General features: G+C 66.0%; 43 protein-coding genes, 1 tRNA gene and 1 pseudogene. 18 read left to right on the top strand and 27 right to left on the bottom strand.

The window, feature by feature from the left end:
* A partial coding sequence (gene rpoN, locus DM995_RS09600; RefSeq protein ID WP_116969282.1) for an RNA polymerase factor sigma-54 occupies positions 1-1,201 on the top strand: 1,201 nt, incomplete at its 5' end.
* Positions 1,202-1,308: 107 nt separating this feature from the next.
* Positions 1,309-1,938: a class I SAM-dependent methyltransferase gene (locus DM995_RS09595; protein ID WP_232824261.1), complete on the top strand. Its 630-nt coding sequence runs from the start codon at positions 1,309-1,311 to the stop codon at positions 1,936-1,938.
* A gap of 18 nt (positions 1,939-1,956) precedes the next feature.
* Here the strand turns inward: DM995_RS09595 and DM995_RS09590 are convergent, their stop codons facing one another.
* Both DM995_RS09590 and DM995_RS09585 read right to left on the bottom strand, forming a co-directional pair.
* Positions 1,957-2,583 (bottom strand): LON peptidase substrate-binding domain-containing protein, encoded by a 627-nt coding sequence (locus DM995_RS09590; protein WP_023838460.1) that lies wholly within the window; start codon positions 2,581-2,583, stop codon positions 1,957-1,959.
* A 5-nt stretch (positions 2,584-2,588) separates the two neighbouring features.
* Positions 2,589-3,494 carry a tetratricopeptide repeat protein gene (locus DM995_RS09585; protein ID WP_116969281.1) on the bottom strand — a complete coding sequence of 302 codons (906 nt, stop codon included), beginning with the start codon at positions 3,492-3,494 and terminating at the stop codon, positions 2,589-2,591.
* Positions 3,495-3,736: 242 nt separating this feature from the next.
* Here DM995_RS09585 and DM995_RS09580 point away from each other — a divergent pair.
* Positions 3,737-3,811 (top strand) — tRNA-Gly (locus tag DM995_RS09580).
* A 410-nt stretch (positions 3,812-4,221) separates the two neighbouring features.
* On the top strand, positions 4,222-4,518 hold the full coding sequence (locus DM995_RS21240) for a hypothetical protein (RefSeq protein ID WP_157973151.1): 297 nt from the start codon (positions 4,222-4,224) through the stop codon (positions 4,516-4,518).
* A 306-nt stretch (positions 4,519-4,824) separates the two neighbouring features.
* Here DM995_RS21240 and DM995_RS09575 read toward each other — a convergent pair whose 3' ends face one another.
* The gene (locus DM995_RS09575) at positions 4,825-5,415 is read right to left on the bottom strand and encodes a TetR/AcrR family transcriptional regulator (protein ID WP_116969280.1); all 591 of its coding nucleotides are present in this window, start codon (positions 5,413-5,415) and stop codon (positions 4,825-4,827) included.
* Between the two features lie 54 nt (positions 5,416-5,469).
* Between DM995_RS09575 and DM995_RS09570 the strand changes: the two genes are divergently transcribed.
* The 4 genes from DM995_RS09570 to DM995_RS09555 are packed head-to-tail and all read left to right on the top strand — an operon-like array spanning position 5,470 to position 7,575.
* Positions 5,470-5,874 carry a VOC family protein gene (locus DM995_RS09570; protein ID WP_116969279.1) on the top strand — a complete coding sequence of 135 codons (405 nt, stop codon included), beginning with the start codon at positions 5,470-5,472 and terminating at the stop codon, positions 5,872-5,874.
* A 35-nt stretch (positions 5,875-5,909) separates the two neighbouring features.
* Positions 5,910-6,635, top strand: a complete 726-nt coding sequence (locus tag DM995_RS09565; RefSeq protein ID WP_198669314.1) for an SDR family oxidoreductase — start codon at positions 5,910-5,912, stop codon at positions 6,633-6,635.
* A gap of 5 nt (positions 6,636-6,640) precedes the next feature.
* Positions 6,641-6,889: a DUF2798 domain-containing protein gene (locus DM995_RS09560; protein WP_116969277.1), complete on the top strand. Its 249-nt coding sequence runs from the start codon at positions 6,641-6,643 to the stop codon at positions 6,887-6,889.
* On the top strand, positions 6,886-7,575 hold the full coding sequence (locus DM995_RS09555; protein WP_116969276.1) for a DUF2461 domain-containing protein: 690 nt from the start codon (positions 6,886-6,888) through the stop codon (positions 7,573-7,575). The genes DM995_RS09560 and DM995_RS09555 overlap by 4 nt, the downstream gene beginning before the upstream one ends.
* A gap of 111 nt (positions 7,576-7,686) precedes the next feature.
* Here DM995_RS09555 and DM995_RS09550 read toward each other — a convergent pair whose 3' ends face one another.
* The 17 genes and pseudogenes from DM995_RS09550 to DM995_RS09465 form a co-directional block, all read right to left on the bottom strand.
* Complete coding sequence (locus tag DM995_RS09550; protein ID WP_198669313.1) at positions 7,687-8,256, bottom strand: 2-thiouracil desulfurase family protein; 570 nt, start codon at positions 8,254-8,256, stop codon at positions 7,687-7,689.
* Between the two features lie 70 nt (positions 8,257-8,326).
* On the bottom strand, positions 8,327-8,785 hold the full coding sequence (locus DM995_RS09545) for an alpha/beta hydrolase family protein (RefSeq protein WP_116969275.1): 459 nt from the start codon (positions 8,783-8,785) through the stop codon (positions 8,327-8,329).
* A 248-nt stretch (positions 8,786-9,033) separates the two neighbouring features.
* A pseudogene (locus DM995_RS09540) lies at positions 9,034-9,903 on the bottom strand (CoA-binding protein); the annotation flags it as partial.
* A 48-nt stretch (positions 9,904-9,951) separates the two neighbouring features.
* The gene (locus DM995_RS09535) at positions 9,952-10,788 is read right to left on the bottom strand and encodes a p-hydroxycinnamoyl CoA hydratase/lyase (RefSeq protein WP_116969274.1); all 837 of its coding nucleotides are present in this window, start codon (positions 10,786-10,788) and stop codon (positions 9,952-9,954) included.
* Between the two features lie 46 nt (positions 10,789-10,834).
* A complete protein-coding gene (locus DM995_RS09530) occupies positions 10,835-12,040 on the bottom strand; it encodes an aldehyde dehydrogenase (RefSeq protein ID WP_232824259.1) in 1,206 nt (401 codons plus the stop codon).
* An 89-nt stretch (positions 12,041-12,129) separates the two neighbouring features.
* The gene (locus DM995_RS09525) at positions 12,130-13,215 is read right to left on the bottom strand and encodes a phytanoyl-CoA dioxygenase family protein (RefSeq protein WP_116969273.1); all 1,086 of its coding nucleotides are present in this window, start codon (positions 13,213-13,215) and stop codon (positions 12,130-12,132) included.
* A gap of 431 nt (positions 13,216-13,646) precedes the next feature.
* Positions 13,647-14,363, bottom strand: a complete 717-nt coding sequence (locus tag DM995_RS09515; protein WP_116969272.1) for an alpha/beta fold hydrolase — start codon at positions 14,361-14,363, stop codon at positions 13,647-13,649.
* Between the two features lie 4 nt (positions 14,364-14,367).
* Entirely contained in the window at positions 14,368-14,859 is a 492-nt protein-coding gene (locus tag DM995_RS09510; protein WP_116969271.1) for a cupin domain-containing protein, read from the bottom strand.
* Positions 14,856-15,815 (bottom strand): fumarylacetoacetate hydrolase family protein, encoded by a 960-nt coding sequence (locus DM995_RS09505; RefSeq protein WP_116969270.1) that lies wholly within the window; start codon positions 15,813-15,815, stop codon positions 14,856-14,858. The genes DM995_RS09510 and DM995_RS09505 overlap by 4 nt, the downstream gene beginning before the upstream one ends.
* Before the next feature lie 19 nt (positions 15,816-15,834).
* Positions 15,835-16,758, bottom strand: coding sequence for an NAD-dependent epimerase/dehydratase family protein (locus tag DM995_RS09500; RefSeq protein ID WP_116969269.1), 924 nt, complete (start codon positions 16,756-16,758; stop codon positions 15,835-15,837).
* Positions 16,748-17,515: an SDR family NAD(P)-dependent oxidoreductase gene (locus DM995_RS09495; protein ID WP_116969268.1), complete on the bottom strand. Its 768-nt coding sequence runs from the start codon at positions 17,513-17,515 to the stop codon at positions 16,748-16,750. Before DM995_RS09495 ends, DM995_RS09500 begins: the two co-directional genes overlap by 11 nt.
* A 2-nt stretch (positions 17,516-17,517) precedes the next feature.
* Positions 17,518-18,297 (bottom strand): cyclase family protein, encoded by a 780-nt coding sequence (locus tag DM995_RS09490; protein WP_116969267.1) that lies wholly within the window; start codon positions 18,295-18,297, stop codon positions 17,518-17,520.
* A gap of 57 nt (positions 18,298-18,354) precedes the next feature.
* Positions 18,355-18,675, bottom strand: coding sequence for a DUF2218 domain-containing protein (locus DM995_RS09485; RefSeq protein ID WP_116969266.1), 321 nt, complete (start codon positions 18,673-18,675; stop codon positions 18,355-18,357).
* On the bottom strand, positions 18,672-19,844 hold the full coding sequence (locus DM995_RS09480) for an alpha/beta hydrolase family protein (RefSeq protein ID WP_116969265.1): 1,173 nt from the start codon (positions 19,842-19,844) through the stop codon (positions 18,672-18,674). The genes DM995_RS09485 and DM995_RS09480 overlap by 4 nt, the downstream gene beginning before the upstream one ends.
* Positions 19,845-19,849: 5 nt before the next feature.
* Entirely contained in the window at positions 19,850-20,752 is a 903-nt protein-coding gene (locus tag DM995_RS09475) for a VOC family protein (protein WP_116969264.1), read from the bottom strand.
* Between the two features lie 38 nt (positions 20,753-20,790).
* Entirely contained in the window at positions 20,791-21,909 is a 1,119-nt protein-coding gene (locus DM995_RS09470) for an FAD-dependent oxidoreductase (RefSeq protein WP_116969263.1), read from the bottom strand.
* Positions 21,910-22,040: 131 nt separating this feature from the next.
* Positions 22,041-22,946 carry a LysR family transcriptional regulator gene (locus DM995_RS09465; protein WP_023839636.1) on the bottom strand — a complete coding sequence of 302 codons (906 nt, stop codon included), beginning with the start codon at positions 22,944-22,946 and terminating at the stop codon, positions 22,041-22,043.
* 133 nt (positions 22,947-23,079) lie between these two features.
* Here DM995_RS09465 and DM995_RS09460 point away from each other — a divergent pair, with 133 nt between their 5' ends.
* Positions 23,080-25,392 (top strand): TonB-dependent receptor, encoded by a 2,313-nt coding sequence (locus tag DM995_RS09460; RefSeq protein ID WP_023839637.1) that lies wholly within the window; start codon positions 23,080-23,082, stop codon positions 25,390-25,392.
* Positions 25,392-26,360 (top strand): MBL fold metallo-hydrolase, encoded by a 969-nt coding sequence (locus tag DM995_RS09455; RefSeq protein WP_116969262.1) that lies wholly within the window; start codon positions 25,392-25,394, stop codon positions 26,358-26,360. The genes DM995_RS09460 and DM995_RS09455 overlap by 1 nt, the downstream gene beginning before the upstream one ends.
* A gap of 7 nt (positions 26,361-26,367) precedes the next feature.
* Here DM995_RS09455 and DM995_RS09450 read toward each other — a convergent pair whose 3' ends face one another.
* From DM995_RS09450 to ligK, 3 genes are all read right to left on the bottom strand, one after another.
* The gene (locus DM995_RS09450) at positions 26,368-27,255 is read right to left on the bottom strand and encodes an amidohydrolase family protein (RefSeq protein ID WP_116969261.1); all 888 of its coding nucleotides are present in this window, start codon (positions 27,253-27,255) and stop codon (positions 26,368-26,370) included.
* Positions 27,252-28,301, bottom strand: coding sequence for a 4-oxalomesaconate tautomerase (locus DM995_RS09445; RefSeq protein WP_286164942.1), 1,050 nt, complete (start codon positions 28,299-28,301; stop codon positions 27,252-27,254). Before DM995_RS09445 ends, DM995_RS09450 begins: the two co-directional genes overlap by 4 nt.
* A 147-nt stretch (positions 28,302-28,448) precedes the next feature.
* Complete coding sequence (ligK, locus tag DM995_RS09440) at positions 28,449-29,120, bottom strand: 4-carboxy-4-hydroxy-2-oxoadipate aldolase/oxaloacetate decarboxylase (protein WP_116969260.1); 672 nt, start codon at positions 29,118-29,120, stop codon at positions 28,449-28,451.
* A gap of 97 nt (positions 29,121-29,217) precedes the next feature.
* Between ligK and DM995_RS09435 the strand changes: the two genes are divergently transcribed.
* The 8 genes from DM995_RS09435 to DM995_RS09400 all read left to right on the top strand — a co-directional run bounded on the left by DM995_RS09435 (position 29,218) and on the right by DM995_RS09400 (position 38,256).
* The gene (locus tag DM995_RS09435; protein WP_116970401.1) at positions 29,218-30,423 is read left to right on the top strand and encodes a LysR family transcriptional regulator; all 1,206 of its coding nucleotides are present in this window, start codon (positions 29,218-29,220) and stop codon (positions 30,421-30,423) included.
* Between the two features lie 54 nt (positions 30,424-30,477).
* Positions 30,478-31,341, top strand: coding sequence for an NAD(P)-dependent oxidoreductase (locus DM995_RS09430; protein ID WP_116969259.1), 864 nt, complete (start codon positions 30,478-30,480; stop codon positions 31,339-31,341).
* A complete protein-coding gene (locus DM995_RS09425) occupies positions 31,338-32,363 on the top strand; it encodes an amidohydrolase family protein (RefSeq protein WP_116969258.1) in 1,026 nt (341 codons plus the stop codon). The genes DM995_RS09430 and DM995_RS09425 overlap by 4 nt, the downstream gene beginning before the upstream one ends.
* The gene (gene ligA / locus DM995_RS09420) at positions 32,360-32,767 is read left to right on the top strand and encodes a protocatechuate 4,5-dioxygenase subunit alpha (RefSeq protein WP_116969257.1); all 408 of its coding nucleotides are present in this window, start codon (positions 32,360-32,362) and stop codon (positions 32,765-32,767) included. Before DM995_RS09425 ends, ligA begins: the two co-directional genes overlap by 4 nt.
* On the top strand, positions 32,767-33,609 hold the full coding sequence (locus tag DM995_RS09415; RefSeq protein WP_116969256.1) for a class III extradiol dioxygenase subunit beta: 843 nt from the start codon (positions 32,767-32,769) through the stop codon (positions 33,607-33,609). Before ligA ends, DM995_RS09415 begins: the two co-directional genes overlap by 1 nt.
* Complete coding sequence (locus tag DM995_RS09410) at positions 33,606-34,547, top strand: Gfo/Idh/MocA family oxidoreductase (RefSeq protein ID WP_116969255.1); 942 nt, start codon at positions 33,606-33,608, stop codon at positions 34,545-34,547. The genes DM995_RS09415 and DM995_RS09410 overlap by 4 nt, the downstream gene beginning before the upstream one ends.
* Complete coding sequence (gene pobA / locus DM995_RS09405) at positions 34,544-35,722, top strand: 4-hydroxybenzoate 3-monooxygenase (RefSeq protein WP_116969254.1); 1,179 nt, start codon at positions 34,544-34,546, stop codon at positions 35,720-35,722. Before DM995_RS09410 ends, pobA begins: the two co-directional genes overlap by 4 nt.
* A gap of 224 nt (positions 35,723-35,946) precedes the next feature.
* The gene (locus DM995_RS09400; RefSeq protein WP_232824258.1) at positions 35,947-38,256 is read left to right on the top strand and encodes a TonB-dependent receptor; all 2,310 of its coding nucleotides are present in this window, start codon (positions 35,947-35,949) and stop codon (positions 38,254-38,256) included.
* Positions 38,257-38,333: 77 nt separating this feature from the next.
* Here DM995_RS09400 and DM995_RS09395 read toward each other — a convergent pair whose 3' ends face one another.
* The 4 genes from DM995_RS09395 to DM995_RS09380 all read right to left on the bottom strand — a co-directional run.
* The gene (locus tag DM995_RS09395; protein WP_157973150.1) at positions 38,334-38,861 is read right to left on the bottom strand and encodes a nuclear transport factor 2 family protein; all 528 of its coding nucleotides are present in this window, start codon (positions 38,859-38,861) and stop codon (positions 38,334-38,336) included.
* A 1-nt stretch (position 38,862) separates the two neighbouring features.
* Positions 38,863-39,615 (bottom strand): SDR family oxidoreductase, encoded by a 753-nt coding sequence (locus DM995_RS09390; RefSeq protein ID WP_116969251.1) that lies wholly within the window; start codon positions 39,613-39,615, stop codon positions 38,863-38,865.
* Complete coding sequence (locus tag DM995_RS09385; protein WP_116969250.1) at positions 39,612-40,166, bottom strand: nuclear transport factor 2 family protein; 555 nt, start codon at positions 40,164-40,166, stop codon at positions 39,612-39,614. The genes DM995_RS09390 and DM995_RS09385 overlap by 4 nt, the downstream gene beginning before the upstream one ends.
* The coding region (locus tag DM995_RS09380; RefSeq protein WP_157973283.1) for an SDR family NAD(P)-dependent oxidoreductase at positions 40,157-40,850 on the bottom strand (694 nt) is incomplete at its 5' end. The genes DM995_RS09380 and DM995_RS09385, both read right to left, overlap by 10 nt.

Below are 40,850 nucleotides of genomic sequence, written 5' to 3'. Positions count from 1 at the left end.
CCCCGAGCGCGTGGCGGGCGAGGGGGCGGGCGGGCTCGACGGCGCGCTGTCGATGAACGATATCGCCACCAGCGGCGGCGCAGACAGCGATGGCTGGGAAGATTCGCTCGAATATGATCTGTCGCTGCGCGAACATCTCCATGCCCAGGCGGGGATCGTGCTGTCAGGCGTGCAGCTGTTCATCGGGCGGCACCTGATCGAGCTGATCGACGAGAACGGCTATCTGCGCGGCGACCTGCTCCAGGTCTCGCACCAGCTCGGCGTGCCGCTCGCCGAGGTCGAGGCCGCGCTGGCCGCGGTGCAGACGCTCGAGCCGACCGGCGTCGGCGCGCGCGATCTCGCCGAATGCCTCGCGCTGCAGGCGAAGGAGGCGGACCGCTACGATCCGTGCATGGCGCGGCTGATCGACAATCTGGAGCTGCTGGCGCGCGGCGCGCTGCCCCAGCTCAAGCGCCTCTGCCGGGTCGATGACGAGGACCTGGCGGACATGATCGCCGAGCTTCGCCAATACGATCCCAAGCCCGGCAGCCGCTTCGGCGGCTCGTCGATCGAGGCGGTGGTGCCCGACCTGTTCGTGGTCGAGCGCGAGGGCAAATGGATGATCGAGATCAACAGCGCGACCCTGCCGCGGCTGTTGGTCAACCGCTCCTATGCCGTCTCGCTCACCAGCGGGCGGCACGATGCCAAGTCGAAAGCATGGCTCAGCGAATGCCTCGGCGAGGCGAACTGGCTGGTCAAGGCGCTCGATCAGCGCCAGCGCACGATCATCAAGGTGGCGAGCGAGATCGTGAAGCAGCAGGAAGGGTTCTTCCGCAACGGCGTCACGCACCTGCGGCCGCTCACGTTGCGCAGCGTCGCCGATGCGATCGAGATGCACGAATCGACCGTCAGCCGCGTGACCAGCCACAAATATCTGAGCTGCGCGCGCGGGCTGTTCGAGCTCAAATATTTCTTCACCAGCGCGATCCAGTCGACCGATGGCGGCGATGCGGTCTCCGCCTCTGCGGTCAAGAGCCATATCAAGGCGCTGATCGATGAGGAGGATGCCAAGAACATCCTGTCCGACGACCAGCTGGTCGACATGCTGAAGGAGCGCGGCTTCGACATCGCGCGGCGCACCGTCGCCAAATATCGCGAGGCGCTGGGGCTCGGCTCCTCGGTCCAGCGCCGCCGCCAGAAGAAGCTTCAGGGCGCTCGATAGGCGGTCCTGTCGCCGCCGGCATCTTCCATCTGCCATATCCGCGCCAAGGAAACCTTGGCCAGGGCGATGCGTACTATCGCCGGGATCGTCGGCTGAGGGAGGTTCGAATGAATAGCAATGCCAGCGCTGCGCTGCGACCCGCGGGATGGAGCGATGGCCTCGCCCCGAACCCGCTACTGACCATGCGCGAATTCTTCCGCCGTCCGCAGGATGTCGGCTCGGCTTTTCCGGCATCGCGTCGTCTGGTCGAGGCGGTGCTGGACGCCGTCGATCTTTCCGCAGCGCGTCTCGTGGTCGAATATGGTCCCGGCAGCGGACGCTTTACCCGCGCGCTGCTCGATCGCATGCCCGACGACGGTCATCTCGTCGCGATCGATACCAGCCCGCGCTTCACCCGGCACCTGCAGCAGACGATCCGCGATCGCCGGCTGCACGCGGTCTCCGATTCGGCGCAGCAGGCGGCTGCCATCCTGCAGGGGCTGCGGCTGAAGGGCGTCGATCTCGTGGTGACCGGTATTCCCTTTTCGACCATCGATCCGACGGTCGGGGCCGAAATCGTCAGCGCGAGCGCCGGACTGATGAACCCGCAGGGCCAACTGATCGCCTATCAGATGCGCGATGCGGTCGAACCGATGCTGCAGCAGAGCTTTGCGCAGGTCGAGCGCACCCGCTGCTGGCGCAACCTGCCGCCCTGCCATATCTTTCGCGCGACCGGGCCGCGACCAGGAGCGAGCTGATCGCGCCCAGTCTGGCGCCTATTGCAGGGTCACCCGGGGATCGTCGCTGTCACGCCGCCCGAAGAACTGCATCAGCTGCACCAGCAGGTCGGCGCGCGCCTGGAGCCCCTCGGCCTCGAGCAGCGCCTGCTTGGCCGCGGCATCGAACGGGGCGATCTGGGCGATGCCGTTGACCAGCGAGCGGTCGTCGAGCCGCGCCACCGAATCCCAGTCGACGCTGTAACCCTGCGCGTTGGCGAAGCGCTGCGATTCACGCTCCAGGCTCGCGCGCTCGATGCTGGAGAGCGCCTGGTCGGTCTCGTTCTCCTCGATCAACTCGGCCTCGATCTGGCGGAAGGGCGTCGTCACCTCGAGTTCGCGCAGCACGCGGAACCGGGCAAAGCCCTCCAGCACCAGATTGTAGCGGCCGTCCTCGAGCGCCTCGACATCGATGATGCGCCCGACACAGCCCATGTCGAACAGCGGCGGCGGATCGCCCGCCGCGCGCGGCTGGATCATCCCGATCTGCCGGTCGCGCGCCATCGCATCGCTGACCAGCGCGCGGTAGCGCGGTTCGAAGATATGCAGCGGCACCTGCAGCCCGGGGAACAGGATCACCCCGGTCAGCGGGAAGAGCGAGATGCGCTGTGCGACCATGGCTGCCATCGCCCTCAGCCGAACAATGCGGCGGAAAGCTTGCGCCGCGTGGCGGAAACCCAGGGATCTTCCAGGCCGACCGCCTCGAAGATCTGCAACAGCCGCGCGCGCGCCGCGCCCTCGTTCCAGTCCTTGTCAGCGCGCACGATGGAGAGCAGATGCTCCGCCGCCTCGTCGCGCGATCCGGCGGCGAACAGCGCCACGGCGAGGTCGAAGCGCGCGGCATGATCGTCGGCATCGGCCTCGACCGCAGCGCGCAGCCCGGCGATCTCGCTGTCATCGGCCTTGTCCGCGACCAGCGCCAGCGCCGATTTCGCGCGTTCCAGCAGCGGATCGGACGCGATTTCGGGCGGCAGGTCGTCGAGCAGCGCCTGCGCCTCGGCCACCTTGTCGGCCGCGGCGAGCGCGCGCACCAGCCCCGCGATCGCCGCGACGCTATCGGGCGCCATGTCGAGAATCTGCGCGAAGATGCCCGCGGCACGCTCGCCATCGCCCTCGGCCAGCACTTCCTCGCCCATCGCGATCAGCGGTGCAATATCGGGGCCCTGCGGCTCGGCATCGCCCGCCTGGATCGGCAGCTTGTCGAGCAGCTGGTCGATGATCCCCGCAAGCTGCGATTCGGTGCGCGCGTTGGTGAGGTTGGCGACCGGCTGGCCTTGGAACATCGCATAGACAGTGGGGATCGACTGGATCTGGAACTGCGAGGCGATGAAGCGCTCTTCATCCACATTGACCTTGACCAGCACCACGCCGCGATCGGCATATTGCGCGGCGATCTTTTCCAGCACCGGGGTCAGCGCCTTGCACGGGCCGCACCATTCGGCCCAGAAATCGAGGATGACGAGCTTGGTCATCGAAGGCTCGACGACATTCTTGCGGAATGCCTCAACCGCCTTGTGCTCTTCGGTGGTCAAACCCATGCTTGCCAAATCAACTGCTCCTGCTGTCCGGCGCCTCCGCCGCGGGGCGGAAGGGCATCTGGGAGGTGCGCCTCCCTATCTGTCCGGCCCTTATCCGAAACCCCAAGATGGTGCGCAAGCCGCATATGCCAAGCCCCGCAAAAGGAATCGTCGCGAATCGCAAATAGGGGCTTGCCGGACCCATGGACCGCTGCTAATTGCGCGCCTCACCCGCTGGACCGACACACCGGACCAGCCGCCGAGCGGGCGTAGCTCAGGGGTAGAGCACAACCTTGCCAAGGTTGGGGTCGAGGGTTCGAATCCCTTCGCCCGCTCCAAAACTCCTCAACGAAATTAATACCTTACGGCGAGGGAGGCGTAGCCGAAACTGGATACGAGCGTTCCGCCCTCAACGCACGTATCCAATTCGTATCCATCTTAAATCGAGTTTGCGGCGAGGTTCGGCGGCATTTTTCATGCCTTGATCGCTGTGCGTCGGCAGTGAGCGATCGGTCTACTCACGATTTGCACATCTCTAAGCGCCGCATCGGATCGGATGTCACGCCGAGAGAGTGGGAGGGCAGCAGCGGCGGCGTGACGGTTCGAGTGTCGGAAGAGAGGCTCCCGGCCGGACCGTCGCATAGACATGTCATGACCCAAGTTCACGTTTTCGACGCGACCCCGACCAAGAGGTCGCTACAAAGACGATGTTCGTCACGCCAAGCGGGTCGGCCGGGTATCGTCGGAATTGTCCAGCCGGCTGGCAAATGACCGGTACCTGTCGCTCGATGCACTTATGGTATCGGTGAAAGGCCGAGCCGAACGCAGCCGCATACAAACGGGGAAAAACGCGGCGGTGCGGGTCGAGGCGGGCCGCGACCATACGGAACGGCTCGACGTGATTCTACGTAGTGCCGGCAGCCGTGCCGCCGAAAAAATATTGCGGCGGCTGAGCAAGTTCGAGAAATCTCCGCTGTCTGTCACTGCCATCTCCCGTTCTCTGGCACTTTCTAGAGATGTGATCTGGAACTTACTTGAGATGTGAAATGCACGTGACGGCACTCTATTTCGCTTCGGACCAACTTTCTAACTGGCGGCGGGCTCTTCCTGTCTCCGAGAAGCAGTCTGAGCTCAAGGCGTGGTCCGGGCGAACCCATAAGGTATTGAGGCCGTCCCGTGTCTTACGAAGGCGTGCGCGTCGTACCTCGCCGACGCGCTCGTGGGGCGGTAAATGCGCTCCTCGATTTCAAGATGATAGGCTGAGCCAATTGCTCACAGGGTGGTTGGCATGCCGATCGTTTCGCGCCATTCAAAGGAGAGACTTTGTGGCGATTGCCCGTTCTTCGTCGGTTCAAGCCCCCGATAAAAATACACCCGCGCAGGCAATGTCGAGATAGGCTCGAACAGCCGCGTCGCAGGGCACTTCGCCTCCGAACAGCAGCGGGGTGTAAAGTGGACCGTAGAGAACCGCGAGGGCCGCCTGAGGGTCGACGCCCGGCCTCAGTTCGCCCGCAGCGGCGGCTCGTTTCATTCGCTCATAGCCCCACCGCCGCCGCGGGCCGAGCCAACGCTCGCCGAGGGCTCGGCCGAGCACAGCATCGGTGCGCGCCCCACCTAGCATGGCCGCGAGCGCCTGGCCGCGCGGGCCGCGCAGCAGCTCGCCCAGATCCGAGATCTGCGCGCGGAAGTCGTCGCAGGCGGAGTCGGTTTCGGGCAGTCGGAGCTCGTCGGTCGTGGCGTGCAGGAATGCGTCGACGGCCAGCTCCGCCTTCGATTTCCACCAACGGTACACCGTGGTCTTGCCCGTGCCGGCTTCCTTGGCGACCGCTTCGATCGCGAGTTGGTCATAGCCACGCTCGACCAGCAGCTTGAAGGCCGCATCGAGAATGGCATCGCGCGAAGTTTCGCTACGCGGGCGTCCCGGAACTCTTGACTGGCTCATCTGATACGATAACGTATCGGAACTCGCGACCTGCGACAAGTAAGGAGACCGATCATGGCCGTCGTTCCACATACCATCGACATCGTCGTCGCCGACATGGGCGCGGCGCTCCGCTTTTACCGAACGCTAGGCCTGCACGTTCCGGACGACCAGGACGGGGAGGATCAAGTTCAGATCGCGACCGAGGGCGGCGCGACGCTGGGTTTCGTCACGGAGAAGATGATGAAGGCGGTGAACCCCTATTGGGAGCAGCCAGTGGGTCAGCGCGTCACCTTTGCGTGCCGCTGCGACAGTCCGGCCGAAGTCGACGAGACCTACGCGCGCGTGACAGCCGCCGGTTACGAGGCACGGCAGGAGCCGTGGGACGCTTTCTGGGGCCAGCGCTACGCCATGTTGTCCGACGCCGACGGCAACCGGGTCGATCTGTTCGCCGCCATCGCACCGGAGGGTCGCGAATGAGCGGGTCCACGCGATTCGCTCCGGTCGCCGCGCTGGTGACCGGCGGCGGTTCGGGCATTGGTGCGGCACTCGCTGGCGCGCTTCACGCGCGCGGAACCAAGGTGATCGTGGCGGGCCGCACCGCAGAGAAGCTCGAGGCTGTCGCCGCACAGCACCCTAGGATGGAGGCGGAGATCGTCGACGTCGCCGACCCCCAGCAGGTCTACGCGCTCGCCGAGCGGGTTGCCGCGCGTCACCCCGGGCTCGACGCCGTTATCAACAATGCGGGCGTCCAGACGCTGTTCGACTTCACCGCGGCAAACCCGGCCGATGCCGCGCTGATCGACCGTGAGATCGCCGTGAACCTCTCCGGGCTAATTCACGTCAGTAACGCCTTTCTGCCGCTGCTCAAGCGTCAGGCGTCCGCAAGCCTCGTCCATGTCGGCTCGGGGCTCGGCTATGTGCCGCTCGCCTCCGCGCCGGTCTATTCGGCGACCAAGGCGGCGGTGCATAGCTTCACGATCAGCCTGCGCCGGCAGCTCGCGGGCTCAGCCGTGCGCGTGGTCGAGATCATCCCGCCCGTCGTCGAGACCGAGCTTCACCGCGGCCAGACGCGCAAACCTCCGCGCGCGATGCGGCTGGACGCGTTCACGTCCGCGGCGTTCGCCGGGCTCGATGCCGGGCGCGAGGAGATCCCGGTCGGCCTGGCGAAGGTGCTCCGGACCGCGAGCCGCGTCGCGCCCGGACTGTTCCTGAACATCGTCAACAAGCCGCGAGGGTGACCGCCATGCCGCGCCTTCCCTCCGCCGCGCACGGGGCCGTCTTCGGCGTGACGATGGCGTTCCTGTATTCCGGGCTCATGTCGGGGGTGTTCATGGCCCGGGCGTACGGGCTGACCCCGGAGGCGTTCGCCCCTTGGCTGCGCACCTGGGCGCTCGCCTTCGTCATCGCGGCCCCCGCCGGCGTCGTGCTTCGCCCGGTGGCGAACGCAGTCGCCGATATCGTCGCCCCGCCTCGATCGGGGGAACGGCCATGACCGGTTTCGCGGGGCTCGGCCCCGACTTCCTCGCCTTCTTCCGCGACCTCGCGGCCGCGCAGAACCGCGATTGGTTCCAGGCGAACAAGCGGCGCTACGAAGCGGCGGTGAAGGAGCCGCTGCGCGATCTGGTCGTCGGCAGCAACGAAGCGCTTGCAGCGCGCGGCGTGCCGCTCTCCGGCGACCCCAGGCGTTCGGTGTCGCGAATCAACCGCGACGTCCGGTTCTCGGCGGACAAGCGCCCCTACAAGGATTACGCCGCGCTGACCTTCACGCGCGCGGCGGGTGAGATGTCCCCGGGGCTGCTCTACGTGCAGTTCTCGCCCGACGAGTGCTTCGCGGGAATCGGATTCTACGCGGTCGACCCCGCGCATCTCGCGGCCATGCGCGCCGGCATCGCCGCCGACCAACCGGGTTGGGTGGCGGTGGAGAACGCGCTCGCGAAGGCCGGTGCGCCGCTCGAACAGGGCGAGGCGCTCAAGCGCATGCCGCGCGGGTTCGAAGCGCTGGCGGGCTCACCGGTCGAGAACGCGCTGCGGCTCAAGGCGCACGTCGCCAAGCTCCGCCTCGAACCAGAACGGCTCGGCCCTGACCTTCCGGACCGCATCGGTCAACTTGCCCTTGGAGCAATGCCACTCCTCCAATTTGGCTGGCGAGTTCTAAATGATCCTGCTCGCCAAATATAAGTTTCGCCGGGATTGCACCATCGACGGTGCCTGTCTTCCTGGCAGCGCAGTTGGCGGGGCAGCAATCGCTGAAGTCGTGTGCGGTTGGCTGTTTCTCACCCCGCGCGCCAATCACGTGGATCGGCCAGGCTCATCGGCGCCTTGGGCAGCATCCGCGACCGCGAGCGCAACTTCTAGGAGCGAGAGTTGGCTGGGCGTGAACACCTGTATTTCGTGCTGACGTAGCAGGGCCGCGACGACACCTTCACCGGGTATCCGGGCGCTGGTGAAACTGCCATCGTAAATAAAGCTGCCGCCGCAGGATGGGCTGCCATCGGTCAGCAATGCAAAACGGCATCCATCTGCCACTGCAAGCGCTAGCGTGGCGCGCGCGCCATCGACATAGGTAGAGGTCACGTCAGCACCATCCGCTTCGACAATTACCGCCGCACCGTCCAGCGCCTCCCGCCCGGTGCCGCCCTTGATTTCGGCAGGTAGACGTGGCGTTGGCAGACCCGCGAGAAGCTCTGGACAAACCGGCACGACACGACCGTCCTCGATCCACTGCGCCAGCCGATCCTCGTCGAGCGTTTTCGCGCGTCCATCATAGCGGACGGGCTTCCCTAGCAGGCATGCGCTCACCAGTAGTTTGGCTGGGGGCAAAGCTTCGCCTTTCAACCTCGACCGGATGCCGAACCCCACGCTGGGTCACAACAGAGCGGCAATAGACTGTAGGAGCCATAACAAACATTAACGAAACGTCGAATTCCGATTATGCCCGTTGCAGCCTTCCTGCCAGCGCCCTTTTGGCCGCGTCCATCACCAAACGGGCTTCCGGAGATGCCCGCTTAAACAACCAGGACGGGTGCACCAGGCCACGGTAGGCGAGCGTCGACTGGCCCGCCTCGTTGGCCCGTTCGGCCAGCATTTCGCCCTGCTGGCGATCAGGGTCCGCCTTGTAGGTGAACATGAGGAGCGGCGTCACTCCCGACAGGTCAGGCACAGCCATCAGAACCGTTACCGGTTCCGCCCCACGATAGGCGGTCCAGTCGACGACGAAATCGCGCAGCGATCTGTCATGCGCAGCCCGGCTTTGCATCGGGTTGGCCAGCACCACGATCATCGACCGCTCTAAAGCGGCCAGTTCCAGCGCGCACATGGCGGCGAAGACACCGCTGGCACGATCTCGCAGCGAAGCGAATGGCACAGTGTCGAAAGCAGGGTTCGCCATCAGCGAGCACTATTACCAGACCTTAGCTGCTAAATCCACATAAGGCATTGGTAGATATATGGAAAATTGCCGATGTGTGGCTGTCGCTTTTACAAAAGTAATCACCGGGTAATCACCGCTTCTCGTACAAATGGCGGCATGTGTCGTCGCCGTGAGCATAGGAGAGCGCACGAAGTGTGTCACTCTGTGGCGCAGGATGCGTTGAATTCCTCTTGAGAGGAAGAGGGCGGCGGCTGTCGCCGTGACGGTTCGAGTGTCGGGAGAGAGATGACCACGCCCGCGCGCTCGACCATCGCGCGCATCAGCGCATGATCGCCCGCCATCGCGCCGGTATGCGTCGCCGCGCTCTCGCGCGCCGCGCTCGACTTGCCCGGATGCAGCAGCACGACCGGCTTGCCCGCCGCGCGCGCCGCCCGCGCCGCTGCCAGAAAGCGCTGCGGCTGGCGAAACTGCTCGACGATCATCGCGATCACCCGCGTCGCGGGATCGGCGATCAGATGCTCGACATAGTCCTCGACCCCCGAACCTGCCTCGTTGCCGGTCGAGACCGACAAGGTCACGTTCATCGCGCGCGACAGGAAGGTCGTCGCCAGCACCGCCGCCATCGCGCCCGATTGCGACACGATGCCGATGCCGCCCCCCGGGCCAGGGGACGGCACCAGCGTCTCGACAAAGGTCAGCGGAATGCGCTCGGCATAGTTGACCAGGCCCAGGCAATTGGGGCCTTCGATCACCATGCCCGCTTCGTCCGCGATCCGCGCGAGCTCGCGCTGGTCGGCCAGCCCCTGCTCGCCCCCCTCGGCAAACCCGGCGGAGAAGATGATCGCCGCACCGCACCGCCGCGCTGCCAGCGCGCGCAAGGCATCGAGCACCCCCGCACGCGGGATCGCGAGCACCGCGACATCGACGTCGAACGGCAGCTCGTCGATCGAGGCCAGGCATTTCCGGCCTGCAATCTCGGTGCGTTTGGGATTGATCAGGTGGACCGGTCCCGCAAAGCCGTTGCGGTCGAGATTGGACACGACCGACGCACCGAGCGCGCCGGGCTTGTCCGATGCGCCCACCACAACCACCGATCGCGGCGAGAGCAGGCGGCGAAGGTCACGCTGCGGCGACATTGCCACGGGCGAGGATTCCAGATCGATCATCGGCTCGGCGCTCCGGGTTCAGGCGGGCTGCTTGCTGACATCATAGGCGCCCAGACCCGGCTTGTAGGTCTTGTCGTCGATGAACTGCTTGATGCCTTCCTTGCGGCCATCGTTGTCGAAGCTGTTCGCGGCTTCCTGCGCGCGGATGAGGAAATCCTCGGCATTGTCATAGGTCATCTCGCGCACGCGGCGGATGGCGTCCTTGGTCGCCTTGAGCGCTACCGGGTTCTTCTCCAGCAGCACCTTCGCCACCTGCTCGACCCGCGCCTGGAGCTGAGCCAGCGGCAGCGATTCGTTGACCAGCCCCCATTCGGCCGCGGTCTTGCCGTCGATATTCTCGCCCATCATCGCATGATACATCGCCTTACGGAACGGCATCAGCTCGGTCGCGACCTTCGATGCTCCGCCGCCGGGCAGGATGCCCCAGTTGATCTCGGACAGGCCGAAGGTCGCTTCGTCGGCGGCAAACGCAAGGTCGCAGCCGAACAGCGGGCCATAGCCGCCGCCGAAGCACCAGCCGTTGACCATCGCGATCGTCGGCTTCTGGTACCAGCGCAGCCGCCGCCACCAGCCATAGGCCTCGCGCTGCGCCTGGCGGGTGGCGCCCAGTCCCTGCGCCTCGGTCTCGCGAAAATATTCCTTGAGATCCATGCCCGCCGACCAGCTGGTGCCTTCGCCGGTCAGCACGACGACGCCGACATCCTCGCGAAATTCCAGCTCGTCGAGCACCCGGCCCATCTGGCGGTTGAGCCTGGGGCTCATGCAATTGCGCTTTTCGGGCCGGTTGAACTTCACCCAGGCGATGCGGTCGGTCACCGTATAGGCGACGGTGTCTTCTTCGGTACGTTCGGTCATGGGTTCGCAGCCTTTCTTGAGGAGATCATGGTGCAATGGGATCCGTTCAGATGGGATAATGGCCCGGTTCGGTCGCGATCGTGATCCAGCGCAATTCGGTGAACGCGTCGATGCCCGCCTTGCCGCCGAAGCGACCATAGCCCGAGGCCTTGACCCCGCCGAAGGGCATCTGCGCCTCGTCATGCACCGTGGGGCCGTTGACATGGCAGATGCCCGACTTGATCGCCCTGGCGACCTTGAGCCCCCGCGCGATGTCGCGGGTGAACACCGAGGCAGACAGGCCGTACTCGGTATCGTTGGCAAGCGCGATCGCATCGGCCTCGTCGGCTGCGCGGATCACCGCGACCACCGGGCCGAAACTCTCCTCGCGGAACAGGCGCATTTCGGGAGTGACGCGATCGACGACATGCGCGGGCATCAGCACGCCGTCCGCATCTCCGCCACATGCGAGCCTTGCCCCATCGGCGAGCGCGTCGCGTACCAGCCCATCGACATGCTCGACGGTCTTGCGATCGATCACCGCGCCCAGCGCTGCCTTGCCCTCGCGCGGGTCGCCGACGCCGAGCGTCGCGACTTTCGCCGCGAATTTCTGTACAAAGGCGTCGGCCACCGCATCGACCACGATGATCCGCTCGGTCGACATGCAGATTTGCCCCTGGTTCATGAACGCACCGAACGCCGCTGCCTTCACCGCCTCGTCGAGATCGGCATCGTCGAGCACGAGCAACGGTGCCTTGCCCCCCAGTTCGAGCAGACAGGGCTTGAGATGCTCGGCAGCCCGCTTGGCGATGATGCGGCCGACCGCGGTCGAACCGGTAAAGTTGACGCGCCGCACCGCCGGATGGTCGATCAGCGCACCGACCACCTCGCCCGCATCCTGCGGCGCGTTGGTGACGAGGTTGACGACGCCATCGCCCAGCCCGGCCTCGACAAAGCAGCGCGCGATCAGCGCGTGCGTCTCCGGGCATTGCTCCGAAGCCTTGAACACGACCGTATTGCCGCAGGCGAGCGGCATCGCGATGGCGCGCACGCCCAGGATGATCGGCGCATTCCACGGCGCGATGCCCAGCACCACGCCGGCCGGCTCGCGCACGGCCATCGCGATGCAGCCCGGCTTGTCGGACGGGATCACCTCGCCACCGATCTGCGTCGTCATCGCTGCCGCCTCGCGCACCATATTGACCGCGAGCATGTGGTTGAACCCGGCCCAGGCGGCCGTCGCGCCGGTTTCCGCCTGCATCGCGGCGATCATTCCATGACATTCAAACCAGTGTTGCACTTCAAACGTGAATCCACACCCCCGCATTCGCGGGGGTGACGATGAGGGTGTCTCGCGCCAGATCAACTCGCGATGCGCAAGTCGCCCTCGCACTGCTGCTCCGCGCCGAGGCGCCTGTCCAGCAGGTCGCCGAAGCTGAGCGACTGCGCGATCAGGCTGGGGTGCGGTGAATAGCCGTCGTGCCAACGCTTGGCCGAGATCGCCTCGCGCGCGATGCTCATGCTGAATAGCCGCCTGGGCTCAGCCGAACGGTTGTCTGGCCCTGCGTGCAGCATGTCGCTCTGGTAGAGGATCACCGTGCCCTTGCGCGGCGCGGTGGAGACGAGCCGGAAGCGCCGCTGCAGCTCCGCGCGATGGCGCGCGAGGTTCCACAAGCGGAGAGGCCCGAGCGTGCGCAGGCTGAATTGCGAATTCTTGCCGAGCACGAAGCGCAACAGATTGGGCTGGTGCTCGTCCCAGATGCGCGAGAACACCCGGTCGCGAAACTCGCCGGGGGCGAGCGGAGTCTCGCTGCTACCGCGCATGGCCCAGAGCTTGGCGAGATTGTGCCAAAGGATGCGTCCGTTGAACCCGATGCGGAACAGCTCCATCCGCTCCAGCGCACGATCGTCATGCTTCGGCGCGGCGCCATCGAACAGTTGCGTCCCGGGCACGAAGACCGTGCCGCCCTGCAACTCGGACACGTCCTCCACCGCAGCGAACGGGCTGATCACGCCGCTGGGGTCGCGATGGATATACTGGTGCGATGAGCCGCGATAGCTGGTCAGCGTGGTGACCTCGAGCAGCGGATGCGCGCGGTCGCAATAATGCGCGAGCACCGCTTCGAGCCGCTGCGCGAGCGTCGCGACGAAATCGGTCACCGGCGGCGTGGCCGGCAGCGAGCAGAAATCGCGGCGCACGTAGCGATTGTCGGTCTCGCTGGCAAAGGCGCAGCGCTGGCGGTCCGGATCGTCGATGGTCTGGCGGATCAGCGCGAGCCCGGTATCGGCCTCCGCGTCCGACAGCAGGCCGGTGAGGATGACGAGCCCATGCGCCTCCATCCGCGCCAGCGCCTCGGCGGTGCAGGTGGCGGTAAGCCGGCCCTCAGCGTCGAGCTCGGTTGGCAGCTCGAACGCCGATGTGTCGCTGGAGGTGTCGAGGTCCTTCATGCCCTTGCGCCCTGGATATGTTGACTTCCTTCGCCCGGCCAGTTGCTGACCAAGATGGGCGAGAGTTTCGCTTCATGGCAGAGAATTTTCTAGAACGGGTTAATCGGGAACACGAGGCCTAGCCAGTGCAGGCCGAGCCCTTCGCGTCTTCGCGCCTTCGCGTGAAATCGCGGTCGGCTTGATTCACGCGGAACCGCGTAAACCCGACGGCAACAGATCAACTTTTCAAGGAGCGCAAGTCCTGAGCGCTAGGTCATAACCACGTCCGCTCAGCCTGAGCAGCGGGCGCAAGCCCGCGACCGTCGAAGGCCCCGCGCATACGCAGGCCATGTAGCGGGGCCTTCGACAAGCTCAGGCTGAGCGGAGGGGGTTAGGCGCTAACCTGTCTCGAACTTGTCCCGGGCTGGCTGCTCGAACCGCCAAACCCGCCATCACCCCGCAACCGGCCGCGCCATCCATTCCAGCAGCGCCGCGTTGACCGCCTCGGGCGCTTCCATCGGGGCCATATGGCCCGCGCGTTCGAACACAACCATCGTCGCACCCGCGATCGCCTCGGCGATGGGGACGTGCTGGTCGGGCGGGCTCCACAGGTCGAGTTCGCCGACGCCGACCAGCGCCGGGCAGGCGATCTGCGACAGCAGCGGCGCGGCGTCGGGGCGGTTGATCAGTGCGGTGATCTGCTGGCGGTGGATCGCGGGCGTCATCCGCTCGATCATCGCATAGAGCGTCGCGCGCAGCGCCGGGTCGGCAGCGAGCAGGCCGGGGCGCACCATCGGCGGCAGCCAGGCATCTGCAAGCGCGGTCATGCCTTGCCCTGCGCTGATGTCGAGCATCGCCTGGCGCTTGGGCAGTTCCTCGGGCGGGGCAGGATGCACGCCGGTGTCGAGCAGGCCGATCCGCGCGACACGCTGGGGCGCGAGGCGGAAGACCTCGAGCGTCACGCGTCCGCCCATCGAATGGCCGATGATCGAGAAGCGCTCGGGCGCGCCATCGAGGATGTGAGCGGCCATGCCGGGCAGCGAATCGTGCCGGGTGAGGTCGGGCACGATCACGTCGTACAGCGGCGACAATGCGGCGAGCTGGTGCGTCCAGACATCCGCATCGCACAGCAGGCCGGGGACGAGAATGACGGTTTCGCGCGTGCTCATGGGCTCAGCCCATTATATCGGGCAGGGGCTTGCCGTCCACGATCCTGGGCGCCGCCTCGATCAGCACGAAAGCGATGCGGCAATTCTCGCTCGCTGACGGGTTGCGCCACAGATGGATGGTGCCGCGCTGGACGATGATGTCGCCCGCGTGAGCGGTGGTCACCGCGCCATCGTCGAGCTCCAGCTCGACCGCGCCCGACAGGACGATGCCATAGTCGATGCTGCTCGACCGGTGGAACGGCGAGACCCCGCCGGGCAGCATGTCGACGATGCGGATCACCGATCCCTGGTGCAGCGTCAGCCCGGCATCTCGGCTGCGTCCGTCGCTATCGTCGTTATTGTCCGCAGGGACGCTGGCCGTCGTCCATATCAGGCTGAACGCGGCATCGCCCGAAGGGATCGGGGTGACCGGCAGCAGGTCGTCGGCGGTGAACACCGCGCGCCCGGCCTCGTCATGGCCGGTGACGATGCGGCGGACGGGGGGTGAGCCGGTCATCCCCTGACCACCTTCTGGTCGATGGCGCCGAACAGCAGGCCGCCGTCGCGCAGCCGCGCCTCCATGCGCACGGTGTCGCCGAAATGCATGAAGCTGGTGCGCGGCTTGCCCTCGTCGAGCATCTCGATACCGCGCCGCTCGGCGATGCAGGCCGACCCGATCTCGCGGAAATTGCTGTTCGAGACCGTGCCCGACCCGATGATCGTGCCCGCGCAGAGCGAGCGCGTGCTCGCGGCATGCGCGACGAGTTCGTGGAAGCCGAATTCCATCGCGCCGCCTTCTGCATTGCCGAAACGTTCCCCGTTCCAGTCGACGGTCAGCGGCAGGTGAACGCGGCCATCGCGCCAGGCGTCGCTCAGCGCATCGGGCGTGACGGCAAAGGGCGCGACCGAACAGGCGGGCTTGGCCTGGACCCAGCCGAACCCGGTCTTCATCTCGACAGGCGCGATCGCGCGCAGCGACCAGTCGTTGATCTGCACCAGCAGCTTGATATGGCCGAGCGCCTGGTCGGGGGTGACGCCCATCGGCACGAAATCGGTGATGACCCCGAATTCGCCCTCGAAGTCGATGCCGTCTTCCTCGCGCGGCAGCGGCACGTCGGCGGTGGCGGAGAGGAACTGGTGCGACAGGCCCTGGTACATCAGCGGCCGGCCCGGCGGCGGCGGTTCGGTGCCGAAAAGCGTCTCCATCAGCTCGCCATGGCTGCGATAGGCGGAGCCATCGAGCCACTGCCACGCTCGGGGAAGGGGGGCAGCGAAGGCGAGCCCATCGGTGCTGTCGCCTTCGCCCGCATCAAGCTTTGCAGCGAGCGCGCGCAGCGCCGGTTCGGACGTTTCCCAGCTCTCGATCGCGGCCTGGAGCGTGGGAATCGCGGCTGGCAGAGTGCGGCTGCCATCCTTGCTGACGACGACGAGCGCGCCATCGGGCGTGCCGTTCTCGATGGTGGCGAGTTTCATGTTGGCGTCCTTTCGTGGATTACAGATCGGCGAGCGCGTGGGCGACCAGAGCGGCGAGGGAGCCATCGTGCGTCAGGCCCAGCGCGTCGGCGGCGGGGGTGGAGAGCGGCGGCTGCGCGCCGAACGCGGCTTCGATCGCCGGATCGGGCACATAGGTCGCGAGCGCGGCATCGGCCCCGGTCTGGCGCGCGACCTCGGCGACCAGATCGCCCATGCGGATGCGGAGCGCGGGCAGGTTGAGCCGCGCGCTGGCCAGGTCGTGCGGCAGATCGAGCGCGGTGACGATCTGAGCCACCAGCGCGCGGCGCGAGAGCAGCCAGCAGGTGGCGTCGCCCGAGACGGGCAGGGTGACCGGATCGCCAGCCTTGAGCGCATGGAACAGGTTGCTCAGGAACGCCGATTTCATCCCCGAAGGTGCGGGCGGGCGCGCGATGATGCCGGGCAGGCGCAAGGAAAGGCCGCGCACCGCGCCGCGGCGTGTGAGCGTGGCGATCCATTCCTCGACCATCGCCTTGTGCGCGCCGTAGCGGAGCATCGGGCTGACCGGGGTGCCATCATCGACATTCGGCGGCAGTGGATCGCCGAACACCGCGATGCTGCTGGCGAAGAGCAGGCGCGGGGTGTTGCCGTGCGCGGCGCCGGCATCGATCAGCGCCATCGGGGCTGCGACATTGATGCGCGCGGCCAGCGCCGGATCGGCTTCTGCCGCACCGCCCGGAATGGTGGCGAGGTGGATGATTCCAGCGAGCGGCTCGGCGGTGAGCGCGGCGACCAGCGCAGGGTCGTCGATCTCGCCCGGCAGCGCGGTGACGCCGGGCAGGTCCGCACAATCCAGCCCCGCACGGTCGGTCGCGACGATTGGCCGCGTGCCCGCCAGCGCGCGCACCAGCGCCTGGCCGACAAAGCCGCCCGCGCCGGTGATCAGGATGCGCTCAGCTGCCATCGGTGATCGAGGTGCCGCCATCGACGGCGATCTGCTGGCCGGTGATGAAGCGCCCGGCATCCGAGGCGAGGAAGAGCGCGGCCGCGGCAATATCCTCGACCTCGCCGACCCGGCGCAGCGGCGTCATCTGCAGCCGCCGCGCCATGAATTCGGCATTGGCGATCAGCGGTTCAGACAATGGCGTGCGGATCAGCCCGGGCGCGATTGCATTGACGCGCACGCCCTTCGGCCCCCATTGCACCGCCAGGTTGCGCGCGAGCTGCGCGACGCCCGCCTTGGCGAGCGCATAGGCGTTGATGCTGCCATTGCCGCGCAGCGCGGACAGGCTCGACATCAGGATGACGCTGCCGGTGCCGTGCCCGGCCATGTGCGGCAAGGCGAGGCCGGTCAGCGCGACCATCGAGCGCAGGTTGATCGCCATCACCCGGTCGAAATCGGCGAGCGACCAGCTGCCCGCCTCGCCGGTGATCCCGGCATTGCACACCAGGATGTCGATGGCGCCGAAGGCCGAGCGCGTGCCTTCGACCAGTCCGGCCAGCGCATCGCTGTCGGTCACGTCGCAGGCCAGGCCGCGCACGCGATAGCCCTGGCCTGCGAGCACGGTCTCCGTCTCGGCGACGTCGGTCGCATCCTCGCTCGAGACGACGACGTTCGCGCCGGACTCGGCGAAGAGCTGCGCGATGCCGAGCCCGATGCCGCGCGTCGATCCGGTGACGATGGCCGTGCGGCCCGCAAGATCGAACGCGCTGCCCTGCATGTTCAGTCTTCGATGATCGCCACCGCGCGCGTCCATCCGGCCGAGGCACCGCGGATCTTGTGCGGGAAGCAGCTCACCGTGAAGCCGTGCGAGGGCAGGGCTTCCAGATTGTGCAGCTTTTCCAGGTGGCAATAGCCGATGTCGCGTCCGGCCTTGTGGCCTTCCCAGATCAGCGATGTGTCGCCGGTCTCCGCGACCTTCTTCGCGGTATGGCTGAACGGCGCGTCCCAGCTCCAGGCGTCGGTGCCGGTCACGCGGATGCCGCGCTCGAGCAGGTACATGGTCGCCTCATAGCCCATGCCGCAGCCGATATTGACGAACTCCGGATTGCCGACCGCGCCGCCGGCGGCGGTGTTGACCAGAACGATCTCGAACGGCTGTAGCTCGTGGCCGATGCGCTTCAGTTCGGCCTCGACATCGGCGGCGGTGACGACATAGCCGTCGGGAAAATGCCGGAAGTCGAGCTTCACGCCGGGGTTGAAGCACCATTCGAGCGGAACCTCATCGATGGTGATCGCGCGCTTGCCGCCATCCATCGTGGGGTGGAAATGCCAGGGCGCGTCGAGATGCGTCCCGTTATGCGTGGTCAGCGTCACCCATTCGGCAGCGGCGAAGCCCGCGCCGTCGGGGGTCTGTTCCTGCGTCACGCCGGGGAAGAAATGGCCGAGTTCGGCCACGGTATCGGCGTGCTGCTGATAGGTGATCTTGGGCCGCATGAACGGCGGATCGGTGATGACGTCGTTTTCCAGATAGATCGACAGATCGACGAAGGTGCGGGCCATGGGCTATCCTCTTGTCTTGTATTGGCCGGATGAGCCTAGCCGATCCGGCGGGCCAGGTCAGCCATCGACCCAGTTATAGGCCAGCGGAGCCTCGCGGAACGCGAAGCGGTCGATGTGCCGCTCGAGCGCGCCCTTCAGGCCGTCGCGCTGGCCTTCGGCGCTGGCGTTGATCGTGCAGACCAGCGTGCCTTCCTCGGCATCGAGCGTGACCAGCGCGTCGGCGGGCCAGTCCGCCCCGCGCGCATCCCTGGCGAAGGTGATCTCCCCGTGCGTCTTGTCATAGGTCACGGGTAGATTGTGCTCCCAATGCTTGCAGACCTGTTGCAGATACTTGGCAGCACTGGCCGTCGGGATGCGTGCGGTGGCGACGAAGCTCATGATGCGACCTTGCCGGTGATGTCTCCGCCCAGGGTGTCGGCGAACCAGTCGGCGATATAGTCGCAGCCATAGGACATGTTGTCGGCGCCCACATGTTCGACCCCACCTTCGCGCGGCGTGAAGATCTTGAGTTCGCGCCGGGGGCTGTTCGTCAGCTGCTCATAGCTCTGGTGCGCATAATCGACGCTGATCTGCCGGTCCTGCGCGCCATGTGTGACCAGGAACGGCACCTTGATCCGCTCCATCACGCCGTCGAGCGTCATGTCCTTCGACTTTTCGTGGAAATCGTCCATGTCCTTGGCGCCGAACACCCAGAGCACATGCGCCCAGTAATGCGGCACCGGGTTCTCGCCCTCGCGGCGCAGGCGCTTCTGCTGCACCTCGGCCCAGTTGTGGTTCGCACCCCAGACCGCGCCGCTGGCAAAGCGCGGCTCGAACGCGACCGCGCGCGGCGCGAAATGGCCGCCGAGCGAAATGCCGGTCATGCCGATGCGCTTGGGGTCGACATCGGGCTGCTTCTCGAGCCAGTCGACCGCGGGCGAGGCCCATTTTTCCGAATGGGGGGTTGCAGGCAGGTTGCTGATGCGCAGCGCCTCGCCGGTGCCCGGCTGGTCGACGCACAGGGTCGAGATGCCGCGCGCGGCCAGCGCCTGGGGCAGGTTCGACCAGTAGAGCAGCTCCTTCGAGCTATCGAGGCCGTTGCAGTACACCACCACCGGCTTGGGGCCTTCGCCCGGCGCGCGGACATAGAGCGCAGGATATTCGCTGCCCTCATAGGGGATCATCACGCGCTCGACCGGGTGGTTGCCCAGCTTCATCGCCTTGGCGAAGGTATCCTGTGCCAGCGCGAAGGTCGCGACGCGTGCGGGGTTGCCATGGCCCTGCATGCGTTCCCCGACCAGCAGGTAGAGCGCGGCACGCTCCAGCTTCTTGGACGCCGACAGGGTGCGGCCGCGCGCCTCGTCCTCGGCGGCAAGCTCGATCAGCTTGTTGCCCATCGCCACCCATTGCTGCAGGAACTCGCCGGTGCCGGCATCCTCGCCATTGGCCGCCGCATCGCGGATCGGCTTGCACATGTCGATGATCTCGCCGATCTTGCCGCCGCTTTCCAGCGCGATCGAGACCGACAGGTTCCAGACATAATTGGGGAAATATTCGAACAGGGCCATGGGGCTCAGACTCCGGCAGGCTGGAAAAGGCCTGCGTCGGGCGCAGGGTGCGGCATGGTCTGCGGTCCGCCGACGCCGATGCCCCACTGGTCCATGACCATCGGGGCCGGGGTGTGCACCTTGGCCTCCCAGGTGGCGTCGTCGACTTCCTCGAGATCGGCGGTGTACTCGACCGCGAAGCCGGCGGGCGTGGTGAAATAGCTGAACGTGTTGTTGCCCGCGGTGTGGCGGCCGGGGCCCCAGCGGATATCGGTGCCCTGCTGCTTCAGCCGGTGGATGCCGCGCATCATGTCGTCGACGCCCAGCATGTCATAGGCGACATGGTTGAGGCAGGGCGGCCCGGGCAGAAGCGCGATGCGGTGATGCCACTGGTTGCAGCGCAGGAAGCACATGAAATCGCCCAGCCAGTCGCTGACCTTGAAGCCCAGCACGTCGGTGAAGAAGCGGACCATTTCCTTGTGGTCGGGCGAGTGCAGCACGATATGGCTGATCTTCTGCGGAATGCCTTCCCAGCGGGTCAGTTCGCGCGAGGTGCCGCGGGCGACATCGGCCGAAATCTCGAACGGCAGGCCGTCCTTGCTGAAGAAGCGGAAACCATAGCCGCCGCCCAGCGTGTCGAGCGCCTTCGGCGCGAACACGATCTGGCAGCCATAGTCGGCGACCTTGGCGTGCAGCGCATCGACATCTTCGCGGCTGTCTGCGGCCAGCGTGATGATGTCGATCCGCTGCGTGTCCGACGCGCGCAGGCGCACGACATAGAGCTCGTCATTGCCCTCGGCTGCGAAGTGCAGCATTCCGTCCTTCTCGCCTGCGTCCTTCAGGCCCCAGACGTCGCGATAGAAGGCGGCCTCGGCGGCCAGATCGGTCACGGCATAGCCGACATGGCGAATTTCGCTGACACGTGCCATAATGGTAACTCCTTGATTTAAATGTGAAGAAGCGAGCGTCAGATCGGCTCCGCCACCTTCATGAACATGTCCCGGGTCGCTTCTGCATTGTCGACCAGCGGCCCCTTGCCGATCTGGCCGAAGCAGATCGCGCGCGAGGATTCGACGATATAGCGGCAGCGCTCGAAGCGGCGGTCGCGATAGGCGGTGAGCGCGGCGTCGAGCGTGTCGGCCTTGACCAGTTCGTCGGCCAGCACCAGCGCATCCTCGATCGCCATGCCGGCACCCTGGCCGAGATGCGGGGTCGTGGCATGCACCGCATCGCCGAGCAGCACGACCCGGCCCTTGTGCCATGCGCCTTCGAGGAACATCCATTCGAGCGGCTTGTAGACCACCTCGTCATCCTCGGTGATCTGGCCGACCAGCGCCTGGATCGCGGGCGAGGGGACATGCGCGATCTTCGACCGCATCGTGCTCGCCAGATCCTCCTTGGCGTACCAGGGATTGCCCGGCTCGGGCGTGGTGACATACATATACATCAGCTCGTCCGAGAGCGGGACGAGGCCGATGCCGGTCTGGCCCTCATAGGCTTGCAGGCCGATGACATCGGGGGTGCGCTTGAAATTGTAGCGCCACACCGATTGTCCGGTGAATTCGGGCTTGGGGGCATCGGGGAAGATCATCCCGCGCGTCTGCGAATAGAGGCCGTCGGCGCCGATCACCAGCTCGAAAATGCCGCTCGATCCGTCGCTGAAGGTCACGGCGACGCCCTCGCCATCATCGACCAGCGTGCTGATGGTGATGCCCAGCCGGATGTCCGCACCGGCTTCCTTGGCGCGATCGCCCAGCACCTTGTGCAGCGCGCGGCGGCCGATGCCGACATTGCCCGGATAGCCCTCGACCAGACGCGGGGTCGGAATGTCCGCGACGCACTGACCGGTGGGGATATAGACCTGCACCCGGTCGAAGCCGAAGCCCGCGCTGATATAGTCGTCGATCAGGCCCAGCTCGGTCATCGCGCGGATGACATTGCCCTGCTGAATGATGCCGACGCCATAGACCGACCAGTCGGGATCGCGCTCGATCACCTCGACGTCATAACCCTTGCGGCACAGCGCAATGGCGGAGGTCAGTCCGCCGATACCGCCGCCCACGATCAAGATTCGCATGTCCTTCATGCCGATATGCCTCTCCCCACCCGGAATCGCGTGACCGGGCCTGTTCATCCCGGTCTAGATAGGGCGAGATCGGTAAATCTGTAAATCTTATTGTATTGATCCATAGGTATCATTCCTATGGATGAACGGTGTCAATCCAGCGCGCTGGCGCGGCGGAGCTCGCTGCGCAGCCAGGTCAGTCCCTCATCGGCACTGCGGGCATGGTTGAACTGCATCATCTCGCGCATCGCCGGAAAGTCGAAGGGAATGGGGGCAATGGCCAGCGGAAACATTCGCGCCATGACCCGCGCCAGCCGCTCGTGCATCAGCGCCAGGCGGCTGGTCTCGATGATCAGCCAGGGGACGACGGTGAACGAGGAGGCGGTCATCTCCATGCGCCTAAAATGGCCGAGCTTCTCCATGATGCTGTCGGCAAAGGCGCTGGTGCGCTGGTTGCCCATCTGGATGCCGACATGGCCTGCGCGCAGCACGTCCTCCAGCGTCACCTCGCCGGCAAAGACCGGATTGCCCTTCCACCCCACGATGACATGGCGTTCCACGAACAGCAGCTCGGCGGGCTGGCCGGGATTGATGAACTCTTCGGGCGTGATCAGCAGATCGAACGCCCCCTGCGCGATCAGGTCGGCACTGCCGTCGGAGGGCAGTACCGTCTCCAGCCTTATGCCCGGCGCGACATGCGCAAGGCGGCGCGACAGCGGCGCGATGACCGCTGCGGTGATATAGTCGGAGGCGATCAGCCGGAACACGCGCTGCGAGGTGGCGGGGTCGAAACTGGTCGAGGTGGTGATCAGCGCGTCGATCCGGCGCAGCGTGTCCTGCACCATCGGCACCAGCGATTCGGCATAGGGGGTGGGGAACATGCGCTTGCCCTGCAGCACCAGCAGATCGTCGCCGAAATAGTCGCGCAGCCGCCCCAGCGCGGCGCTCATCGCCGGTTGGCTGAGATTGAGCTGTTCTGCGGCGCGCGAGACGCTGCGCGTGTCCATCAGCACGCTGAAGGCGACGAGCAGGTTGAGATCGAGTCCCTTGAAGCGCATGCGATTAACCTATCAGTGTGATTGCTGGATTATCATTAAAACAAAAGATTTCACCAATGGCTAGCATTTCTCGTACACAGGCTGCCGATACAGCCGGTGCCCGTGCAGGCATCGCGCACATATGGGGAGATACATGATGAAGGCATTTCTGCTTGCTACGTCCGTGCTCGCGGCTCTGAGCGTTCCCGCCACCGCCTTTGCACAGGATGCCAACCCTTCCGATCAGACCGAAGCGACCGAAGACCAGGGTCTGGGCGAAATCGTCGTGACCGCGCAGCGCCGCGAGGAAAGCCTGCAGCGCGCTGCCGTCGCCGTGACCGCGGTGGGCGGCGAGGATCTGGTCAATGCCGGGATCACCGAAACCGCCAATCTCGGCCGTCTGGTCCCCTCGCTGGTCGTCCAGCCGACCGGCGGCACCACCAGCTTCTTCCTGCGCGGCGTCGGCACCAATTCGCAGAACTCGTTCGCCGAGAACGCGGTCGCGTTCAACTTCAACGGCATCTATGTCGGCCGCCCGACCGCGCCTGCCGGCGTGTTCTACGATCTGGAACGCGTCGAGGTGGTCAAGGGGCCGCAGGGCACGCTCTATGGGCGCAATGCCACCGGCGGCGCGATCAACGTGATCCCGAAAAAGCCGGTGCTGGGCACGTTCAGCGGCGAGGGCTTTTTCGAGATCGGCAATTACGACAGCCGCAAGTCCGTCGTGGCGCTGAACATTCCGATCGGCGAGACCGTGGCGCTGCGCCTCGCGGGCCAGGTCGTCGATCGCGATGGCTATATCTCGGACGGCTATGACGACGACCGGGGCGAGGCCTTCCGTGCGTCGCTGCTGATCGAGCCTTCGGATCGCTGGTCGATGACGCTGGTCGCGGATTATTACAACCAGCACGGCAAGGGCGCGGGCGCGGTGCTGCTGCCCGAGGCGCGCTATGCCGTGCCGCCGCTGGAAGACCGGGTCAGCATCTCCGATCCCGTCGCCCGCGCTGCGATCCGTCGCCTGGCATCGGGCATCTTCGCGCCGCCGTTCTGCGGTGGGCAGGGCAATTTCGTCAACAGCGGCTGCGTCGCGCTGCCGGGTACCGACGGGTTCCTCGATAACGAGTTCATCGGCGTCAGCGCCACGATCGTCGGCGACATGGGCTTCGGCACGCTGACCTTCATCCCGGCCTATCGCCGCTCGGACGTCAACCTGCTCACCTATCTGCCGGGCTTTGCCGGCACGATCCGCGATCTCGCCGAGCAGAGCTCGCTCGAAGTCCGTCTCGCCTCGAACGAGGATCAGCGGCTCCGCTACGTGCTGGGCCTGTTCTATTTCGGCGAGAACCAGGAGACGGAGAATTTCTTCCGCCAGGGCAATATCTCGACCACGCGCTTCACCCCGCGGCTGAGCACCGAGAGCGTCGCCGCCTTCGGTCAGCTGACCTTCGACATCACCGATACGCTGCGCCTCGTCGCCGGTGGCCGATACACCAAGGAAGACAAAAAGCAGCTGACTTCGGTCGCCTCGGGCGGTCTGCCCGGCCCGATCAACCCGCCGCTCAGCGCGCCGTTCACCGGCGACCTCTCGTTCGAGAAATTCACGTGGAAGGCGGGTCTCGAATGGGACGCCGGTCCGCAGTCGCTCATCTATGCCAATGCGGCGACCGGCTTCAAGTCGGGCGGGTTCTTCGTCGCGCAGCCGCCGAACAACACCTTCGCGCCGGAAAACCTCACCGCGTTCACCGTCGGCGCCAAGAACCGCTTCTTCGACAACAAGCTGCAGCTGAACATCGAGGCCTTCTACTGGGACTACAAGGACCAGCAGATCACCTTCGTGGGCGGCGTGCGCACCGCAGGCGGCATTTTCGCGCAGGGCTCGACCACGGTCAACGCGGGCAAGTCGCGCATCTATGGTGCCGAGCTGGAGGCGCGGTTCGCGCCGAGCCGCAACGACCTGTTCAGCCTCAACGTCCAGTATCTCAACGGCAAGTACAACCGGCTCACCACTGCCAACTTCTCGCCCACCGGCGCGCCGGTGACGACGGGATGCACCACTTTGGGCAGCCGTCTCGCCAATCCGGGCGTCAACACCGCGCGCTTCTTCGATATCGACTGTTCGGGCCGCCCGACGGTCAACTCGCCGAAATGGGCGCTGAACCTGGGCTATGAGCGCACGTTCGAACTGACCGGCGATCTCAACCTGATCTTCGGCGCGCGCGGCAATATCGAAAGCAGCCGCTTCCTGAATTCGAACTATCGTCCGGAAGAACGCCAGGGCAGCTTTGCGATGGCCGACGCCTATGTGACGCTGGAAGATCGCGGTGGATGGAACATCACCGCGTTCATCAACAACATCACCGACGAGGAAGTGCTGGCGCGCGCGGGCACCCGTCCGATCCTCGACTTCCCGGTCGGCACGCTGCGCCCGCCGCGGACCTATGGTGTGCGCCTCGGGTTCAATTTCTGATGCGCGGCTGGGCAGTCGCGCCGGTACTGGCGGTTCTTCTGGCCGCGGTACCGGTCGCGGCCCAGCCCGCTCCAGCGGCCGATGGTTTCATCACGCTGGGCACGATGGGCGGGCCGGTTCCCTCGCCGGACCGGTCGCAGCCCGCCAATGCGCTGGTGCATCAGGGCAAGGTCTATCTGGTCGATTGCGGCGACGGCACCGTCCAGCAGCTCGCGCGTACCGGTATCCTGTTGCCAAGGGTGCGCGCGGTGTTTCTGAGCCATCTGCACGCCGACCATACCGGCGGTCTCTCTGCGGTGCTGGCGCTGCGCAACCAGACCAACCAGCGCGATCCGATCACCGTCTATGGGCCGCCCGGCACGCGCGAACTGGTTGCCGGCATGGTCGCCTCGATGCAGCCCGCCGCGCGCGTCGGCTACGGGATTCCCGGCCAGCCCTGGGCTCCGCCTGCCGATACGGTGCGCGTGATCGAGCTGGCCGATGGCGAGCGGCTGACGGTCGATGGCTTTACCGTCACCGCCGCGCAGAATTCGCATTATGATTTCGCGCCGGGCAGTATCGACGATCGCAACTACAAGTCATTGAGCTTCCGTTTCGATCTGGGCGCGCGCTCGATCGTCTATACCGGCGATACCGGACCCAGCGCGGCGGTGGAGAAGCTCGCCAAAGGCGCCGACCTGCTGGTCAGCGAGATGATCGACATGGGTGGGACGATGGCCAATGTCGCGCGCAATTCGCCCGACATGCCGCCCCAGGCGAAGCAGCAGCTCGAACAGCACCTCTCCACGCACCATCTGACGCCCGATGCCGTGGGGCAGCTGGCGTCAAGCGCGGGGGTGAAGGCACTGGTGATCACGCACTTTGCCGCAGGCACGCCCGACCCGGAGCGTACCAAGGGTTATATCGCCGAGATCAAGGCGCGCTTTACCGGACCTGTGACGCTCGCGAACGATCTCGACCGGTTCTGACCCGGCCTCAATCCGCCCAGTAAAGCCGCATCGGATTGGCGACGAGCAGCTTGTGCTGCAACTCGGCCGTGGGCGCGATTTCGGGGATCGTGTCGACCAGATGCCCGTCATCGGGCAGCACCTTTTCCATGTTCGGGTGCGGCCAGTCGGTGCCCCAGAGCACGCGGTCGGGATAGGCTTCGACCAGCGGACGCACCGCGCGGACGAAATCGGCATAAGGCGGGCCGGCGGCATCGAGCCTGTCGGCGCAGGTGACCTTGGTCCAGATGTCGTCGCGGCTGTCGAGCAGGCGGCGGAACGCGGTCATGTCCGCGCCGTCGGGCCCCTGGGTGACATCGGGGCGGCCCATATGGTCGATGACAATCGGCACCGGGATAGCGGCGAGGAACGGCTGAAGCTCTTCCAGAATGTCCGCCTCGAAATAGACCACGACATGCCAGCCGAGCCGCTCGATCCGCCGCGCGACATCGAGGAACTTGTCCTTGGGCGCGTCATCGACCAGCCGCTTGAGGAAGTTGAACCGCACCCCGCGAATCCCGCCCGCGTGCAGCGCATCGAGTTCTGCATCCGAGATTGCGGGATCGACCACCGCGACGCCGCGCGCGAGCCCGTTCGACCGGGCGATGCCGTTCAATGTCGCGCTGTTGTCGGTGCCGTGGCAGCTCGCCTGGACGATGACGTTGCGCGCAAAGCCCAGATGGTCGCGCAGCGCGAACAGCGCATCGGGTCCGGCGTCCTGCGGCAGGTACTTGGCCTTGGGGCTGAACGGGAACTCCGCCTGCGGGCCGAAGACATGGCAATGCGCATCGACCGCGCCGGGCGGCGGGGTGAAGCGCGGCTTGCTCGGCGCAAGGTTCCAGCTGCGGATCCGGCCATCGGCGTCGGTGGTGCTCATGCGAAAACCTCTCCATCCATCAGCTTGCGCGCGGTGCGCAGCATGCTCGCCTCGACCGGCTGACCGTTCTCGTCCACGGTGACGACGCATTCGGTGACGCCGGTCGGGTGCTCGACGCCCAGCGTCTTGGTGCGGCCATCGGGGACCGCCGCGACCTTGGCCGCGGGCGAGCCCTCGATCAGGCAGGCGGTGGCGACGCTGACCGCGCCGAGCACGCCGATCGAGGCATGGACGCGGTGCGGGATCAGCGAGCGCACCGCGATCGCGCCGCCCTCGCGCGGAGCGGCGACCAGCATCATCTTGGGCACCGACTTGGCCGATACATCGCCCAGGTTCATCAGCGGCCCGGCTTTCAGTCGGATCGCCTCGACCTTGGCCTTCATCGTAGCATCGGCATCGAGCGTGTCGCGGTCCTCATAGCCGCTGATGCCCATGTCCTCGGCCGCGATGACGACGCAGGGCATGCCGTTGTCGATCATCGTCACCGCGACGCCATCGATCTCGTCGACGCCATGGCCGGTGGGCAGCAGCGCACCGCAGGAGGAGCCTGCGGTATCGCGAAAGGCGAGCGGGATGGGCGCGGCTGTGCCGGGCACGCCGCTGATCGCGGCATCGCCTGCATAAGTGACCGTGCCGCCGGGCGTGGCGACGCTCGCCACCGCCACCTGGCCGGTATTCTCCATGAAGATGGCGACGCGGGTGACATCGCCGGTCGGATCGACCAGCCCGCGCTCGATCGCGAACGGGCCGATGCCTGCGAGGATATTCCCGCAATTCTGCGCGTCGGTGACAATCGCCTGATCAACGAACACCTGCAGGAACAGGTAATCGACATCGACGCCTGGCCGATCGGATTTGCCCACCAAAGCGACCTTGCTGGTCAGCGGGTCCGCGCCGCCCATGCCGTCGATCTGGCGCGGGTCGGGCGATCCCATCACGCGCAGCAGAAACGCATCACGCTCCGCCGTGTCGGCGGGCAGATCGTCCTTGAGGAAATAGCCCCCCTTGGACGTGCCCCCGCGCATCCACATGCAGCGGGCCTTCACATTCCCTCTCCCATCGGGAGAGGGAGGGAGGCGCAAAGCGCCGGAAGGGTGAGGGTGATGCAGCGCATGTCGCCCTCACCCTTCCCACGCGGCTGCACCGCGCGAGCCCCTTCCCTCTCCCGGAGGGAGAGGGATCGACAAGCGGCGTCACACATATTTCAGGCCCATCTCTTCGAGACGCGGCCGCATGTTGTAGATGTCGAGCCCCAGTTCGCCCGCCGCCAGCCGCTGGCGCTTGGCCTCTTCGGCAGCCTCGCGCGCCTGCGCCTTTTCCAGCACGGCTGCGGCATCGGCGCGCTTGACCACGCACACGCCATCGTCATCGGCGACGATCACATCGCCCGGATCGATCGCCGCGCCCGCGCAGACGATCGGCACGTTGACGCTGCCCAAGGTGTTCTTGACCGTGCCTTGCGCGAACACCGCCTTGGACCAGACCGGAAAGCCCATCTGCGTCAGGTCGCGCACGTCGCGCACGCCGGCATCGATCACCAGCCCCCGGCAGCCGCGCGCCATCGCGCTGGTCGCGAGCAGGTCACCGAAATAGCCGTCGACGCACGGGCTGGTCGGCGCGAGCACCAGGATGTCGCCGGGCTGCAGCTGCTCGATCGCGACATGGATCATCCAGTTGTCGCCGGGAGGGGCCGAGATGGTGACGGCATTGCCCGCGATCCGCGCGCCGGAATAGATCGGACGCATATGGTGCGCCAGCAGGCCGATCCGGCCCTGCGCCTCGTGCACGGTCGCGACGCCTGCGCTCGCAAGCCCATCCACCACCGCAAGATCGGTGCGTTCGATATTCTGGACGACAATTCCCATGGCAATGCTCCTTGTATCCGTGCCGTGGCCCCGTGCGCCTGCCTCATGCCAATCCAGATTGTGGACGGGTAATAAGTTTTTGCTATCTATGGCGCGCATGATTCGCCCCTTCGATCTCAACCTGCGGCATCTGCGCGCGCTGGTCAGCGTGGTTGCGCTGCGCAGCCTCAACCGCGCGGCCGAGGCGGCGGGGCTGTCGCAACCGGCGCTGACTCAGGGCATGGCCAAGCTCGAGCGCCAGCTGGGCGTGCTGCTGTTCGACCGGCATTCGGGCGGGGTCGAGCCGACGCTGGCGGGCGAGGCGCTCGCCGAGCGCGTCGAGCGGGCGTTCGGGCATCTGGCTGCTGCGGTACGACGGCAGGGTCGCGCCGGAACGCGCGGCTTTTCGCGCCCCGAGCAACTGATGACCGCGACCCAGCTCCAGGCGTTCCTGCATTTTGCGGATGCCCAGGGCTTTGCCGGGGCGGCGCTGGCGAGCGGCCTGTCGCAACCGGGCATCCACCGGGCGGTGCGCGAGCTCGAGCAGATCAGCGGGCAGGTGCTCGCCGAGCGGCGCGGACGCGGCATGGCGCTGACCCCGGCAGGCCGGGCGATGGCGCGCGGCGTGCGCCTCGCCTCGGGCGAGCTTGCCGCGGGAATCGCCGAGGCTTTGGGCGAGGCGCATCCGGCGACTCGCATCGCCATCGGCGCAATGCCGCTCAGCCGCGCCTTGGTGGTGCCGCGCGCGATCGCGCATTTTCTCGATGATTGCCCCGGCACGGTGGTCGATGTGATCGAGGGCTCGTGGCGCGAGCTGATCGATCCGCTGCTCGACGGGGTGATCGATGTGATGGTCGGCGCGCTCCGCGACACGCCCCCGTCCGATGTCGAGCAGGTGCCCTTGTTCACCGACCGGCTGTCCGTGTTCGCGCGCAAGGGCCATCCGCTCGCCGGGCGGCGCGTCGAGCTCGCCGAACTGCAGGCGCAGTCCTGGGTGGTCGGGCCGCAAGGCACCCCCTTGCGCGCGCACTGGCAAGCGCTGTTTGCAGGGGATCCGCCGCCGGTGCCGGTCGAATGCGGGTCGGTGATGGTGATCCGCGGCCTGATCATGCAGAGCGATCTGCTCACGCTGCTGTCGCCCGACCAGATCTCGGTCGAGCTCGATGCGGAGATGCTGGTGCGGATCGATGTCGACCTGCCCGGCAGCGTGCGCACCATCGGCCTCACCACGCGGCGCGGCTGGCGGCCGACCCAGGCGCAGCAGCGGCTGATCGACCTGATCCATCTGGCATCGCACGAAACAAGACTTCACGAAAACCAATAAGGGGCGGTGCAATTGGATTGGTGGCGGGCATGCGCCATCGCCTAGGCCGCTGGCATGACGTTCAACGCGACCTTTATCGGCTTTGGCGAAGCGGGCAGGGCCTTTGCCTGGCCCGGCGCGCGCGCCTTCGATCGCAAGACCGACATGCTCGCAGAGCGCGGCGCGATGCTCGCCGCCTATGCCGATACGGGGGTGCATGGCGAGGAAGACGCCGCCACCGCGCTGTCCGAGGCCGAGGTCGTGCTGTGCCTGGTCACCGCGGATCAGGCAGTGGTCGCGGCGGGCGCCTATGCGCCGATGCTGCGACCCGGCACGCTCTGGCTCGACATGAACAGCGTCGCGCCTGCGAGCAAGGCCGAGGCCGCGACGGTGATCGAGGCGGCAGGCGGCCGCTATGCCGATGTCGCGGTGATGGCCCCGGTGCTGCCGCAGCGTCGCAACGTGCCGCTGCTGGTCTCCGGCCCGCATGCCGCCGACGCTGCCGAGGCGCTACAGGCACTGGGTTTTGCGCATGTCTCCATCGCCGGAGACGCGATCGGCCAAGCAAGCGCGATCAAGATGATCCGCTCGGTGATGGTCAAGGGTCTGGAAGCGCTGTCGGCCGAATGCGCGCTCGCGGCGGCCCAGGCCGGCGTGCTCGATGCCGTCACCGCCTCGCTCGATGCCAGCTGGAAGCCGCAAGGCTGGGCGGAGCGGTTTGATTACAATCTCGACCGGATGATGGCGCACGGCTTGCGTCGTGCTGCCGAGATGGAAGAGGTTGCCGCGACGCTGGCGGACCTTGGCGTCGATCCCGTCATGACGCGCGGCACGATCCAGCGCCAGCGCGATATCGGCGCGCTGCGTATTTCGCCACCCGATGGCCTGACCGCCAAGCTCGCCGCCCTCGAAATTCCTCAATTCAAGAGAACCGCATGACCCTGATCATCGACTGCCACGGCCATTACACGGTCCTGCCCAAGGCGCATGACGCCTGGCGCGAGGAGCAGAAGGCCGCGTTCAAGGCGGGGACGGTCTGTCCGCCCTATCCCGAGATTTCCGACGACGAGATCCGCGAGACGATCGAGGCGAACCAGCTGCGCCTGATCAAGGAGCGCGGTGCGGACCTGACGATCTTCTCGCCGCGCGCCTCGGCCATGGCCCCGCATGTCGGCGACGAGGCGGTGGCGCGCGAATGGGCGCGGCGCTGCAACGACCTGATCGCGCGCGTAGTCGGCCTGTTCCCCGAAACCTTTGTCGGCGTGTGCATGCTGCCGCAGAGCCCCAAGGCGGACATGGCCGGCTCGATCGAGGAGCTCGAACGCTGCGTCACCGAACTCGGTTTCATCGGCTGCAACCTCAACCCCGATCCGGGCGGCGGCCATTTCCAGCATCCGCCGTTGACCGACCGCTACTGGTACCCGTTCTACGAGAAGATGGTCGAACTCGACGTCCCGGCGATGATCCACGTCTCGGGCAGCTGCAACCCGGCGATGCACGCCACCGGCGGCTATTATATCGCGGCGGACACCATCGCCTTCATGCAGCTGCTCGAAGGCGACCTGTTCGCCGATTTCCCGACCCTGCGCTTCATCATCCCGCATGGCGGCGGCGCGGTGCCCTATCACTGGGGGCGCTATCGGGGGCTGGCCGACATGCTGAAAAAGCCCGCGCTCGACACGCATCTGATGAACAACATCTTCTTCGACACCTGCGTCTATCATCAGCCGGGCATCGATCTGCTGGCTGACGTGATCGACAACAAGAACATCCTGTTCGGCAGCGAGATGGTCGGCGCGGTGCGCGGCATCGACCCCACCACCGGGCATTATTTCGACGACACCAAGCGCTATGTCGACGCGCTCGATATCAGTGAGGCCGAGCGGCACATGATCTTCGAGGGCAATGCCCGCCGCGTCTTCCCCAGGCTCGATGCCAGACTGAAGGAGCGCGGACTGTGAGCCATACCGACATCCACGCCTATCTCGCCGAGTTCGAGGACATTCCCGGCACGCGCGTGTTCACGGCCAAGCGCGCGCGGCAGGGCTATCACCTCAACCAGTTCGCGATGAGCCTGATGAAGGCCGAGAATCGCGAGCGCTTCAAGGCCGACGAGCGCGCCTATCTCGACGACTGGGCGATCAGCGAGGAGGCCAAGCTGGCGGTCCTGGCGCGCGATTACAACGCGCTGCTCGACATGGGCGGGAACATCTATTTCCTGTCCAAGCTGTTCTCGACCGACGGCATCGCCTTTGCCGAGGCGGTCAGCACGATGACCGACATGAGCTGGCCCGAATATCGCCAGATGATGCTCGAAGGCGGCCGCTCGCCCGAAGGCGTGCGTTCGATCAGGGAGGGGCGCTGATGGCCCGGATTACCGCAGGTGTGGGCAGCAGCCATGTGCCGCTGCTGGGCGTGGCGCATGACCAGGGCAAGGAGCGCGACGATTATTTCGGCCCGATCTTCGCAGGCTATGACTGGACCCGCGAATGGGAAAAGCGGGAAAAGCCCGATGTCGTGATCCTGGTCTATAACGACCACGCGTCCGCCTTCGACATGAAGATCATTCCGACCTTCGCGATCGGCTGCGGCGAGCGCTATGCGCCGGCGGACGAGGGCTGGGGTCCGCGCAAGGTGCCCGATGTCATCGGCCATCCCGATCTGGCCTGGCATATCGCGCAGAGCCTGGTCCTCGACGAATTCGACATGACCATCATCAACGAGATGGATGTCGACCACGGCCTCACCGTGCCGCTGAGCATGATGTTCGGTGCGTGCGAGCAATGGCCGACCACGGTCATTCCGCTCGCGGTCAATGTCGTCACCTATCCGCCGCCATCGGGCAATCGCTGCTGGGCGCTGGGCGAGGCGATCGCGCGCGCGGTCGAAAGCTTCCCCGAAGACCTCAACGTGCAGATCTGGGGCACCGGCGGGATGAGCCACCAGCTTCAGGGCGCGCGCGCCGGCCTGATCAACCCCGAATGGGACAACCGCTTCCTCGACCTGCTCGAGGCGGACAATGATGCCGTGCGCCACATCCCGCATATCGAATATCTGCGCGAAACCGGATCGGAGGGCATCGAGATGGTGATGTGGCTGATCATGCGCGGCGCCCTCGGCCCGCGGGTGAAGACCCTGCACCGCCATTATCACGTGCCCTGCAGCAACACGGCCATTGGCCATATCGTATTGGAGCCCAACGCATGAGAATAGCCCTGGCAGGCGCCGGCGCCTTTGGTGAGAAGCATCTCGACGGCCTCAAGCTGATCGACGGGGTGGAGATCGTCTCGATCGTCAGCCGCCGCCTTGAACAGGCCGAAGCCGTCGCGCAGAAATATGGCGCCAAGCATGCGACGACCGAGCTCGACGAGGCGCTGGCGCGCGACGATGTCGATGCAGTGATCCTCTGCACGCCGACCCAGATGCACGCCGAGCAGGCGATCGCCTGCATGAACGCGGGCAAACACGTTCAGGTCGAGATTCCGCTGGCGGACAGCTGGGCGGACAGCCAGGCGGTTCTGGCGAAGAGCCAAGAAACCGGCCTTGTCTGCATGGTCGGCCATACCCGGCGGTTTAACCCCAGCCACCAGTACGTCCACAACCGCATCAGGGCGGGCGAGTTCAACGTCCAGCAGATGGACGTGCAGACCTATTTCTTCCGCCGCAAGAACATGAACGCGAAAGGAGAGCCGCGCAGCTGGACCGACCATCTGCTCTGGCACCATGCTGCGCACACGGTGGACCTTTTCGCCTATCAGGCAGGCCGCATCGTCAAGGCGAACGTGCTCGAAGGTCCGCACCATCCCGAGCTCGGCATCGCGATGGACATGTCGATCCAGCTCAAGAGCGAGACCGGCGCGATCTGCACCTTGTCGCTGAGCTTCAACAATGACGGCCCGCTCGGCACCTTCTTCCGCTATATCGGCGACACCGCGACCTATATCGCGCGCTATGACGACCTCGTGAACGGCAAGGAAGAGCCGATCGACGTCAGCAAGGTCGATGTCTCGATGAACGGCATCGAACTGCAGGATCGCGAATTCATCGCCGCCATCCGCGAAGGCCGCGAGCCCAACAGCTCGGTCGCACAGGTGCTCGATTGCTATCGCGTGCTCGGCGAACTCGAACAGCAGTTGCTGGCATGACCGCGCGCCGCACCCAGGTCGCGATCATCGGTTCGGGCCCCGCCGGGCTGCTGCTCGGCCATCTGCTCAAGGCCGAGGGCATCGACTGCGTGCTGCTCGAACGCGCCACCCGCGAGCATGTCGAGAGCCGGATCAGGGCAGGCGTTCTCGAGACGGTGACCACCGATCTGATGCACCGGCTGGGGCTGGACGAACGGATGAACCGCGAGGCGATGGTCGAGGACGGTTTCAACCTCGCCGATGGCGACCAGATGGTCCGGATCGACATCAAGGCGCTGACCGGCAAGACCGTCGTGGTCTATGGCCAGACCGAACTGACCCGCGACCTGATCGTCGCCGCGCCGCAGCGCGAGCTCGAGATCGTGTTCGAGGCGGCCGATCTTGCGCTGCACGGGGTCGACAGCGCGCATCCCAGGGTGACCTACACCAAGGATGGCGTGCCGGTGACGCTGGAATGCGATTTCATCGCCGGTTGCGACGGCTTTCACGGCCCCTCGCGCCGCGCGATCCCGGCGCATCTGGCGCGCGAATACATGCACGAATATCCGTTCGGCTGGCTGGGCATCCTTGCCGATGTGCCGCCGTGCCATGACGAGCTGATCTATGCCAACGGCCCGCGCGGCTTCGCGCTCGCCTCGATGCGATCGCCGACGCGCAGCCGTTATTACATCCAGGTGCCGCTCACCGAACGCTTTGAGGACTGGCCCGAGGACCGGCTGTGGGACGAACTGGAGCTGCGCTTCAACGGCATCTCGCAGCATGGCGTGACGCGCGGCCCCGCGCTCGAAATGTCGATCGCACCGCTGCGCTCCTATGTGTTCGAGACGATGCATTACGGGCGCCTGTTCCTGGCGGGCGATGCCGCGCATATCGTGCCGCCGACCGGTGCCAAGGGGCTCAACCTGGCCGCATCAGACGTGCTGTACCTCTCGGATGCGATCATCGCGCATTACCGGCGCAAGGACGAATCCGCGCTTCTCGGCTATCGCGACCGCGCGCTGGCGCGCATCTGGAAGTCGGAACGGTTCAGCTGGTCGCTGACCAAGCTGATGCACAGCTTCCCTGATCAGAATGCGTTCGAGCGGCAGATGCAGGTGGCGGAGATGGACTATCTGTCGCGGTCGCCGGCGATGCAGACCGCGATCGCGGAGAATTATGTCGGGCTGCCGGTGTAGCGCTATTTTCCTCCCCATCGAGGCCATGGAATTGCCCGGTCAGCGTCGCGCTGGCCGGGCTTTTTCGTGCTGCCGCCCGATCGGCGCTAGTAACTTGCATTGACGAACCTTTATCATAGGTTTAGTATTGCAAGTGACCAGCGAAAAGCGCTGGCGATGAGGGGAGGAACTGATTGATGCCAAAGCACAACCGTGTTGCGCGTTGCCGATTCGACCGTATCTCGATGACCGCCCTGGGCCTGGCGCTGATGGCGACGGTCGCCACGCCCGCGGCAGCGCAGGACGCAGGCGAGCAGGTCGGGGCGGAGCAGGACAGCCAGGGTCCGCAGATTGCCGATATCGTCGTGACCGCGCAGCGGCGCGATTCGACCGTGCAGGACACTTCGGCGGCAATCTCGGCATTCAGCGCGGAATCGATCGAGACCGCGCGCATCCTGAGCTTTGAGGATCTGGCCGGGCAGGCGACGTCGCTCAGCTTCACCGCGCTGTCCCCGATCGACCAGGAATTCAACATTCGCGGCATCACCAACACCCGGCTCGACAGCCCTTCCGCGGACCAGTCGATCGGCATCTTCGTCGATGACGTCTATGTCGGCCGCTCGGGCCTGTTCAATTTTGACATGTACGATATCGAGCGGGTCGAGGTCGTGCGCGGGCCGCAGGGCGTGCTGCTGGGGCGCAACGTCGTCGGCGGCGCGATCAGCATCTATAGCGCGCGGCCCGAGGCCGATACCGGCGGGTCGCTCGCCGTCTCCTATGGCAATTACAACGAGAAGCTGGCGCGAGGGCACATCACCGGCACGATCAGCGGTCCGCTGACGGGGCGCCTCAGCTTCCAGTATCGCAACCGCGACGGCTTCAACAAGGATCTGCTGCACGACGTCGACCTCGACGATATCGACAGCATCCAGTTTCGCGGCCAGCTGATGGTCGAGCCCGAAGACAGCGATTTCACCGCGCGGCTGGTGTTCGATTACACCAAGGACGATTCGAACGGCTTCCATTCGGTCGCGATCGATGGCCCCGCGGCCGGATCCGGCCCATGGAGCGCGGCGCGCGCCGCCATCGGCACGATCCGGGGCCGTCCCCTCAAGCTGCGCGAGGGCCTGCCCGAATGGCCGCGCTACAAGGGCGATACCGCCGACACGCCGCAACAACTCAACCGCGAGGCATGGGGGCTGTCGTTGCGCATGGATCAGGGGCTGGGCGGCTTCGGCACATTGTCGTCGATCACCGGCTATCGCAAGGGCGAGGCGTTCAACGTCTATGACCAGACCGGCATCGGCCCGGATAACGGCTTTGGCGTGATCTCGCCGACGCTGTTCACCTTCCCGGTCAACGAGGACGAGGACATTCGCCAGTTCAGCCAGGAACTGCGCGTGGTGTCCGAGGAACAGTCCGATCGCGGCTTCGACTGGATTTTCGGGGCCTATTACCAGCACGACAAGGTGACCAAGATCGACCGCTTCTGGGCCGAGGTGCCGCTGACCGTGCTGACCACGCTTTCGGGCGAAAGCCGCTGGAACAATCGCGCGACCAACGAGAGCTATGCGTTCTTCGGCCAGCTCGGCTATCGCTTCTCGCCGCAGCTGCGCATCGTCGCGGGCGTGCGCTATTCGAAGGACCGCAAGGGCGGCACCGTCACGGGTATCGCGACCGAAGGCGGGGACAAGTTCAACCCGAACGATCAGGTCGCGCTGACCCCGCTCGCCGGCACGTTCCGCGAGGGCCAGAGCTTTACCGCGCGCTATTCGGACAGCTGGAGCGAGATCACGCCGCAGGCGACGATCGAGTTCAAGCCCAATGACGACATGCTGTTCTACGGCACCTTCTCGACCGGCTACAAGGGCGGCGGCTTCGAGGACGATCCGGCCAATGCTGCCGCAGCCGTGTCGAGCTATGACCCCGAAACGGTGACCAGCTTCGAGATCGGCGGCAAGGTCGACCTGTTCGATCGGCGCCTGCGGCTCAACGTCGCGCTGTTCGACATGAAGTACAAGAACTTGCAGGTCACCCAGACCTCTGCGGCGTGCCTGTGCAACATCACCGACAATGCCGCCGACGCGAAGATTCAGGGGATCGAGGCCGAAGCGACCGTGGCGGTGGCGACGGGATTGACCCTCTCGGGTGGTCTCACGCTGCTCGACACCAAGTACATCGCGTTCATCGACTCGCTCGGCAACGACAATTCGGGCAATTTCCTCCAGCGCACGCCCAAGGCGCAGTGGAATGTCGCGGCGGATTTCGTCACCGATATCGGCGATTGGTCGGATGCGCTGCGCTTCAACGTCAATTACAGCCACCAGGCGCGGCTGTTCTGGGCGCCCGACAATCTGCAGCGCGAAGACGGCTATGGCCAGCTTGGCGGACGCGTCTCGTTCACCCCGGGCAATGGCGACATCACCTTCTCGCTCTGGGGCCGCAACCTCACCAACACGCTCTATCGCACCAACATCATCGCGTTTTTCGGCGATGAAGTCAGCCGTCTGGGCGCCCCCCGTCAATACGGCGCAGAGGTCTCGGTCAAGTTCTGAACGGCCTGACCGGACCAAGGAAAGGGGCAGCCGGTGCGACCCGGCTGCCCCTTTTGCTTTGACCTTGGTCGGCGGCGTCAGAAGCGGCTGTAGCTCAAGTCGCCCTTGCCCTTCTCGCCGATATGCATGCGCGGGTCCTCGGGCTTGAACAGGCCCAGGCACCAGGTCTCGGCCATCGGCATGTCGCGGTTCCAGTCGAGCGTGATCTTGCGGTGCGCGATGCGCCATTCGCCATCGCGCTTCTCGAACCGGTCGACGATGCGCCCGCCGGTCAGCGTGTCCCATTTCTCGCCGGCCTTGGCAAAGCGCGCGAAGGTGAGGACATAGCATTCGGCATAGGCGAGGCTGTCGCTCTCGAACTCGACATGCAGGTTGCACAAGTAATGCCCCATCACGTCGCCGCCCTTCATGCGTTCGATCGCGCCGTCGATATAGGCGCGAGCCGGGCCCGAATAGGTGCTGCCATGTTCCTCGATGCTGTCGTCGAAATAGCAGCTGTGCAGCAGTTCGCCATCGGCCCGGTCCACCCCGCGCGCATAGCGGGCGAGGCAATCGGCAATGTCCTGCTTCGCCAGCATCGTCTCCAGCGTGTTGGCATATGTCATGTCAGCGCCTCCCGTCGTGCAGCGCCTTGGCCATCGCGCGCTTGAGCGTGTACGGATCGCGCGCCAGGAAGGCGCGGACGGATTCGGCATGCGGATCGGTATCGAGCTCGTCGACCTTGCGCGCGGCGGCCATGAGCCCTGCCTTGCCGATATCGCGCGGGCTCGACTTGGCCTGCCAGGTGACATGCTCGGCCATGCGCGTGTCGACCGATCCGACGATCAGCGCGGCGACATGCGTGCCCTGCGGTTCGAGCTCGGCGCGCAGGCAGTCGCTCGCGGCGCGCGCGGCGAACTTGCTGGGGCTGTAGCCGCCCATGTTCGGCACCGCGCAGATGCCGCCCGCCGACAGCACGTTGACGATCGCGCCGCCGCCATTGGCCTTGAGCACCGGGGCAAAGGCGCGGACCATCGCCAGCATGCCGAAATAGTTGGTGTCCATCTCGTTCCGCGCGAAGCTCATGTCCTCAGCCTCGAGCAGCGTCTGGCGGTGAAAGGCCCCGGCATTGTTGACGACCAGGTCGACATCGGTGCAGCGCGCAGCAGCGGCGGCAACCTTGTCATGCTTGGTGACGTCGAGCTGGATCGGCACGACGCGCATGTCGCCCGTGCTGCGCGCCGCCTCCTCGGCATCGGCGAGCTTGCGCGAGGCGAGATAGACCCGGGCCGCTCCCTGAGCGAGCAGTTCCTCGACAAAGCCGAAGCCGATGCCGCGATTGGCCCCGGTGACGATGGCGGTGCATCCCTCGATGTTCATGCTGCGGCCTCCGCCTTGCTGCGCTCTCTAGCCCATGCGCCGTAGAGAATGTCGTCGGGCTTTTTCGCGCCGCGCACCGCCTTGCCCATGTCGGGAATGATCATCCCGCGTCCCCAGGTCTCGTTGATCGGCATCTCGTGGTTCCACTCCCAGGCGAGGCGGCGGTGCGCGATCTTCCACGCGCCCTCGCGCCGTTCGAACCGGTCGACGCAGCGCGCCATGGTCAGGCTGTCGAACGATCCGCTCTCGGCCTCGCGGCGCGAGAAGGTGAGGAAATAGCATTCGGTGACGGCAAGATCGGCCTCGACGAACTCGACCGAGATGTTGGTGCACAGGTGCGACATCAGCGGCGCGGTGGGCAGGATCTTCGCCATCAGCGCGACATAATCGGCGGCGGGTCCGACATAGACCCCGCCATGGTCCTCGATTGCATCGGGATGATAGGCGGCGCGGATCAGGTCGACATCGGCGCGGTCGGCGCCGCGCGCATAGCCGATCAATATGTCCTCTATCTCCTGCCGGTCGAGCAGTTGTTCCACGGTCAGTCGCATCCTCTTCCTCCGGTATGGCTTGTGTCTATGGTTGCATAAAGGTCGGCAAAGGCGCTTTCCGCGCCGGTGAATTCGCGTGCGCCGTCCATCGCGGCGATCCGGTCGAGATGCTCGGCGACCCAGGTGCTGCTGTCATCGGGGGCGGAAGCGCCGCGTCCCTCGACCATGCGCGCGCGGCGATAGCGGCGGCCCCCGGCGAGGAATATCTGCCCGTTGACGCTGCACGCCTCGCTGGCGAGATAGGTGGCCATGCCTGCCGCATAGGCCGGGTCGAGCCGCGGATCGCCCGCGACCCCGTCCTGCGATGTCATCGGCGTCGAGGCATAGGGGCAGAGCACGTTGACCTTGATCGGCGTGCGCTTGAGCTCATCGGCGAGCGTCAGCGCCATCGCGTTCAAGGCGCCCTTGGACGCGGCATAGGGGATGCGCCCGCGCACCCCGTGCAGCCCGGCCGAAGATGACACGAACACCATCCGCCCGGCGGGGCTCTGCAACAGATGCGGCAGCGCGGCCTGGGCGAGCGCGACCTGCGCGAGGAAGTTGGCGTTCAGCACCTCGCCGAGTGCTGCCATGTCCAGATCGGGCAGCTTGGCCGCCGGGCCGATGATCCCCGCGTTACAGACGATGGCATCGATCCGCCCGAACGCCTCGAGCGCGGCCTTGACGAGCACCTGCGCCGCGCCG

The sequence above is a fragment of the Blastomonas sp. UPD001 genome (genome assembly GCF_003426715.1).
Taxonomy (GTDB): Bacteria; Pseudomonadota; Alphaproteobacteria; order Sphingomonadales; family Sphingomonadaceae; genus Blastomonas.
Note: the sequence above shows the minus strand (reverse complement) of the source record. Positions and strands in the feature narration are given on the sequence as shown.

Bases quoted from the DNA above. Each gene is read 5' to 3' on its own strand.
- DM995_RS09595 (WP_232824261.1), top strand. From the start codon at position 1,309: ATGAATAGCAATGCCAGCGCTGCGCTGCGACCCGCGGGATGGAGCGAT.
- DM995_RS09590 (WP_023838460.1), bottom strand. From the start codon at position 2,583: ATGGCAGCCATGGTCGCACAGCGCATCTCGCTCTTCCCGCTGACCGGG.
- DM995_RS09585 (WP_116969281.1), bottom strand. From the start codon at position 3,494: ATGGGTTTGACCACCGAAGAGCACAAGGCGGTTGAGGCATTCCGCAAG.
- DM995_RS09575 (WP_116969280.1), bottom strand. From the start codon at position 5,415: ATGAGCCAGTCAAGAGTTCCGGGACGCCCGCGTAGCGAAACTTCGCGC.
- DM995_RS09570 (WP_116969279.1), top strand. From the start codon at position 5,470: ATGGCCGTCGTTCCACATACCATCGACATCGTCGTCGCCGACATGGGC.
- DM995_RS09560 (WP_116969277.1), top strand. From the start codon at position 6,641: ATGCCGCGCCTTCCCTCCGCCGCGCACGGGGCCGTCTTCGGCGTGACG.
- DM995_RS09555 (WP_116969276.1), top strand. From the start codon at position 6,886: ATGACCGGTTTCGCGGGGCTCGGCCCCGACTTCCTCGCCTTCTTCCGC.
- DM995_RS09545 (WP_116969275.1), bottom strand. From the start codon at position 8,785: ATGGCGAACCCTGCTTTCGACACTGTGCCATTCGCTTCGCTGCGAGAT.
- DM995_RS09535 (WP_116969274.1), bottom strand. From the start codon at position 10,788: ATGACCGAACGTACCGAAGAAGACACCGTCGCCTATACGGTGACCGAC.
- DM995_RS09530 (WP_232824259.1), bottom strand. From the start codon at position 12,040: ATGATCGCCGCGATGCAGGCGGAAACCGGCGCGACGGCCGCCTGGGCC.
- DM995_RS09525 (WP_116969273.1), bottom strand. From the start codon at position 13,215: ATGAAGGACCTCGACACCTCCAGCGACACATCGGCGTTCGAGCTGCCA.
- DM995_RS09515 (WP_116969272.1), bottom strand. From the start codon at position 14,363: ATGAGCACGCGCGAAACCGTCATTCTCGTCCCCGGCCTGCTGTGCGAT.
- DM995_RS09510 (WP_116969271.1), bottom strand. From the start codon at position 14,859: ATGACCGGCTCACCCCCCGTCCGCCGCATCGTCACCGGCCATGACGAG.
- DM995_RS09505 (WP_116969270.1), bottom strand. From the start codon at position 15,815: ATGAAACTCGCCACCATCGAGAACGGCACGCCCGATGGCGCGCTCGTC.
- DM995_RS09500 (WP_116969269.1), bottom strand. From the start codon at position 16,758: ATGGCAGCTGAGCGCATCCTGATCACCGGCGCGGGCGGCTTTGTCGGC.
- DM995_RS09495 (WP_116969268.1), bottom strand. From the start codon at position 17,515: ATGCAGGGCAGCGCGTTCGATCTTGCGGGCCGCACGGCCATCGTCACC.
- DM995_RS09490 (WP_116969267.1), bottom strand. From the start codon at position 18,297: ATGGCCCGCACCTTCGTCGATCTGTCGATCTATCTGGAAAACGACGTC.
- DM995_RS09485 (WP_116969266.1), bottom strand. From the start codon at position 18,675: ATGAGCTTCGTCGCCACCGCACGCATCCCGACGGCCAGTGCTGCCAAG.
- DM995_RS09480 (WP_116969265.1), bottom strand. From the start codon at position 19,844: ATGGCCCTGTTCGAATATTTCCCCAATTATGTCTGGAACCTGTCGGTC.
- DM995_RS09475 (WP_116969264.1), bottom strand. From the start codon at position 20,752: ATGGCACGTGTCAGCGAAATTCGCCATGTCGGCTATGCCGTGACCGAT.
- DM995_RS09470 (WP_116969263.1), bottom strand. From the start codon at position 21,909: ATGAAGGACATGCGAATCTTGATCGTGGGCGGCGGTATCGGCGGACTG.
- DM995_RS09465 (WP_023839636.1), bottom strand. From the start codon at position 22,946: ATGCGCTTCAAGGGACTCGATCTCAACCTGCTCGTCGCCTTCAGCGTG.
- DM995_RS09460 (WP_023839637.1), top strand. From the start codon at position 23,080: ATGATGAAGGCATTTCTGCTTGCTACGTCCGTGCTCGCGGCTCTGAGC.
- DM995_RS09455 (WP_116969262.1), top strand. From the start codon at position 25,392: ATGCGCGGCTGGGCAGTCGCGCCGGTACTGGCGGTTCTTCTGGCCGCG.
- DM995_RS09450 (WP_116969261.1), bottom strand. From the start codon at position 27,255: ATGAGCACCACCGACGCCGATGGCCGGATCCGCAGCTGGAACCTTGCG.
- ligK (WP_116969260.1), bottom strand. From the start codon at position 29,120: ATGGGAATTGTCGTCCAGAATATCGAACGCACCGATCTTGCGGTGGTG.
- DM995_RS09435 (WP_116970401.1), top strand. From the start codon at position 29,218: ATGATTCGCCCCTTCGATCTCAACCTGCGGCATCTGCGCGCGCTGGTC.
- DM995_RS09430 (WP_116969259.1), top strand. From the start codon at position 30,478: ATGACGTTCAACGCGACCTTTATCGGCTTTGGCGAAGCGGGCAGGGCC.
- DM995_RS09425 (WP_116969258.1), top strand. From the start codon at position 31,338: ATGACCCTGATCATCGACTGCCACGGCCATTACACGGTCCTGCCCAAG.
- DM995_RS09415 (WP_116969256.1), top strand. From the start codon at position 32,767: ATGGCCCGGATTACCGCAGGTGTGGGCAGCAGCCATGTGCCGCTGCTG.
- DM995_RS09410 (WP_116969255.1), top strand. From the start codon at position 33,606: ATGAGAATAGCCCTGGCAGGCGCCGGCGCCTTTGGTGAGAAGCATCTC.
- pobA (WP_116969254.1), top strand. From the start codon at position 34,544: ATGACCGCGCGCCGCACCCAGGTCGCGATCATCGGTTCGGGCCCCGCC.
- DM995_RS09400 (WP_232824258.1), top strand. From the start codon at position 35,947: ATGACCGCCCTGGGCCTGGCGCTGATGGCGACGGTCGCCACGCCCGCG.
- DM995_RS09395 (WP_157973150.1), bottom strand. From the start codon at position 38,861: ATGACATATGCCAACACGCTGGAGACGATGCTGGCGAAGCAGGACATT.
- DM995_RS09390 (WP_116969251.1), bottom strand. From the start codon at position 39,615: ATGAACATCGAGGGATGCACCGCCATCGTCACCGGGGCCAATCGCGGC.
- DM995_RS09385 (WP_116969250.1), bottom strand. From the start codon at position 40,166: ATGCGACTGACCGTGGAACAACTGCTCGACCGGCAGGAGATAGAGGAC.